Below are 57671 nucleotides of genomic sequence, written 5' to 3'. Positions count from 1 at the left end.
TGTGCCGTCTTCCAGTTTGAGCCTGGTCATGCGGGCCTGGTGGAAGGCGTCCATCAGCTCGCCGTAGACGTCGAGCTGGAGCTGGGCGTGCGCGGCGTTGCCGATCCGCACCGGCCGGGCGCCTTCGTAGCCGGGCAGCCACTCGGCCTCCCACTCCATCAGCCGCCGCTGGCCCATGATGCCGTACATGATCTGCATATAGGCCGGTGCGCCGGCGGCGGCGCGCAGCAGCCAGTTGTGCCAGGCCAGCGCTTCCTCGGTGTAGCCCGAGTTCATCAGCGCGAGCAGCGTGAACGTCGCGTCACGCAGCCAGCAGAAACGATAGTCCCAGTTGCGCCGGCCGCCGAGCTTCTCCGGCAGCGACGTGGTCGGCGCCGCGACGATGCCGCCGGTCGGCGCATAGGTGAGCGCCTTCAGGGTGATCAGCGAGCGCATCACGAGTTCGCGGTGCTCGCCCTGATAGGTGCAGCGGCGCGACCAGTCGGCCCAGAAGGTCTCGGTGTCATCAAGCGCCTGAAGCGGATCGATCGCCTTGGGCACCGGTAGATGCGAGGGACCGTAGGTCAGCACGAACGGCACGGTGTCGCCGGCCGCGACCTCGAACTCCGCAACCGTGGTCATGTCCTCGCCGCGGGTGGCGATCGGCGTATGCAGCACCGCCATGTCCTGGCCGCAGATGGCAAGCAGCGCGGAGCGATCCTCGGAGCGCTTGACCCAGGGAATCTCGATGCCGAAGCCGAAACGGATGATCAGCTCCATCCGCATGGCGACCCGGCCGGCGACGCCGCGGACCAGCCGGACGACGTCGGAGGCGCTGCCCCGCGGCGGCATGAAATCGACCAGCTCGACGGTGCCGGTCGCGGTTTCGTACCGCGTCTCGAGGATGAGGCTGTCGCCACGATAGCGGCGGGACGTCGAGCGGATATCGCCGCGTGGCGCGATCAGCCAGCGGCCATGGCTGCGATCGCCCAGCAGGGAAGCGAAACAGGCGTCGGAATCGAACGCCGGCCAGCACAGCCAGTCGATCGAACCGTTTCGGCTTACGAGGGCAGCCGTCTCACAATCACCGATCAGCGCGTAGTCTTCGATCCTGCAGGACATTTGGCATCCGCGTGCAATTGCCCCCTCGATCCCCGCATTCTAAACGCCGGCCGGGCTGATCCGTTCGGCGGTCGCCGCCTTCAACGCCGCGACGCTGGTCGCACCCGTGATGTCCTCGAGCTTGACCGGCATCTTGCGGCGCCAGTTCGGATGCTCGTCGATCGTGCCGGGAATATTGGGCTGATCGACCACCTGCAGCAGATCCTCCAGGGAAATCACCAGCAGCCGCGACCGCGTCCGCGACAGGAAGGCGATCGCCGAGTGGACGTCGTTGGCCTGAATGCCGTTGTGGCGCAGCACCTCGTCCCACAGCCCCAAGGCGTCCCAGCGATCCTGGTCGCTTTCGCCGGGATCGATGCCCAGCCCGCGTTTGGTCTTGAGATCGCCGAACGAGCGCCAGCCGGCATAGGTCGAGAGGTCGTGGGTGTTCAGCGTCACCAGCGCATTCGGCGGATAGAAGTCAACGTCGCGAAAGCGGCCGTTGTCGTCGCGTTCGAAGATCATCACCTTGTAGGACCACAGTCCCCAATCGGCCATCTGCTCGCGAAAGCCTTCCGGCACGGTGCCGAGATCCTCGCCGATGACGATGCAGTCGTTGGCCACGCTCTCGATGACGGTCGCGGCGAGCAGCGCATCGAACGGCATCTGCACATACGCGCCCTGCTTGGCCGGAAATCCGTGCGGCACCAGATAGAGCCGCTTCAAACCGAGCACGTGATCGAGCCGGATCGCGCCGGCATGGCGCATCGACGCCCTGATCATCTCCCGGAACGGCTCGAAATTCCTCAGCGCCAGCCCCGGCGCGTTGAAGCCGGCCAATCCCCAGTTCTGCCCGACCGTGTTCAACGGATCGGGCGGCGCTCCGACCGACAGCGTGCGCGAGATGGCGCCCTGCTCGTTCCAGGCATCGAAGCCGTCGGATTGAACGCCGACTGCGACGTCGAGATACAAGCCGACCTTCATTCCCAGCCGATGCGCGAGATCCCGGCAATGGCGCAATTGTCGCTCGGCGAGCCACTGCACATAGGCGATGAACTCGGCCTCCCTCCGGTCGGGGCCGCTGAGCAGCGCCGCGCAGCGCGCGGCATCGGGCCGCCGCCACTCCTCAGGCCAGTCCCACCAGGGCTTCTGGAAGCGATGCCGCAACACCTCGAAGCAGGAGAAGCGCGCCAGCAGCTCGCCGCGCTCGGCCCGATAGGCCTTGAACTCCGCAGCGGCCGCGGCGTCGGGCGCGGCCATGAAGGCGTCGAAGGCGGCGCGCAGGGCCGGCCATTTCAACGCCGCCACACCCTTGTAGTCCACCAGCTCGGCTTGTCGCAGCGGCTCCAGCACCTTGCTGCCGGGCCCCTTCGCAAAGCCCGGCGCCTGCTCCACATCGACATAGAGCGCATTCAGGAACAGCCGGCTGTTCGGTGCATAGGGGCTGAAGTCACCCGGCCGGTCGTCGAACAACGCGTGCAGCGGATTGAGCCCGACACCATCGGCGCCGAGCTTGGCGCAAAGCGTGATGAGATTGGCAAGGTCGGTGAAGTCGCCCATGCCCCAGTTGCGGGCCGAGCGGATGCCATAGAGTTGGACCGCCAGCAGCCAGACGCGGTCGAAATCGCCGGCGAAGGCCTTCGCCGGCGCGACCAGCAGCGGCAGCTCCTCGCGGTATGATGACGCATCCACCAGCTCGAGGCGGTAGCTGCCGACCGGCAGATCACCCGGCCACTCGACCAGGGCCTCACCGGCGTCTCCCTTTGCGATCTCAACGTCGCCACGCCTGATGGTCCACTTGGCCGGCAGCTTCGCCGCCTCGTTCAGGCGGCTGCGCGCCGGCTGGCCGGACCGAATCACGATCGCACCGCTCAGCAGCCGGTGCGGCGTGGGCCTGGGAAAGGCCTCCACGATGATCTTGAGTGCCGCTTCGTCGGTGACGCGACGCTGCCCCTGACCATCGTAGAATTCTGTCAGGATTCCGAGACTATGGGCTTCGCTATAGAGATCCATTCGGCACGCGATCTGGACGTAACGGCAAGTCGTACGTCGTAAAATTGTTGTGGGACAGCAAGAGGATAAGCCTCTAACGCCGCGCCAAGGCCGTCGTTCCCCGGGGAACAAAACGAGCCTTGCAGCTTTGTAAGGAGGTCGTCTCGGTTTCTAGCGAACCGGGACGCCGTTTTCTTGTCAATGGCATCACCGTGAACAAATTTGCGCACACGTTCGAGAGCGTCGCCCTCAAAGACGCTTTCTCCCCTATTCTGCCCTCTTTTGAGGAGAGCCGCATCTGTCGAGGCCGAGACATCTTTCGAGACGCCTCCGATCGCAGCCGCATCATCATCCTCTCTCCTAGGTGAGGGCCTCATGAACCTGATGTCATCCCTGGATACGCCGAGCCTGCAGACCGAGACCGACGGCGACGGTCTCTGGTACAAGGACGCGATCATCTACCAGCTGCACGTGAAGGCGTTCGCCGACAGCAACAATGACGGCGTCGGCGACTTCGCCGGCCTCACGGACAAGCTGGATTATCTGCAGGACCTCGGCGTCACCACACTGTGGCTGCTGCCGTTCTACCCCTCGCCCGGCCGCGACGACGGCTACGACATCGCCGATTACGGCAGCATCAATCCCGATTTCGGGACCATGAAGGAGTTCAAGCGCTTCATCCAGGAGGCCAAGCGGCGCGGCCTGCGGGTGATCACCGAGCTCGTGGTCAACCACACCTCCGACCAGCATCACTGGTTCAAGCGCGCCCGGCGCAGCCCGCCCGGCTCCAGCGCCCGCGACTGGTACGTCTGGAGCGACACCGACCAGAAATATCTCGGCACGCGAATCATCTTCACCGATACCGAGAAGTCCAACTGGACCTGGGATCCCGAGGCCGGCCAGTTCTACTGGCACCGCTTCTTCTCGCACCAGCCGGATCTCAACTTCGACAATCCGCGCGTGGTCAACGCGATCGTCCAGGTGATGAAGCGCTGGCTCGATGCCGGCGTCGACGGCTTCCGGCTCGACGCCATTCCCTATCTCTGCGAGCGCGACGGCACCAACAACGAGAACTTGCCGGAGACGCATGCGATCATCAAGCGCCTGCGTGTCGAGCTCGACAATTACGCCAAGGATAAGCTGCTGCTGGCCGAGGCCAACCAGTGGCCCGAGGATGTGCAGGAGTATTTCGGCCAGGGCGACGAGTGCCACATGGCCTATCACTTCCCGCTGATGCCGCGCTTCTACATGGCGATCGCCCAGGAAGACCGCTTCCCGATCACCGACATCCTGCGCCAGACGCCCGATATCCCCTCGACCTGCCAATGGGCACTGTTCCTGCGCAACCATGACGAGCTGACGCTCGAAATGGTGACCGATGTCGAGCGCGACTATCTGTGGTCGACCTATGCCAACGATCCGCGCGCGCGCATCAATGTCGGCATTCGCCGCCGCCTCGCGCCGCTGATGGACAATGACCGGCGCAAGATCGAGCTGATGAACTCGCTGCTGATGTCGTTTCCGGGCACGCCGATCATCTATTACGGCGACGAGATCGGCATGGGCGACAACATCTATCTCGGCGATCGCAACGGCGTGCGTACGCCGATGCAATGGACGCCCGACCGCAATGGCGGCTTCTCGCGTGCCGACCCCGCACGGCTCTACGCACCGATGATCATGGACCCGGTCTACGGCTACGAGGCGGTCAACGTCGAAGCGCAGTCGCGCAGCCTGTCGTCGCTGCTGAATGCCACCAAGAAGCTGATCTCGGTGCGCAAGTCGACGCTGGCCTTCGGCAGGGGCACCATGAGCTTCATCCGCCCGGCCAACCGGTCGGTGCTGGCCTATGTGCGGCAATACAAGGACGAGGTGATCCTCTGCGTCGCCAACCTGTCGCGCTCGGCACAGGCGACCGAGCTCGATCTTTCGCCGTTCAAGGATCGCGTGCCGATCGAGATGCTCGGCCGGTCGCGCTTTCCCGCGATCGGCGAGCTGCCCTACATGATCACGCTCGCGCCCTACGGCTTCTACTGGTTCCAGCTCAAGGAGCGCGACAAGTCCGAGCCGGTCGTTCAGCGCGCCGTGCCGGAATTCGAGACGCTGGTCGTCCCGCTCGGCTCGACCTGGGTGTCGCTGGCGCGCACCCGCAGCCTGTTCGAGCGCGACGTGCTTCCCGGCCACCTCGCGCGCACGCGCTGGTATCCCGAACGCTCGCCTGAGGCGATCCATCCGACGTTGACCTCCGCGATCCCGTTCTGTGACATCGGCGACAACAGGCCGTGGCTGATCTTCTTCAAGTCGGCCGAGCGCAAGGACGAGCAGCGCTACCTGCTGCCGATGCAGATCGAGTGGGTCCGCTTCGACCGCGAGCGCTATAATCCGCAGGCATTCGCCGCCGTGCGCCAGGGCGCCCGCGAGGGCACCCTGCTGGATGCCGCCACCAATCCCATCTTTCTGGCGCTGCTGCTGCGCAACCTTGCACAGTCACTTGTGGTCGAAGAGAACGGGATACGACTGGAATTCCGTCCGACGTCGCGATTTCCCGACAAGCCGATCCGCGAGTCGGAACAGGTGCGCATCATCGAGACCGACCGTTGCAGCAGCAAGGCTGTCGTCAACAACGAGTTCTTCATCAAGCTCCATCGCGAGCTCGAGGCCGGATCGCATCCGGAGATCGACGTCGGTCGCTTCCTGACCGAGACCATCGGCTTCGCCAACGTGCCGCCGCTGCTCGGCAGCGTCGAAGTGATCCAGGACGGTGAGCGGCAGACGATCGGCTGCGTCCATGGCTTTGTCGAGAACCAGGGTGACGGCTGGACCGTGACCGCCGCCTATCTCGACCGCTACATCGACGATCAGCGCGTGTTCGCCGCGAGCGGCGACGCGCGCCAGAGCGAGGAGCTGCCGCCCTATCTGCGCTACATGACGCAAGCCGGACGGCGGGCCGGAGAGCTGCATGCGGCCCTGGCCTCACGCAACGACATCGCCGATTTTGCGCCGGAGCCGACCACCGCAGATCATCTCGGTCACTGGATCGACCGGCTGCGCGCCCAGGCAAGCCGAGTCCTGACGGGCCTGAGCGAGCGCCGCGATCGCCTCAAGGACCCGGAACGAGGGCTGGCCGATCAGGTGCTCGCGAGGCGTGGTGAGATATCGGAGCGCCTGAGCAGCCTGATCCCGCACCAGATCGGCGGCTGCGACATCCGGCTGCATGGCGATTTCCATCTCGGCCAGATCCTCATCGTCAAGGACGATATCTTCATCATCGATTTCGACGGGGACGAGGAGCAGCCGCTCGCCGAGCGTCGGCGCAAGGCGCCGCCGGCGCGCGACATCGCAGGCTTCCTGCGCTCGATCGATTGCTCGGTCCGCGTCGCCCAGGAGCGCGCTCTGAGGGCGGGCCCGGACGATCACGGCCGTATCGCCGCGGCGCTGTCGGAATGGCGCGACCAGGCCGCGACGGCCTTTTTGGCCGGCTATCGCGAGATCAAGGCCAATCAGCGCCTCTGGCCGGACGATCCGCATACGGCGGAGGCGCTCCTTAACTTTTTCATGCTGGAAAAAGCCTTCGGAGCGCTCGAATATGATCTGGCTCACCGGCCGGACTGGTTGCGCATCGCTTTGAGCAACCTGCTTCGCGTCCTGTCCGAGCCAGCATCAGTCAGCGAGTCCTCATGACCCATCTTTCTCCCGAGGCGTTTGCGATCATCGAGGGGCGGCACGCCGACCCGTTTCGCTATCTCGGTCAGCACAATGTCGACGGGCGCGCTGTCGTGCGCGCCTTCCTGCCCGAGGCGTCCCGCGTCGAAGTGGTCGGCGAGCACGGCGACGTCGCCCCGCTGACGCGCATCCATGATGCCGGCCTGTTCACCGGGACCATGCCATCGCTGCAGCGCTATCGCTTTCGGGCGACATTCGGCGACCACGTCACCGACCTCGAGGACCCCTATCGCTTCCTGCCGATCCTGAGCGACTTCGACCTGCACCTGCTCGGCGAAGGCAACCACGAGCGGCTCTACGACAAGCTCGGCGCGCATCCCATGGTGATCGACGGCGTCGATGGCGTCGGCTTCGTCGTGCTCGCGCCGAACGCGCGCCGCGTCAGCGTGGTCGGCGACTTCAACTTCTGGAATGCGCGGCGCCACCCGATGCGCGTGCGCGGCAACGGCTATTGGGAGCTGTTCATTCCCCGCGCCAGGGCCGGCGACCACTACAAATTCGACATCATCGGTCCGCAGGGCGAGCACCTGCCGCTGAAATCCGACCCGATGGCCTTCGCGGCCGAGATGCGTCCCAAGACCGCGTCGATCGTGGTCGACGAGACCAGCCTGCCGCGCCCTCGGCCAGCGCCGCATGACATCAACAAGCTGAACAGGCCCGTCTCGATCTATGAGGTGCACCTCGGATCCTGGCGGCGCAAGGACAACAATCAATGGCTGACCTATCGCGAGCTCGCCGAGCAGCTGCCGGCCTATGCACGCGACATGGGCTTCACGCACATCGAATTCCTCCCCGTGAGCGAGCATCCGTTCGACGGCTCCTGGGGCTATCAGCCGACCGGCCTGTTCGCGCCGACCAGCCGCTTCGGCAGTCCTGAGGACTTCTGTGCGCTCGTCGATGCCTGCCACCGCGAGGGCCTCGCGGTGTGGCTCGACTGGGTGCCCGGCCATTTCCCGGATGATCCGCACGGCCTCGGCCATTTCGACGGCACCGCGCTCTACGAGCACGCCAACCCGATGCAGGGCCGGCATCTCGACTGGGGCACGCTGATCTACAATTTCGGCCGCACCGAAGTCGCCAATTTCCTGCGCTCGAACGCGTTGTTCTGGCTGGAGCGCTACGGCGTCGACGGCCTGCGCGTCGATGCCGTCGCCTCGATGCTCTATCTCGACTACAGCCGTCCCTCCGGCGGCTGGATTCCGAACAAATATGGCGGGCGCGAGAACCTCGAGGCCATCGAGTTTCTGCGCCGGACCAATATCGAGGTGTTCGGCCATTTCCCGCAGGCGACCACGGCTGCCGAGGAATCCACGGCGTGGCCGCAGGTGTCCCGCCCGGTCGACATGGGCGGGCTCGGTTTCGGCTACAAGTGGAACATGGGCTGGATGCACGACACCTTGCGCTACATCAGCAAGGACCCGATCCACCGCAAATATCACCACGGCGAGATCCTGTTCGGCCTGCACTACGCCTTTTCGGAAAACTTCATCCTGCCGCTGTCGCATGACGAGGTGGTGCACGGCAAGCGCTCCATCCTTGGCCGGATGCCCGGCGACGACTGGCAGCGTTTTGCCAACCTGCGTGCGTATTACAGCTTCATGTTCGGGCATCCCGGCAAGAAGCTGCTGTTCATGGGCTGCGAGCTCGCCCAGGAGCGCGAGTGGAATCACGATACCTCGCTCGACTGGCATCTGCTCGGCGACGCCAAATATGCCGGAATCCAGGCCCTGATCCGCGACCTCAACCACCTCTACCGCAACGTGCCGGCGCTGCATGAGCGGGACTGCGAGCCGGACGGCTTCGAGTGGCTGATCACCGACGACTCCGACCGCAACGTCTTCGCCTGGGTGCGCAAGGGCTTCGATGAGCACGCGCGCTGCGTCGTGGTCGTGAACTTTTCGCCCAACGTGTATTACAATTATCGGGTCCGCGTGCCGTTCGGCGGCAGATGGAGGGAAGCTTTCAATTCCGACTCCCTGCATTATGGCGGCAGCAATGTCGGCAATGTCGGCCAGGTCCATGCCTCTGAAGAACACCAGCTCAACCTCATCCTCCCGCCCATGGCAGCGGTATTTCTCCTCCCGGAAGCCTGACGCAATGCGCCTGGCCGCTGGAAGCCACGCCCGTCTCGGAGCAACCTGGGACGGACGGGGGACCAACTTTGCGTTGTTCTCCGCCAATGCCGAGAAGGTCGAGCTCTGCCTGTTCGACAGCCAGGGCCGGCGCGAGATCGAGCGGATCGAATTGCCGGAGCGGACGGAGGATGTCTGGCACGGCTATCTCAACGACGTCTCGCCAGGGCAGCTCTATGGCTACCGCGTCTACGGCCCGTACGAGCCGGAGCGCGGCCACCGCTTCAATGCCAACAAGCTGCTGCTCGACCCCTATGCCAAGCGGCTCGCCGGCCGGCTGGTCTGGAGCGATGCCCATTTCGCCTACCGCGCCGGCTCGCCGCGCGAGGACCTCTCGTTCGACCGGCGCGACAACGCCCGCGGCATGCCCAAGGCGGTCGTCATCGACGAGACCTTCAACTGGGGCCGGCGCGAGATGCGGCCGCAGGTTCCGTGGGAGGACACGATCATCTACGAGGCTCACGTCAAGGGCCTGACCAACAAGCGCGACGACGTGCCGCCCAACCTGCGCGGCACCTATGGCGGTCTGTCGTCGCCGGCGATGATCAAGCATCTGAAGCGGCTCGGCGTCACCACGATCGAGCTCTTGCCGATCCACGCCTTCATCGACGACCGCATGCTGGTCGAGAAGAAGCTGGTCAACTACTGGGGCTACAACACCATCTCGTTCTTCGCGCCGGAGCCGCGCTACGCGCAGGACAATCCGCTCGATGCCTTCCGGACGACGGTGGCGCGGCTGCATGATGCCGGCATCGAGGTCATGCTCGACGTCGTCTACAATCACACCGCCGAGGGCAACCATCTCGGCCCGACGCTGTGCTACCGCGGCATCGACAACGCATCCTACTACTGGCTGCAGCCGGACAATCCGCGCTTCTACGACGACTTCACCGGCTGCGGCTCGTCGGTGAACCTGACCCATCCGCGCGTGCTGCAGATGGTGATGGACTCGCTGCGCTATTGGGTCGAAGTCTGCCACGTCGACGGCTTCCGCTTCGATCTCGCCACCACGCTCGCGCGCGAGAAGCACGGCTTCGACCGGCGCAGCGGCTTCCTGACCGCGATCCGCCAGGACCCGGTGCTGGCGAGCGTCAAACTGGTCGCAGAGCCATGGGACGTCGGTCTCGGCGGCTACCAGGTCGGCGCATTCCCCTCGCAATGGTCCGAATGGAACGACCGCTATCGTAGCGCCATGCGTCGCTACTGGAGCGGCGAAGGCAGCCTGATCGGTGAGGTGTCGAGCCGCATGACCGGCTCTTCCGACATCTTCAACCATGACGGCCGCACCCAGCGCGCCAGCGTCAATCACGTCACCGTCCATGACGGGTTCACGCTGGCCGATCTCTTCAGCTACAACAGCAAGCACAATGAGGCGAACGGCGAGGACAATCGCGACGGCTCCAACGACAACCTCAGCAACAATTTCGGTCATGAGGGGCCGACCAACGACGTGGCGATCACAGCGCTGCGGCGGCAGTCGCGCAAGAACCAGCTCGCCTGTCTGTTGCTCGCGCAGGGCCTGCCGCTGCTGCTCGCAGGCGACGAGGTCGGCAACTCGCAGCATGGCAACAACAACGCCTATTGCCAGGACAACGAGGTCGGCTGGGTGGACTGGAGCGGCATGGGCCGCGAGGGCGATGATCTCATCGACTTCATCGCGCACATGACCGAGCTGCGCCGCCGCTTCGGCCAGATTCGCGCGCGCCGCTGGCTCGACGGCCGCCGGTCGGACGGAAGCTTCGGCGTGCTGTGGCTGACGCCTTCGGCGGAGGAGATGACGCAAACCGACTGGACCTTTCCTGACGGACGATTTCTCGCCTATGTGCTCGCTCCGGTGGAACAGGAGCAGGCTCCGATCCTTATCGTTCTGAACGCGGCTACCGAAGAGATCGGATTCAAATTGCCCAAGCTCGCCGAATACAAGACGTGGCAACAGGTCCTGAACACCACCGAAGCCCAGCAGACGCCGATCGACTTCGCGTCGGGCACGGACCTCAACGCCCCGCCCCGCTCCGTGCTGGCGTATGCGGGCCAGTCATGAACGGCCGTCAATTCGGACCTCGGCTCACGCAGGACGGCACGACGTTCCGGCTGTGGGCGCCCGCCGCCAAGCGCGTCGATCTGATCCTCGACGTCAAGCATGAGATGCAGCGCGGGGATGGTGGTTGGTATTCGCTCGACGTCGCCGGGGTCGGCGCCGGCACGCGGTACAAGTTTCGTATTGATGATGAGCTCGACGTTCCAGATCCCGGCTCGGATTTCCAGCCAGAGGATGTCTCCGGCCCGAGCGAAATCATCGACCACCGCGCCTACACCTGGCGCTCCGAAAAATGGCGCGGCCGTCCATGGCAGGACGCCGTGTTCCTCGAAAGCCATGTCGGCACCTTCACGACGGAAGGCACCTACCGCGCGATGATCGACAAGCTCGATCATCTCGTCGAAACCGGCATCACCGCGCTCGAGCTGATGCCGCTGGCGGACTTCGCCGGCTCCCGCAACTGGGGCTATGACGGCGTCCTGCTCTACGCGCCGGACAGCGTCTATGGGCGTCCCGATGATCTGCGCGCACTGATCGACGAGGCGCATCTGCGCGGGCTGATGGTCTTCCTCGACGTCGTCTACAACCATTTCGGCCCCGAAGGAAACTACATCGGCCTGTATGCACCGACCTTCTTCACGGACGCTCACACGCCGTGGGGCAGCGCGATCGACTTCCGGCACCCCGAAGTGCGCGCCTTCGCGATTCAGAACGCGCTGCATTGGCTGACGGACTATCGCTTCGACGGGCTGCGTTTCGATGCCGTCAACCACATCCTCGCCAACGAGGGTGAGATCCCGATGCTGCATGATCTCAGCGCCGCCGTCGGCAGGCTTGTCGAGCAGACAGGGCGTCACATCCATCTCGTGCTCGAGAACGGTGATAACCGGGCCAGCATGCTCGACGCGGCAGAAGATCCGCCGCGGGGCAAGTTTCGCGCGCAATGGAACGATGATTATCACCACGTCTGGCATGTGATGCTGACCGGCGAGACCGGCGGCTACTACGGCGACTACCAACAATCGCCGCGGCGCGGGCTTGCTCGCGCGCTCGCCTCGGGCTTTGTCTATCAAGGCGAGCAGGCCGCCTTTTGGGGTGGCATGGCCCGGGGTGAACCAAGCGGTCATCTGGCCCCCGCGGCGTTCGTCAACTTCCTGCAGAACCACGACCAGATCGGCAACCGCGTGTTCGGCGACCGGCTGGAATCGCTGGCGCCGCCGGAAGGGATCGCAGCTGCGCTGGCCGTCACCTTGCTCGCACCGACCGTGCCGATGCTGTACATGGGCGAGGAATGGGGCTCGAAGCAGCCCTTCCCTTTCTTCTGCGATTTCCAGGGCGATCTCGCGCACGCCGTGCGCAAGGGGCGCCGCAAGGAATATGAGTGGGCATACGCCAAGTATGGCGACGAGGTCCCGGACCCGCTGGACATCGAGACGTTCAGATCCGCGATCATCGATTGGGACGCCCGCAACGCATCGCCGGGACGCGAGCGATTGACGCTGGTGCGCGGGCTCCTCGCCGTACGCCACAGGGAGGTGGCACCGCGGCTGCCGGGCGCATCCTTCGGCAAGGCCGACGTGACGGAGGATGGCTGCCTGACTGCGCACTGGACGATGGGCGACGGCGCGACGCTGCGCTTGCTCGCCAACGTTTCGGACAACGAGGTGCCCGCGCCGCGCAGCGGCTCGGCGGGCACGCCGATCTGGGGCGGCACGCCCGGCGATCGCCTGCCACCCTGGTCGGTGTTCTGGAGCATCGGAGGATAATCATGCCTCCTGCCATTCCGCTCGCGACCTACCGCCTGCAGCTCACCGCCGACTTCAATTTCGAAGCAGCGGCGCGCGTCGTGCCGTATCTGAAGGCGCTCGGTATCAGCCATGTCTACGCCTCGCCGTTCATGACGGCGCGCAAGGGCTCGACGCATGGCTACGACATCACGGATCACACCAAGCTCAATCCTGAGCTCGGCGGTCAGGACGGCTTCGCCAAGCTGAGCGCCGCGCTGAAGGCGCACGATCTCGGGCTCATCCTCGATTTCGTTCCGAACCATGTCGGCGTCCATTTCGACGACAATCCATGGTGGCTCGATGTGCTCGAATGGGGCCAGGCGTCGCCGCATGCAGCCTCGTTCGACATCGACTGGGACCAATTGCCGTATCGCGCCCGGGGCGGCGTGCTGCTGCCGATCATCGGGACGTCCTACGGCCATGCGCTCGAACATGGTGAGATCGAGCTGCGCTACGACCCGGACGAAGGCTCGTTCTCCTGCTGGTACTTCGAGCATCGCCTGCCGATCGCGCCGGAGCGCTATGGCGAGGTGCTGCGCATCATCGTAAAGGAGGCCGGTGAGGAGAGCAGCGAGGCCGGCAAGGCGATCCTCGACCTGGCGTCGCGCTATCGCGGCCTGCGCCATCCGAACCGCAAGGAAGCCCCGGCGTTCAAGGCTGCACTCAAGGCCATTCCCGGGGCTGGCGACATTATCGCGCGAGGCCTCTCGGCGTATCAGGCCGGCGAGGGCCGACCGACGCAGACGCTGGCCCTGCACCATCTGCTTGAACGGCAGAATTACAAACTCGGGCATTGGCGGCTTGCGTCCAGCGACATCAACTACCGCCGCTTCTTCGACGTCAACACGCTGGCCGGCCTGCGCGTCGAGGATGCTGGCACGTTCGAAGCGATCCACCGGCTGGTCAAGAAGCTGATCGCGGATGGCCAGCTGCAGGGTCTGCGGCTCGACCATATCGACGGCCTGCGCGATCCCGCACAATATTTCCAGCGGCTGCGGCGGCTGATCCGCGACGCTCGGGGGCCCGCGGCCGGGCCATTCTACGTCGTCATCGAGAAGATTCTCTGCGAGCACGAGAAGCTGCCGAGCTTTGCCGGCGTGCACGGCACCACCGGCTACGAGTGGATGAACGTCATCACCCAGCTGCTCATCGACGGCAACGGCCTGGAGCCCTTGGAAGAGATCTGGCGCCAGATCAGCAACAAGCCGCCGAAGCTGGCGCCCGTCATCAAGGAGGCCAAGCGGCGCGTGCTGGAAACGCTGCTGACCAGCGAGTTCACCGTGCTGACGCGCCTCCTGGCGCGCATCGCCAACGGCCACTACTCGACGCGCGACTATTCGGAAGACAGCCTGCGCCAGGCGCTCGAACTGTATGTTCTTCACTTCCCGGTCTATCGCACCTATCTCACCGCGGCCGGGGCGACCGAGGCCGATCGCAAGCTGATCGATCACGCCATAGCCGGCGCCCGCGCCGAATGGTTCGCCTCCGACGGCTCGATCTTCGACTTCCTGCGCGATACGCTCACCATGGATCTGATCAAGCGCGACCGCAGCACCAGCCACAGCGTCCCACGTGTGCGCCGCTTCGCGCTGAAGGTGCAGCAGTTCACCGGCCCAATGATGGCGAAGTCGCTGGAGGATACCGCCTTCTATCGCTTCCACCGGCTGCTCGCGCTCAACGAGGTCGGCGGCGATCCGGCGGCGCATGCTCTGACGATCGCCGACTTCCACAAGCTGATGCACGACCGCGCCAGGCATTGGCCGCACGGCATGACCGCCACCGCTACCCACGACACCAAGCGCGGCGAGGATGCCCGCACGCGGCTGGCCGCCATCACCGAGTTGCCCAACGATTGGACGTCCGCGATGGCGCGCTGGAAGACCTTGAACGCGCCGCACGTCATCACCGATGGCAAGATGCGCGCGCCCTCGGCGGCGTTCGAATACATGCTGTACCAGACGCTCGTCGGCATCTGGCCCGCAACTGGCGCCGACCCGCGCCTTGCGGAGCGGTTGCAGGCCTATGCGCTGAAGGCGGCGCGGGAGGGCAAGGAGGAGACCAGCTGGCTCAATCCAAACGAGGCCTATGAGAACGGCCTGCGCAGCTTCATCGACCGCATCCTGGATCGCGACCGCTCGCCCGAGTTCCTGCAGTCGTTGGAGACGCTTTCCAGGCGGATCGCTTTGCTCGGCGCGCTGAACTCGCTGACACAGCTCACGCTGAAGGCGACGATGCCCGGCGTGCCGGATATCTTTCAGGGCACCGAGTTCTGGGACCTCTCGATGGTCGATCCCGACAATCGCCGCCCGGTGGACTTCGCCGCGCGCGAACGGGCGCTGCGCGAGTGCGAGCATCCCGATTGGGCCCACTTGGCGGACCACTGGCCGGATGGCCGCATCAAGCTCGCCTGGACACGGCGGCTGCTCCGGCTGCGCAACGAGATGCCCGCGGTCTTCACCGACGGTTCCCATGAGCCGCTCGAGGTGAGCGGACGTCATGCCGACCACATCATTGCCTTCGCACGGCGGCATGGGCGGGACGCCGTCGTCGTCGTCACTGTGCGCAACTTTGCGCCCTTCACCGACGGTGGTCGGGTGTGGCCCCACCCAGATGGTTTCGAAGCCGAGGTTCATGCCCGCGGCTACACATCTGCGGACATACAGGACGGCATCCTTGCGGTGTCCTCCGTCTTCACACATTTGCCTGCAGCAGTGATCCCAGCACGGACCGATGCGGCAACCCACCCGGCTGGTCGACGTCAGACAGCATCGACGCCGGGCTGATCAGCTCTTTTTCGTCAACAGCAGCTGGCCGCGGCTGCGGATCGCGGACTGCGCCGCCTCGGCAAAGCGCTGCAACAGCCAGGGCAGCACGACCTCGACACGCACGTGATCGTCGGCGACGTCGACATGGCCCGACGCCGCTTGACCCAGAGCGCGAACGCGAAAGATCATCTTGTCGCCCTCCCAGCGCTCTTCGTCGACCTTCAGGACCGGAACGCTGGTCGCGGCGCGGCTGAGACCGGCCTGGAGCCGGCGCACGGCCTCGTCCTTGCCGAGGCGATGCGGAATGGAAACGACAAGCGGTCTTGACATCGCGATCTCCTGACTAACAACTGCCTTCAGGTAGTCATTGCTGGTTACGACCGCAAAGACACGCTCCGAATTTTACCTGTTTCCCGCACGGAACTTTCGAAGTTCCGACCAGTTTCCTCGGCGAAGGCAGAGCACGTTGTCGCCCCGCTGCCGGGCACTGGAGGAAGCACATGTCCATCGGAACTATCATCCTGATCATTCTCATCATCGCCCTGCTCGGCGGCTTTTCCGGCATCGGCGGCGGTCCGTTCTACGGCACCGGCTACTATGGCGGCGGCGGTCTCGGCCTGATCATCGTCATCGTGCTGATCCTCGTCCTGCTCGGACGTATCTGATCCTTCTGAGGCGATCGGCTCGGGCAGACACCATGTTTGCCCGAGCGACTACGACGTCTCTGCGAGCTTCTTGATGGCCGCCTTGATCGAGCCCGCGGCATCTTCATAACCATCCCACGCCCTGGTCTTGGCCAGCAGCGCCGGTACGGTGCGGATGGTGTAGCGCTTGGGTTCGAGCCCGTTCTTCACCTGCGTCCAGGTCAGCGGCATGGACACGGTGGCGCCTTCGCGGGCGCGCGGCGACAGCACGGCGACCGCCGTCGACATCCGGTCGTTGCGCAGATAGTCGAGGAAGATCTTCCCCCCGCGCAGCTTCTTCGACATGTTGAGCAGGTATTGCTCCGGGCTGTCGTTCGCCATCCATTGGCACACACCCTGCGCAAACGCCTTCGCTTCGGGCCAGCTCACTCTGTCGCGCGCGCCGTGCAGCAACGGCGTCACCACGTGCAGACCCTTGCCGCCCGTGGTCTTGCAGAAGCTCTCGAGTCCGAGGCTCTTCAGGCGCTGGCGCATCTCCTTGGCGGCCGCGATCACCTCCCCGAAGGCGACGTTCGGCGCCGGGTCGAGATCGAACACCAGCCGGCCCGGAACGTCATAGGCGTCGGGTGCGCAATTCCATGGATGCAGCTCGACGGCGGCGACCTGGGCGACCGCGATCAATCCCTCGACACGGTCGATCTGCAGATACGGTTTGCGGTCGCCCGACACCTTGACCAGCTCGAGCAGGTCCGACATGCCCTGCATGCCGTGCCGCTGGAAGAATTTTTCGCCACCGATGCCATCAGGCGCACGTACGATCGAGCACGGCCGTCCCCTCAGATGATCGATCATCCAGTCGCCGACGGCTTCCAGATAGTTGGCGAGATCGAGCTTGGTGACGGGCTCGCCGTCGCCGGCGTCCGGCCACAGCGCCTTGTCGGGCTTGGAGATCGCAACGCCCATCACGGTCGCCGCGCCCTTCGTGCGTGACGGCGTCTTGTGCAGCGTGGTGCCGACGGTCGCGGCCGTGGCCGCCGCGCGCGCCACAGGTTTCGCCACCTTGGCCGCAGCCACGGGCTTTTCGGCAACGACCTCGCGGGCCGGCTTGTCCTGGCGCAGTCCCTTGAACGAGGCCTGCCTGACGTTGTTGTCCGCGGTCCAGCCGGCAAACTCGATCTCGGCGACCAGCTCCGGCTTCAGCCAATGCACCTCACGCGTCTTGCGCGGCGCGTTCTTGCCGCCGAACGGGCTCTCGTCGGAGGCCGCCGCCTTCAGCGCCGGCATGATCTCCTTCACCGTGTCCTGGCCGAAGCCGGTGCCAACGATCCCGACATAAGCGAGATGATCGTCCTTGTTGACGCCGACCATCAACGAGCGGAATTTGCCGTTGGTGGTCTTCCAGCCACCGATGACGACCTCGTGGCCGGGCCTGGTCTTGGCTTTGGTCCAGCTCTCCGTCCGTCCCGAATGATAGGCCGAGTCCAGCTTCTTGGAGACGATGCCCTCCAATGACAGCTTGCGCGCCGACTCCAGCACGGCCTCGCCGTCGCTCTCGAAGTGCTCGACATAGCGGATGCGCGGCGCCTTGCCCTTGATGTGCGCCTTCAGCAGCTTCGCCAGCCGCGCCTTGCGCTCGCGCAAAGGCTGGCGGCGCAGGTCGAACTCCTCCGCGAACATCAGGTCGAAGGCAAAGAAGATCAGCTCGTCGGTTTCGCCCGCCGAAATCGCCGCCTGCAGCGCCGAGAAATTCGGATTGCCGTCCTTGTCGAGCGCGACGATCTCGCCGTCGATGATCGCGTCCGGCAATTCAGCCGCTTCCTCGGCGATGGCACCGAACTTGGCCGTCCAGTCCAGGCCCTTGCGCGTCTTCAAAGTCGCCTTCCCGTCCTCCACCCTGATCTGCACGCGGTAGCCGTCGAACTTGATCTCATGCGCCCAGCCCTCACCGCTCGGCGGCTGGGCGACCGAAGTACAGAGCTCGGGCGGCACGAAGTCCGGCAGCGACGACACGGTTCGCGGTGCGACCGTCTTCGGAGCAGCGGCCGCTTTCGCGGCCTTGGACTTCGGCATCTTCTTGGGAGACGCCTTCTCTGGAGAGGCACTGCCGTCGCCGCGGTTGGAGTGCCACACCGCGTCGGCATTCATGCGCTGCGTCTTGGCGAGCATGAACGGCTTCGGCGCTTTGCCCTTGCCGGCCGCGATCTGCTCCATCGTGCGGCCCGAGGCGACCGACTTGTCCGCCTCCAGGATGTCGTTGGCCTCGCCTTCCCGGGCGAACTCGTCGCGGTGCTTGATCAGCAGCCAATTGGTGCGCTTGCCGCCCGTGCGATCATGACGCATCCGTACCAGCACCCAGCTGCCATGCAGCTTCTCGCCTTCAAGGGTGAACTTGAGGTCGCCCTTCTTGAAGCCGCGCTCCGGGTCCTCGCTGTCCCAATGGCCGCGATCCCACAGCATGACGGTGCCGCCGCCATACTCGCCTTCCGGGATCGTACCTTCGAAATCGCCATAGTCGAGCGGGTGGTCCTCGACCTCGACCGCGAGTCGCTTGTCGTGCGGATCGAGCGACGGCCCCTTGGTCACGGCCCACGACTTGAACACGCCGCCGAACTCCAGCCTGAGATCGTAGTGCAGCCGCGTCGCGTCGTGCTTCTGGATGACGAAGCGCGGCCGCGCCGCACGCGCGACCTTGGCGTCGCCGGACGGCTCTGCCGTCTTGTCGAAATCGCGCTTCTTGCGATAGGTGGAAAGCTTCCTGAGCGCCACGGTGATCCCTCGTGTTGAGTGGTAGCGTAGCAAAGCCGGCAGGGTCGTGGAACCGGCTCCGCCGCTGGCGCCGGCGCGGCTCGCATCCACCTGATAACACCGGGCAAAGTTCCGCGTTCCCGCGGCTGAGGAAAGCCCGGATGTTGCGATGGTCCACCCTCTGCCGATGAGAGGGCGCAGGGAAGGCCGGGAGCTCGCCGCCCCCATGGCCCGCCTGCGAAAGAAATGCAGGCGGCAGGTACCACAGGTGCAGCCGAGTCATCCCGGCCCTCCCTGCGCGACGGTTTTAACAGCTGCTTCGCGTTCTCCCCGGTGCGCCGGGCTTGTTGGCCACCGTCATCCGCGCGATGCACAAAGCATCCTCGCAAACTTGACCTCAGCGTCGGGAGGCCAGGACCGCGCGACTTGACCGTGCGTGCCAGATCGTTCGTCGGCGCAACGTCAATCACGCTGCAACCCGACACGCCCATCGCATTCCGCTGCCGACGTCCGTGACGACCGCGATACGTCCCCTCCGACGCAACGGAATGGGTCGGACCATAATGCTGATTTTACGAAGTCGTCAAGCGAATTAATTTTTCCCGAAGCGACCCTCGGCGGGGCCCATGGAACCCACACCGATGCTTGCCCGTTGCAGCCTCGTCCGGATTGTCCAAGGAGACCACGATGGCCCCCCGCGCCTACTGGAAAGGCTCGCTCAAACTCTCGCTCGTCAGTTGCCCCGTCGTCCTCTATCCGGCGTCGACCTCGGTCGAGAAGACGCGCTTCCATCTGATCAACCGCGAGACCGGCAACCGGCTCAAGCAGCAGATGGTCGACTCTGAGACCGGCGACATCGTCGAAGGCGAGCAAAAGGGCCGCGGCTACGAGCTCTCCAAGGGGCAGTATGTCGAGATCGAGCCGGAGGAGCTGGAGGCGGTCCAGATCGAGAGTAACCATACGATCGATATCGACAGCTTCGTGCCGCGCGAGGAGATCGACCAGCGCTATCTCAACCATCCCTATTACATCGCTCCCGACGGCAAGGCGGCGGTCGACGCCTTCGCGGTCATTCGCGACGCGATGAAGGAGCAGGATCGCGTCGCGCTGGCGCGGATCGTGCTGACCAACCGCGAGCACGTCATCGCCATCGAGCCGATGGGCAAGGGCATGCTCGGCACCACGCTGCGCTTTCCCTACGAGCTGCGCGACGAGGCCGAGTTCTTCGACGACATCAAGTCGCCCCGGATCACCAAGGACATGGTCGAGCTCGCCGGCCACATCCTGCAGACCAAGGCGGCGCATTTCGATCCCTCGGAGTTCAAGGACCAGTACGAGACCGCGCTGAAGGCGCTGGTGAAGCGCAAGGCCTCGGGCAAGCCGATCAAGCTGCCGGAGCCGGCGGAGCGGCCCGACAACGTCGTCAGCCTGATGGACGCGCTGAAACAGAGCCTGGGCAAGGGCGGAAAAAAGACAGCGCGTGCGGCGTCACGGCGGACGAGCGCGCATCGACGCCCCGCGAAGAAGGCGCATCGGTCGGCGGCGCGGCAGAGGAAGGCGGGGTGAAGGCCAGCAGCTGCCTGCGTGGCGCAAGCGGCCTCCACACCACCGCCCCGTCGTCCCGGCGAACGCCGGGACCCATACTCTGCGGCGGGTATTGTAAGACAAGACTCGTCCAACATCCCGCGCAATAACATCTCCCTGGGGTTATGGGTCCCGGCGTTCGCCGGGACGACAGCGGAGAATTTTGCGACGGCTGCGGGTCATGGCGTGCGCGATGATCGTAGCCCGAATGATCGCCTCGTCAGCTCTTCTTCTTCGACTTCTTCTTCGTCGTTTTCTTGGTAGTCTTCTTCGTGCTTTTCTTGCTCGCCTTCTTGGCGGACTTCTTCGCCGATGACTTGGCGCTCTTCTTCGGCGGCACCTTCTTGCCTTCGCGGCGCGCCTCCGACAGACCGATCGCGATCGCCTGCTTGCGGCTCTTGACCTTGCGGCCCGAGCCGCCGCTCTTCAACGTTCCTGCCTTGCGCTTCTTCATCGCGCGCTCGACGTCCTTGGACGCGCCCTTGGAATATTTGCGTGTTTTGCGTGCCATCAACATGGTCTCCCTGTGATATCTCAGAAATCACGAGGGTGAGCGATGGTTCCGCTTTGAGGGACTGGCTCACATGAAGAAGCGCTAATCCGGCGCACGCAAGCGATAGCCGATGCCGGTCTCGGTCAACACGAATTGCGGGCGCTCGGGATCGGTCTCGATCTTCTGCCGGAGCTGGCGGACATAGACGCGCAGATATTGCGCGTCGGTCAATTCGTCCCACAGCTCCTTGAGCAGGAAGCGATGCGTCAGCACCTTGCCGGCGTGCTGCACGAGCACGCGCAGCAGATCGTACTCCTTCGGCGACAGCTTGACCTCGCGCTCGCCGACCTTGACGATGCGGCGGACGAGATCGACCGAGAGGTCGCCGGTGCGAAACACCGGCCGCTCTCCCTGCACCTGCAGCTGGTGCCGCAGCGCCGCGCGCAGGCGCGCCAGCAATTCATCCATGCCGAACGGCTTGGTGATGTAGTCGTCGGCGCCGAGATCGAGCGCCTGGACCTTGCCCGCCTCGTCGCCGCGGCTGGACAGCACCACGACCGGCACGGCCTCGTTGCGGCCACGGATGGTTCGCAGCAGCTCGAGTCCGTCGATGTCGGGGAGGCCAAGGTCGAGAATGATCAGCGCCGGCTCCTGGCTCAGCAGCTCCAGCGCGTTCCTGCCGTTGGAGGCCTCGAGAATCTCGTAGCCCTGCGTGGTCAGGCCCATCCGCAGCAGCTTGCGGATCGGCGGCTCGTCGTCGATCACGAGCACCTTGATCGGAGCGCCGGTCATGCGGCCGTATCCAGCGGTCTGGCCTGCGCCGGCACCGGCAGGCGGATGGTGAGGACCGCACCGCGCCGATCGGTGCGGTTGCCGGCGAAGATGCGGCCATGCATCGCCTCGATGAAGCCACGCGAGATCGCAAGCCCAAGTCCGGTGCCGGGCCGCACCTGGTCGCCCTTCTGCACGCGATAGAACTTGTCGAACACGTGCTCGACCTCCGCGGCGGGAATGCCGTCGCCTTCGTCACGGATCTCGAGCACGATCCAGTTGCTGTCGCGGGCCGCACGGATCGCAATCGAGGTCTCGGGAGGCGCATATTTGGCGGCGTTGTCGAGCAGATTGAACAGCACCTGCTCGAACAGCACCGCGTCGACCTCGACCATCGGCAGATCGGGCGCCAGTACCAGCGAGACATGATGACCGGCGAGGATCTTGCCGGCACGCCGCAGCGCGCTGCCGACGATCTCGCCGACGTCATGGAGGGCGGCGTTCGGCACGATCGCGCCGGATTCCAGCTTGGTCATGTCCAGGAGGTTGGCGATGAATCGATTCAGCCGTTCGGATTCGTCGATCACGGTGGCGAGCAGGTCGAGCTTCTCCTTGTCGGACAGCCTGGCCGCGAGATCGCGCATCGTCGAGGCCGCGCCGAGCACCGAGGCGAGCGGCGTCTTCAGATCGTGCGAGATCGAGGTAAGCAGCGCCGAACGCAGCCGGTCCTGCTCCATGGTGCGCTTGACCTTGTCCATGTCCTCGACCAGCAGAACGCGCTCGATCGCCAGGGCGCCCTGGTCGACCAGGGCGTCGAGCAGCCGGCGCTGGTCGGGGGTCAGCAGCGGCCCGGTGCGGTCGTCGTCGATGCCGATGACGCCGATCAGGCCGCGGCCGGTGCGCATCGGCAGGAACAGCCGCTTGGCTCCCGGCAGCGTGTCGGAGCCGCGGCCGGCGGCGCGGTCGTTGCTCCAGGCCCAGCTCGCGGCGGCGAGGTCGGCGTCGTCGAGCTGATCCTCCGGCGGGTAGCCGGTCATGACCGTGAGCTTGCCGTCCTGCGGCAACAGCAGCACGACCCGCACCTTCAGCATCAACGCCGCCTGATAGGCCGTGGCCCACAGCACGTCATCGAGGGTCGCGGTGCCCGCAAGCTTGCGGCTGAAGGCATAGAGCTGCTCGGTGGTCCGGACGCGGTGGGTGGCGGCGTCAGCCTGAACGCGAACGCGCGCGGCGACGTTGGACACCAGGATCGCGATCAGCATGAAGAAGAAGAACGCGCCGATGTTGGTCGGATCGGTGATCGTGAACGTATACAGCGGCGGGAGGAAGAAGAAGTTGTAGCAGAGCGAGGCGGCGAGGCTCGCCAGCAGCGACGGTCCCAGGCCGTAGCGTGCGGCGACGCCGACCACCGCCGTGAGGAACACGAGATCGACGTTCTCGATGCCGAAGACGGGCTGGATCAGCTCGGCGAGGCCAAGGCCGACAGCAGTGATCAGCAGCGCCATCACATAGGGCTTCGGCTGCAGCGGCTCGCTGCGCGGCCGCGTCTGCACCGAGCTGCCCGCGGTGTCGGGCGCCTCCTCGCCGGCGATGACGTGGATGCTGATGTTGCCGGCGCGCCTGACCAGGTCATGCACCACCGAGCCCCTGATGATCTCGAACAGGCGCGAGCGGCTCGACTTGCCGATGATGATCTGGGTGACGTTGTTGGCCTGCGCGAAGCCGATGAGGTCATCGGCGATACGCCGGCCGACGCCCGGAATCGTCAGCGCCTCGCCGCCGAGGGTCTCGGCCAACCGCAGCGTATCGGCGAGCCGGTCGCGCTGCCTGTCACTGAGCTGCAGATTGCGCCGGGTCTCGATGGTCACGGCGGTCCACGGCGCATGGACACGGTCGGCGAGCCGCTTGGTGTAGCGCACCAGCCCTGTCGCCCGCGGATCCTCCGACACGCAGACGAGGATCCGCTCGCCGGCCGCCCAGGGCCCCGCGATGGCGTTGGCCTGCATGTGGGTGAGCAGTTGCTCGTCGACGCGCTCGGCCGTCCGACGCAGCGCGAGTTCGCGCAGCGCGGTCAGGTTGCCGGGCGAGAAATAATGCTCCAGCGCGCGCTCCGCCTGCTTGGGCACATAGACCTTGCCCTCCTTCAGTCGCTGGATCAGGTCGTCGGGCGTAAGGTCGATCAGCTCGATGGCGTCGGCGCGGTCGAGGATCGAATCCGGCACGGTCTCGCGCACGCGCACATGGGTGATCTGGGCGACGACGTCGTTGAGGCTCTCGATGTGCTGGACGTTGACCGCCGTGTAGACGTCGATGCCGTGCGACAGCAGCTCCTCGACGTCGAGATAGCGCTTGGGGTGGCGGCTGCCGACAGCATTGGTGTGCGCGAGCTCGTCGACGATGGCGAGCTTGGGACGGCGCGCAATCACGGCATCCAGATCCATCTCTTCGACGATCTGGTCCTTGTAGGAAATACGTTTGCGAGGGACGACCTCCAGGCCGCGGACCAGCGCCTCGGTCTCGGCGCGGCCATGCGTCTCGACGAAGCCGATGACGACATCGACGCCGGCCTTCAGCTTGGCATGCGCGCTCGACAGCATTTCATAGGTCTTGCCGACGCCGGGGGCGGCGCCGACGAAGATCTTGAGCTTGCCGGCAGGACTGTCCTCCCGCCGGGCCGCTTCGAGCAGGGCTTCCGGCGAGGGACGTTGGTCAGGATCGCGGCGTTGACTGGCCATGCGGCATTATAGACGGAGGAGCTTCGGCGCCAAGGCCGGGACCTCTAAGGCCTCACTACGGCTTGGCAGCGTCGAGCGCCAGATTGAGCGCAAGCACGTTAACGCGGGGTTCGCCGAGCAGTCCGAGCAGACGGCCCTTAGTCTGCTGGGCGATCAGGCCCTGAACGCTGGCCTCCGGCAAGCCGCGCGCCTTGGCCACCCGCGGCACCTGGAACAGCGCCGCCTCCGGCGAGATGTCCGGATCGAGCCCGCTCGCCGAGGTCGTCACCAGATCGACCGGCACGGCCTGCCCAGGATTCTCCGCCTTCAGCCTGTCAACATCCTCCTTGACCCGGTCGGCCAGCGCCTTGCTGGTCGGGCCGAGATTGGAGCCGGAGGAGTTGGCGGCGTTATAGGGCGCCGGCACCGTCTTGGTCGCATCGTTCGGATCGGCGGCCGAGGTCGCCGACGGACGGCCGTGGAAATATTTGTCGTCCTTGAACTCCTGCCCGATCAGCGCCGAGCCGATCACCTGGCCGTTGCGCGTGATCAGACTGCCTTCGGCCTGCGCCGGGAAGATGGTGCCGGCGACGACGGTCATGGCGAGCGGATACAGCAGCCCGGTGATCAAGGTCAGCGCGAGCAGGACCAGGATGGCGGGACGGATTTCTTTGAGCATGGGAGATCTCCTGTGTCGCGGCGTCATTGCGAGGAGCGAAGCGACGAAGCAATCCAGGGCTGTGTACGAGACTCTGGATTGCGTCGCTTCGCTCGCAATCACGCCGGTGGTGGTTCAAGCCAGGTGCAAGGCGGTCACGATCAGGTCGATTGCCTTGATGCCGATGAAGGGGATGATGATGCCGCCCAGGCCATAGATCATCAGGTTGCGGCCGAGCAGCGCGCCGGCGCCGATGGCGCGGTAGGCGACGCCCTTCAGCGCCAGCGGGATCAGCGCGATGATGACGAGCGCGTTGAAGATGATCGCCGACAGGATCGCGCTCTGCGGGCTCGCGAGGTTCATGACGTTCAGCACGTTGAGCTGCGGGTAGAACGCCAGGAACATCGCCGGGATGATCGCGAAATATTTGGCGACGTCGTTGGCGATCGAGAACGTCGTCAGCGCGCCGCGCGTCATCAAGAGCTGCTTGCCGATCTCCACCACCTCGATCAGCTTGGTCGGGTTGGAATCGAGATCGACCATGTTGCCGGCCTCGCGCGCGGCCTGCGTGCCGGTGTTCATGGCGACGCCGACATCGGCTTGCGCCAGCGCCGGCGCGTCGTTGGTGCCGTCGCCGCACATGGCGACCAGCTTGCCCTTGGCCTGCTCGTCTCGGATCAGCTTGAGCTTGTCCTCGGGGGTTGCCTGCGCCAGGAAATCGTCGACGCCGGCTTCGGCGGCGATCGCCGCCGCGGTCATCGGGTTGTCGCCGGTGATCATGATGGTGCGGATGCCCATCCGGCGCAGCTCGGCGAAACGCTCGCGGATGCCGCCCTTGACGATATCCTTGAGCTGGATGACGCCGAGCAGGCGCCCGTCCCTGGCGACCGCGAGCGGCGTGCCGCCGGATTTGGCGATGTCGTCGGAGATTGCACGGATCTCGCGGACAAGCTCGCTCTCGACCGGCTGGACCGCGCGCGCCGTGTTGCCGGAGACGGGCTGGGTCGGGCCGCCGCCGCCGATGGAGTTGAGGATGGCGTCGACCGCGCCCTTGCGCACCGAGGAACCGCCGGCATCGACGCCGCTCATGCGGGTCTGCGCCGTGAACGGCACGAAGGTGGCGCCGAGCTCGGCCATGTCGCGGCCGCGGATACCGTATTTGTCCTTCGCGAGCACCACGATGGAGCGGCCCTCCGGGGTCTCGTCGGCGAGCGAGGCGAGCTGCGCCGCGTCGGCCAGCTCCTGCTCGCTGACGCCCCGGACGGGACGGAACGCAGTCGCCTGCCGATTGCCGAGCGTGATGGTGCCGGTCTTGTCGAGCAGCAGCGTATCGACGTCGCCGGCGGCCTCGACCGCGCGGCCGGACATCGCCAGCACGTTGAAGCGCACCAGGCGGTCCATGCCGGCGATGCCGATCGCCGACAGCAGCGCGCCGATCGTGGTCGGGATCAAGGTCACGAACAGCGCCACCAGCACCACCACCGAAATCGAGCCGCCGGCATAGGCCGCATAGCTCGGGATCGTCACCGTCGCGAACACGAAGATGATGGTGAGGCCGGCGAGCAGGATGTTGAGCGCGATCTCGTTCGGCGTCTTCTGCCGCTCGGCGCCCTCGACCAGCTTGATCATGCGGTCGATGAAGGTCGAGCCCTGGGCCGCGGTGATCCTGACGCGGATCCAGTCCGACAGCACCTGCGTGCCGCCGGTTACCGCCGAGCGGTCGCCGCCGGATTCGCGGATGACGGGGGCCGACTCGCCGGTGATCGCAGCCTCGTTGACCGAGGCGACGCCCTCGATCACCTCGCCGTCGGAAGGGATCGTGTCGCCGGCCTCGACCAGCACGAGGTCGCCGACCTTCAGGCTGGTTCCGGGCACGAGCTTGTAGGTGTGGTCGGCCGGGTTCGTGCCCGTCAGCAGCTTGGCCTGGCTCTCGGTGCGTGTCTTGCGCAGCGAATCCGCCTGCGCCTTGCCGCGGCCTTCGGCGACGGCTTCGGCGAAATTGGCGAACAGCACGGTGAACCACAGCCAGAGAATGATCTGGAAGGTGAAGCCGAGATTCGCGCCGCCGGTCACGACGTCGCGCAGGACAATCACCGTGGTGAGCGCGGCGACCACCTCGACCACGAACATCACGGGGTTCCTGATCATCAGCCGCGGGTCGAGCTTGACGACCGCGGCCTTGATGGCCGGCAGCACGATCTTCGGGTCGAGCATCGTCGACATCGACGAGCGCTTCTGCAGTTTCAGGGTGTCCATGGAGGTTGCTCCGAAATCAGAACACGGTGCCGGCGGCCATCGCGAGATGCTCGACGATCGGACCGAGGGCGAGAGCCGGGAAGAAGGTGAGGCCGCCGATGATCAGGATGACGCCGACGACGAGGCCGACGAACAGGCCGCCGGTGGTCGGGAACGTGCCGGCCGAGGGCGGGATCGACTTCTTCTGCGCGAGCGAGCCCGCGATCGCCATCGCCGGGATGATCATGAAGAAGCGGCCGACGAACATCGAGGAGGCCAGCGTCAGGTTGTAGAAGAAGGTGTTGCCGGTGAGGCCCGCGAAGGCCGAGCCATTGTTGGCCGTCGCCGAGGTGTAGGCGTAGAGCACCTCGGTGAAGCCGTGCGGTCCGGCATTGGCCATCGAGGCGACGGCCGGTGGCAGCACCACCGCGACCGCGGTCCAGCCAAGATACATCAAGGGCAGCACCAGGATTGCCAGCATCGCCATCTTGACCTCGCGGGCCTCGATCTTCTTGCCGACATATTCCGGCGTACGCCCGACCATCAGGCCGGCAACGAAGATCGCGAGCACGACGAACAGCAGCATGCCGTAGAGGCCGGCGCCGACGCCGCCGACGATGATCTCGCCGAGTTGCATGTTGATCAGCGGGATCATGCCGCCGAGCGCGGTGAAGCTGTCGTGCATGGCATTGACCGCGCCGCAGGAGGCGGCCGTGGTGATGACGGCGAACAGCGACGACGCGACGACGCCGAAGCGGACCTCCTTGCCCTCCATGTTGCCGCCGGTCAGTCCCAGCGCGTTCAGCGTGGTCGTACCGTTGGCCTCGGCCCAGTAGGTGATGGCGACGCCGGCGATGAACAGCACGCCCATCACGGCGAGGAGCGCCCAGCCCTGGCGCTGATTGCCGACCATGCGGCCGAACACGTTGGTCAGGGCAGCACCGAGCGCGAAGATCGAGAGCATCTGGATGAAGTTCGACAGCGCGGTCGGGTTCTCGAACGGATGCGCGGCATTGGCATTGAAGAAGCCGCCGCCATTGGTGCCGAGCATCTTGATCGCGACCTGCGAGGCGACCGGGCCGACCGCGATAGTCTGCTTGGCGCCTTCCAGGGTCGTCGCCTCGACATAGGGCCCGAGCGTCTGCGGGATGCCCTGCCAGACCAGGAACAGCGTGTAGACGATGCACAGCGGCAGCAGCACATAGAGCGTGCAGCGTGTGATATCCACCCAGAAATTGCCGACCGTCCGCGCCGAGGCGCGCGAAAAGCCGCGGATCAGCGCGATCGCAAGCACGATGCCGGTCGCGGCCGACAGGAAGTTCTGGTGCGTGAGCCCGAGCATCTGCACGAGATAGGAGAGCGTGCTCTCGCCCCCGTAGTTCTGCCAGTTGGTGTTGGTCAGGAAGCTGATCGCGGTGTTGAAGGAGAGATCCTCGGCGACCGCGGACTGTCCGGCGGGATTGAACGGCAGCACGGCCTGCAGCCGCATCACGCCGTAGATGATCAGGAAGCCGCCGACATGGAACAGCAGCATCGCGACCGTGTAGGTCAGCCAATGCTGCTCGCGGCGCTCGTCGACGCCGCCGATCCAGTAGATCGCGGCCTCCACGGGCCGCAGCACCGGCGACAGCAAGGTCCGCTCGCCATTGAAGACGCGCGTCATGTACCAGCCGAGCGGCTTGGCGAGCGCGACGATGACGGCGCAGTAGAGCAGGATCTGGATCCAGCCGATCACGGTCATGGGGTTGTGTCCTTGAAGATGCGGCGGTGGCGGTCAGAACCGCTCGGGCCGCAGCAGCGCGTAGGTGAGGTAGATCAGAAGGCCGAGCGACACCGCGCCGGCGAGCGAATAGTCGAAGATCATGGCTCGTCTCCTAGAGCCGCTCGCAGGCGTAGGTGTAGCCGATCGCCAGGGCGAATAAGCCGGCGGCCAGCGCCAGCATCAGGATGTCCAGCATGGTGTGCTCCTCATGCGCGCGAGGCGCGCAACGCGTAGGGTCTGCGCCCCGCGGTCCGTTGCATCGGCACAGATGGCATTCGGAACCATAGGTTTTCGAGACCGCGCCGCCGGCAAAGTTATAGGAATCTCATAAAGATCGCAGCATTCCGCGGCCGAAGCCGGCCGACGATGAGCGCCGCTGCATAGGGAGCGCCCACGGTGGCGCCGCACGCTTATGCGCCGCTTATTTCTTCCTGGCCTCGCCCGTCTCGCATTCCTACGGCCGCTGCCGCCAGATTGTTGGCACGGCCCGGTGCGGGCCGTCGCTCAATCACGACGGAGCATCATCATGCCGGTCACGACACCCCGAGATTTCGCCGAGCCACGGCAGGCCGCGCAGGAAACAGCCGCGCTGCTGACCGACCTTCTCGACGAGGACGATGGCGTCTCGCCGCTGTCGGCGCGCGGACGGCGCCGGATCCGGATCGGCCGGATGATGCAGGCGGAGGCCCGGATCGATGCCGCGCTGGAGCTGATCGCGCTGCAATTGCCGCGATGGTCGCTCCGCCGCCTCGCCTATGATGACGGCGAATGGCACTGCGCGCTCTCACAACGACGCGAGTTGCCGGACTGGCTCGACCATTGCGCCGAGGCCAGACACACCGATCTCGCCCTCGCCATTCTCCACGCAGCCGCCGAGGCGCGTCGCCTCGAGCCGACGCTGCCCGTCTCCGGAGAACGCTCCGCCGAGCCCGTGCTCGCAACCCTGCTCTGCTGCGACAATTTCTGAGAGGACGAGAGCGCGGCGATGATCCTCCCGGCCGGCGAGCCCGTGGAGCTGTCCCCGGCCAGAGTATTGCTTCGCTTCGGGCTGCGAACCGCGATCCTCGTTCTGTTCGCGACGTTCGGCAGCATCGGCTTCGGGCGCAGCCTCGCTGCCCTGCTCTGGATGACCGTCATCCTATGTGCCGTGCTCGCCACGCTGCGCCGTGAGCGCGTCTTCAACGCAAGCCTCAATCATTGGGACGAGATGGTCGGCTATCTCTCGCTCTACTGCGGCGTCATGGCACTCAACCAGCTCTCGGAATCCTGACCGGCGCGTGCCTACGCGGCGCCTATGACGTCGACCGCTCCGCCGCCTCGAATTCCTATCCGTACACCGCGATATTCGATGAACCAACGCAACGTCATCTCACGAGATGCGCGCTTGAACCAGAAGGACCACGTCCATGAAGCTCGTCGAACCTCCGTCGTGTCACAAGCCTGCTGCCGCCCTCGTCCTCATCGGTCGGAATAGCTGCGGCCAATGGGTTGCCCAGGAGCAGAACGGCCTCTATGGCGGCCTGTTCGTCAGCCGCGCCGAAGCGATGAAATATGCACTGTTCGAGAATGGCCATCATCCGGAGACGATCGTCGAGCTGTCGCGCACGATCGAGCTCGACACCAACGGACGCTTCGCGCCCGTCGGACTGTTGTTTGGCAGCAGCCGGCGGCCGATCGCATGAGTGCCGCCCCGACGCCGCCGCGTGGACCTGCCGCACGATGGCTGACCGGCACGATCGCAGACATTCCGACGCCGTTCGATGCGACCGGCGCAGTCGACATCGCCGCACTCGCCCGATTGTGCGAGCGGCAGATCGAAGCCGGCGCCAGTGCGATCCTGGTCTGCGAGACCGCGGGTGAAGCGTCCACGCTGACGGCAGCGGAGCGCGAAGCGGTCATTCGCGCGGCTGTGACCGCGGCCTGCAATCGGGTTCGCGTCATTGCCGGCGCGGGCTCCAACGCGACGCTCCAGGCCGTGCAAAACACCCGGCAGGCGGCTGCCGCGGGCGCCGATGCGATCATGTCGGTGGTCCCCTACTACAACCGGCCTACGGCAGAGGGCATCTACGCGCACTTCCGCGCGGTCGGAGACTCAACCACACTGCCGGTCATCCTGCATGATTGCCCCTCGCGCACGGGGCGCGCGCTGCCGGACGAGACGCTGATCCGCCTGTCGCGATGGGCGCAATTCGTCGGCTTGCGCGACAGCACCGGTGATACCGCGCGCGCCGTTCATCTGCGATCACTGACGCCACCCGGCTTTCGCCTGTTGTCGGGCGACGATATGGCGGCGGTGCCGTTCGCGGCCGCTGGTGGCGATGGCTGCTTCTCGCTGGCGGCCAACGTCGCGCCGGAGCTCTGCAACGTGCTGTTCGCCACCTGCCAGCGCGCGCGCTGGCGCGCGGCACGACGGCTGCACGGCAGGTTGCTGCCGCTGATCGAGGCGTTCAATCGCGATGCGCCGGCGGCATTGAAATATGCCCTGAGCCTGCAGGGCCTTATTGCGGCCGGTGTGCGCTTGCCGTTGACCGAGCTTGACGGGGCGGCGAAGACAATGATCGGACAAGCGATGGCGCGGCTGAGCGCCTCGTCTGCCGCGACGTCTCCGAAGCACGCAGCACAGCTTTGAGAGGGCGATCCGCAGGCCGAAGGCCTCAGAAGTCCCATTTGTCGCCGAGAAGCAAAGGCGCTTGCGGCCGATGCCTGGCGTCGAGTTCGATCGTCGCTCCAGAGCCGCGCCGGAAGAGCAACTCGTTGCGCAGGCGCCGGAGCTTGGCTACGGCAATCGCCGCACGGATGGCCCTGACAGTCTTGCGCAGCGTCTTGATCAGGCGCGAAGGCCGCAGGGCCCAGGCGACGTAAGCGCCACGGACGTCGCGAAACGGTTCGACCGAGCTCATGTTCATTCTCCGCCAAGGCCGGCGCGACATCCGGCCGGCAAAGCGGAAGATGGAGCCCCTCGCCGTAGGAATGCGAGACGGGCTGACTTCATCTCTCATAGGAAAAGCATAAGTCGCCCAAAAAAACGGGGCGGCCGAACCGGCCGCCCCGCACGCTCCGATCCGGTTCGGATCAGAAGATCTTGACCGCGCTTTCCAGCGTCTTCCAGACACCCCATGCCAGCGGCACGCCGACGAAGGCCCAGAACAAGCCGGCCTTGACGTCGAGGCCACCCTTGCCGATGCCGAACGACCCGTGCTGGATCGCCGACTCGTTCTTGGCGAGCTCCGCCTGGTACTTCGCGACGTCGTCCGCGCTCATGTTCCACTTGTCATCGACGGGCTTGATCAGGAAGTTGCAGATCAGGCCGGCCAGGAGCATGGCGCAGAGAATATACATCGTCGTGTTGTACAGCTGGTCGCGCGGCACGCCGGCGGCGAGCTGGAACTCGCGGATGTAGTTGACGACCACCGGACCGATGATGCCGGCCGTGGCCCAGGCCGTCAGCAGACGGCCGTGGATGGCGCCCACGAACTGGGTGCCGAACAGGTCGGCCAGATAGGCCGGGACCGTCGCGAAGCCGCCACCATACATCGAGAGGATGATGGCGAAGGCCGCCACGAACAGCAGCTTCGAACCCATCGCTGCGAAAGTCGGCGCCAGCGCATAGAGCACGATGCCGATCAGGAAGAAGCAGTAATAGGTGTTCTTGCGGCCGATGTGGTCCGACAGCGACGCCCAGAAGAACCTGCCGCCAATGTTGAACAGCGACAGCAGGCCGGCAAAGCCTGCCGCGATGCCCGCAATCGCCGCCTTCTGGGTGGCGTCGAGCTGGTTGAAGCTGACGTCGGGCAAACCGATCAGCTTGCCGGCGAAGATCTCCTGCAGCATCGGCGAGGCCATGCCGATCACGCCGATGCCTGCCGACACGTTCAAGCAGAGCACCCACCAGACCAGCCAGAACTGCGGAGTCTTGTGCGCGTTGTCGAGATGCACATGGTGCTCCGAGATCATCGCCTTCTTCACTGCCGGCGGCGTCCAGCCCTCGGGCTGCCAGCCGACCGGAGCGACGCGATAGGCGAAGGCGCCGATCATCATGAACACGAAATAGATCACGCCCATCGTGACGAAGGTCTCCCAGACACCGACCGAGGTCGGGGTCTTGAAGTAGTTCATCAGCAGGTTGGCGAGCGGGGCGCCGATCATCGCGCCGCCGCCGAAGCCCATGATCGCCATGCCGGTCGCCATGCCGCGCCGGTCCGGGAACCATTTCACCAGGGTTGACACCGGCGAGATGTAGCCGAGGCCGAGGCCGATGCCGCCGATGACGCCGGCACCGAGCCACATCATCCAGAGCTGATGCACGTAGATGCCGAGCGCTGCGAACAGCAGGCCGCCGCCCCAGCAGCAGGCCGCGACGGCGCCCGCCTTGCGCGGTCCGGCCCGTTCGAGCCAGCCGCCCCAGATCGCCGCGGAGGCGCCGAGCAGCACGAAGAACAGGGTGTACATCCAGCCGAGGCTCGCGACCTTCCAGTCGCAGCTCGTCGTGAACAGCTCCTGCACCAGGGACATGTCCGGACAGGCCTGGGTCTTGGTCACGCCGATCGCGCGTGACAGCGGCAGCCAGAACACCGAGAAGCCATAGGCCATGCCGATGCACAGATGGATGCACAGCGCAGCCGGAGGAACCAGCCAGCGGTTGAACCCGGCCTTGGCGACCGTGTGCTCACGATCGAAGATTCCCGCCTGCGCGCCCGGGAGCGTGCCCGCGCTTTCAATGGTAGCCATGCATTCCTCCCCTACGGACTCTCGCCCAACGCAACAACGTCATGTTCTGTCCCCTTGATCAGAATCAATACGCCCACTCACCCCGCCCGCTATCGCGTACCAGAGCAGTCTTGCAACGCACAAACGCTCATCACTGCCTCGATGCGCATAACACCCCACCCGAGACGTTATGCCGTCACCATTCTTGCTTGTGCCGCTGTTCTGCCTGGCCCGCTCCCCAGCGGGCATGACTCGCCCCCCGCAACCTCCGCGGAAGCGCCCCAATTGGTGCAGAACCGAGGCAAATTGTCGATAGTAAAATGGTAATAATCGGTCAATCTTGGTGGATTGATCGCACTGCAGCGCGAATGTGTTGCTAACAAACACACAAATTCACGTGCAACCAACGCGACCGCCACTCACGGCTGTAGTCATGTTGCTCTCGATTACTTTCCCGACGCGTCACGGCCATCCCTGATGGAATCAACTAATGAGATGTGCGGACCATCAGCGACGGACACGGCTCGACGCCGCATGCGCGCGCTCGCGGAAACGTGAAGAAGGAACAACTTGTCCTTGCCTGGCAACAGCATCGCAAGCCTGGACTGAGAACGCGGCATTGTTGTGAGCTCGGGTTGGCGCCCCTGCGACGATAGGAAGCAGCACGATCCCTTGACACATCGATGCGCCGAGACATCACGCGAACTACGTAGTTCGAGCAGCCAGCAGCAGAGGATGTCGTCGCCGCGCGGATCATCCGGCCGGTTCCGCGGCCTTCTCGATCCGAAACAGAATGCCGCGCTCGGTGCGATCGACGCTCTCGACCCGATCCCCGGTCTGCCGCACCAGATTCGGGATGTCGATCACTGCGAGCGGATCGGTACAGCACACTTCGAGCCGCTCTCCCGCCTTGAGCGTCTGCAGCGCCTTCCGGGTCTTCAGCACCGGCAATGGGCACTTCAGGCCCGTCAGATCCAGCCTCGTCATCATCATGCGCGCGACCATGGAGAAGCGGTTCCGGCACGTCAACCCGGGTCGCATCATCCCATGGAACCCGGAACTGGGTTCCATGAATGCCAGAAGATGCGGGTGCGAACTCGCGAGTTCCATCATGGAACACCAGGTTTGTCGCCCAGCGCGAGAACGTCCGCCCGCGGCATCGCCAGATATTGGACGAGTGCCGCGACCGCCGGGATATCGTCGAGATGAGCGCGCGGCAACGCCGTCTCGGCATCGCCGTCGCTGACGAGCCCGACAATGCCCGGATCGTCGGGAAACATCAGCGGCTTGCCATTGGCTGCGCGATGCACCTCGATGCGGCGATGCGGGCCGGCCTTGTAGCCTTCGATGACGACCAGATCGACGGGAGACAATCTCGCCAGCAGCTCCGCGAGGGCCGGCTCCCTTGCGCCTCGCAGCTCGTGCATCAGCGCCCAGCGCGTGCCCGACGCGACGAGAACCTCCTCGGCCCCGGCCTCGCGATGCCGCCACGAATCCTTGCCCGGGACGTCGACGTCGAACTTGTGATGGGCGTGCTTGATCACCGAGACGCGCAGTCCCTGCCCCCTGAGATGAGGAATCAGCCGCGTCAGCAGCGTGGTCTTGCCGGCGCCGCTCCAGCCGGCGAGGCCGATGACTTTCATCGCAGTCTCCAGAAAGGCCCCGGCGCTTTTGCACAGCCAGGAGCGCGGGATCGATCGATGGCCCGAAGGCCCCGTGGAACGCCATATCCACTCTTGGCGATGTCATGCCAGCAGCCGCGCGGACCAGGCAAGGGCTCGTCAGGGAGGGGCATGCCGGTACGGCCGCCGCGCAGGCGCAAATGGTGGATCGCGCGCGGGCCGACGCTGACGCCCTGGCAGCAGTCGTGGTAACGAGCCCGCGATGACAGCCATGACCTCGACTTCGATCCCCGGCGTGCTGCTCGCCGGCGGTCGCGCGCAGCGGATGGGCGGCGGCGACAAGCCGTTGCGCATGGTCGACGGCCGCACCATCCTGGAGCGCGTGATCGCGCGGCTGGCGCCGCAGTGCAGCCGGCTGATCCTCAATGCCAACGGCGACCCCGCGCGCTTCGCGGGCAACGGCCTGGCCGTCGTGCCGGATGGCGTCGCCGGCTTCCCGGGCCCGCTCGCCGGCATTCTCGCCGGGCTCGACTGGGTTGCGGCGCATATGCCGGAGGCACGTTGGATGCTGAGCGCCGCCGGCGACTGCCCCTTCCTGCCGCGCGATCTGGTCGCGCGGCTGGCGACAGCGCGGGCGGCGGAGCAGGCCGAACTGGCGGTGGCGGCGTCCGGCGGACAGACCCATCCGGTGATCGGGCTGTGGCCGGTCGGGCTGCGCGAGGATCTCCGGCACGCCCTGGTCGCGGAGGACATCCGGAAGGTCACCCGCTTCACGGCGCGCTACAAGGTCGCGACCGTGAGCTGGCCGTCGGTTCCGCTGGATCCGTTCTTCAATGCCAATACCGCGCTCGACCTCGCCGAGGCGGAGCGGCTCGCGGCTCTCGATGATTGAGGACGCCTGATGGACGCGACAACCATCGTTCGCCGCGCCGTGCTTGCCGTTGCCGCGCTCAATCTCGGCTATTTCGGCATCGAGTTCGCCGTGGCGCTGGCGATCGGCTCGGTGTCGCTGTTTGCCGACAGCGTCGACTTTCTGGAGGATGCCTCGGTCAACATCCTGATTGCGCTGGCGCTGCGCTGGAGCGCGCCGCAGCGGGCGCTGCTCGGCAAGGCGCTGGCGCTGATCCTGCTGGCGCCCGCGGTCGCCGGACTGTGGACCGCCGGCGAGAAGTTCTTCACGCCGATCGCACCCGCACCGCTGCCGCTCACCGTGACCGGCCTCGGCGCGCTGATCGTCAATCTCGGCTGCGCGTTGATCCTGGCGCGGGTCAGGGACCACCAGGGCAGCCTCACCCGCGCCGCCTTCCTGTCCGCACGCAACGACGCCTTCGCCAACATCGCGATCATCGCGGTCGGTCTCGTGACCGCTTTTGTGTGGCCCTCGATCTGGCCGGACCTGATCGTGGGTGTCGGTATCGCGCTCATGAATGCGGACGCCGCGCGCGAGGTGTGGGAGGCTGCGCACGAGGAGCAAAAGACCGCCAAGGCCTGAACGGCCGAGCATCCCGCGCGCGTGCGCGACGACTCCTTGCGGCGTTGCAGCGCACAGGACCGCTCCACCGCTCCGCCGTCCGGCATGATTGACGGCCGCCCTGGATTGATTGCAGATAGGCGGACCGGCCGGCAGAGCCGGAACGAACAACGGCGTCACGCCGGTACCGGTGGAGGACTGATTGCAACTCAGCTGTTTGAAGCGGGCGGCGTGGGCCGCAGCCGCGCTGCTGGTCACGACCGCCGCGCAGGCCGAAATCTCCGACAACGTCGTCAAGATCGGCGTGCTCAGCGACATGAACGGCCCGGCCTCGACGCCGACCGGCCAAGGCTCCGTCACCGCGGCGCAGATGGCGGTCGATGATTTCGGCGGCAAGGTGCTGGACAAGCCGATCAGCGTCATCGTCGGCGATCATCAGCTCAAGCCCGACATCGGCGCCGCGATCGCGCGCCGCTGGTACGACACCGAGCAGGTCGATCTCATCGTCGACGTGCCGGTCTCCGCGGTGGGCCTCGCCGTGCAGACCATCGCCACCGAGAAGAAGAAGCTGTTCATCACCCAGTCGACCGGCGCCGCCGATTTCCACGGCAAGTTCTGCTCGCCCTACGCGATGCAGTGGGTGTTCGACACCCGCGCGCTCGCCACCGGCACGGCGAAGGAGGTCGTCAAGCGCGGCGGCGACAGCTGGTTCTTCATCACCGACGACTACGCCTTCGGCCATTCGCTGGAGCGCGACGCCTCGAGCGTCGTCACCGCCAATGGCGGCAAGGTCGTGGGCGCGGTGCGGCCGCCATTCGCGACGCCCGATCTGTCGTCCTTCATCCTGCAGGCGCAGGCCTCCAAGGCCAAGATCATCGGCATTGCCGCAGGTCCCCCGAACAACATGAACGAGATCAAGACCGCATCCGAGTTCGGCCTGCTCAAGGGCGGACAGCAGATGGCGGCGCTGCTCGCGCTGGTCACCGACATCCATTCGCTCGGCCTGCCGGCCGCGCAAGGGCTCCTGCTCACCACCTCGTTCTACTGGGACATGGACGACAAGACACGCGAATGGTCGAAGCGCTATTTCGCCAAGATGAACCGGATGCCGACGATGTGGCAGGCCGGCGTCTATTCCGCCGTCATGCACTATCTCAACGCCATCAAGGCGGCGGGCAGCGACGATCCGCTCGCGGTCGCCGCGAAGATGCGTGAGACGCCGGTCGAGGACTTCTTCGCCCGCAACGGCAAGCTGCGCGCCGACAATCTGATGGTGCATGATCTCGTGCTGGCGCAGGTCAAATCGCCGGAGGAGAGCAAATATCCGTGGGACTACTACAAGATCCTCGCGACCATCAAAGGCGATGACGCGTTCGGCCCGCCCGATCCCGCGTGCCCGCTGATCAAGAAGTGACGGCGCACTGAACGATCGGCGGCCGGGGCGACCGGGCCGCCGCATGCGAGCTGAACGACAACAATCAATGGGGGAAGACGAGCATGAAGCTGGCGCGCGCGCTGCTGTTCGGGCTGATCGTCGCGGCGGGCCTCGCCGCCAAACCGGGACCGGCGCTCGCCGCCTATCCGGACCGTCCCATCCGCTGGCTGATCGGCTTTGCCCCCGGCGGGCCGGTCGACATCGTCGCCCGCATCATGGCGCAGTGGCTGTCCGACCACCTGGGCCAGCAGGTCGTGGTCGAGAACCGCACCGGCTCGGGCGGCAACATCGCGGCCGCGGCCGCGATCAACTCCCCGCCCGACGGCTACACGCTGCTGTTCGTCGCGCCCAACAACGCGATCAGCACCTCGCTCTACAAGAAGCTGCCTTATGACTTCATCCGCGACACCGTGCCGGTCGCCAGCATCATGCAGCTCACCAACATGCTGGTGGTGAGCAACGACGTGCCGGCCAAGACCGTCAAGGAGTTCATCGACTACTGCAAGGCCAACCCGGGCAAGATCGCCTTCGCCTCCTCGGGCAACGGCACCTCGGTGCACATGGCGGCCGAGCTGTTCAAGGCGATGACCAAATGCGACATGCTGCATGTGCCCTATCGCGGCTCGGCGCTGGCCTTTCCCGACATCATCTCCAACAAGGTGCAGTTGATCTTCGACAACCTCCCGACGGCGCTGGAACAGTCGCGCGGCGGCAGCGTCCGCGCGCTCGGCGTCACCTCGCCGCAGCGCTGGCCGACGGTGCCGGACGTGCCCGCGATCGCCGAGACCGTGCCCGGCTACGAATCGGTCGGCTTCTACGGCATCTCGGCGCCCAAGGGCACGCCGCCCGAGATCGTCGAGATCCTCAACAAGGCCGTCGGCGAGGCGCTGAAGGACCCCAAGCTGGTGGCGCGGCTCACCGAGACCGGCGGCATCCCGCGCGCGATGACACCGGCGGAGTTCGGCAAGCTGGTCGTCGACGAGACCGAGAAGTGGCGCAAGGTGGTGGAATTCGCCGGGGTTTCGGTGGACTAGCGTCGCGGCGCGCCTGGACGGACCGGCGGCGACGGAAGCGCGCCAAAACAATCGGGCAGCGGCATTGCCGGATGGCTGGCCAGGCTGTAAACGGAGCCCGAGCCGTCGTTGGGGTTTCGACGCCGCGCCGGACAGGCCCGCTCCTGCCCGCCGCCGGCAAGACCTCGGCGTCGCGGGGGCCTGTAGCTCAATGGTTAGAGCCGACCGCTCATAACGGTCTGGTTGCAGGTTCGAGTCCTGCCGGGCCCACCAATGAGCTCAAGAGTTACGGCTTACGCGCCAAGTGTTTTTCGAAGTGAACCACCGTTTCGACCACCGATAGGTTCTGCTTGCGATCCTTCGAGGCATTCGCGGCCGCGGCCTCGCGCACGTAATCCGCGCGATGATGGCCGAAGGTGTCAAGCAGCACCTTGACCGACATTCCGAGAAAGCCTGCGGCCTGCCACGAACCCCGCGCCGCTGCATAAGCCACGTCGCCGCCGTGTGGCTCGGCGCCAGCGCCAAGAGCGGGCTCTGCGCCCAATCCCCACCTGCATCTGCGAGCCGCGCAGCATCTCGACACGTCGAACAGGACGCAGTTGTGGGCGGCACCCGGCGGCGCACCTGGCCCAAGACCGCCTCGTATGTTCCCGCACATTGACCTGCGATCCACTGAACGATCAGCGTAGCGAATACTGCACTGTTGCCTCAAGAAGCTGGCAGAGCGGGATTCTTGTTACCGGCAACAGAAACACCGTGCAGCGGCGCGTAATTGGCGGCGAAATCCGAGCAGAGCTTGTTTTGATACTCGGCAGGTAAGGACGCAAGCACTGATGCAGCCGCCACCGCCCTTGCATCGTCCTTTGACTTCACGGTGAAGTAGGAGATCATTCGATGAAGTGTCAGAAAAATCGAGAAAAAGTTCCGTGTGTTGACGTAGAAGCAATGATTGCTTTCGAGCTTTGTGCCCGGCCGGTCCTGCCAATGCCGCTGCACGATTGCGGTCCCCGCATCGAAATCGGTAACGGCAAAATTGCCGTAGCCGAGCCGAGTAAATAGCGGACGATTGCTGAGAAACTTGGTGAGGTCGAGCTGCTGTCCGCGCACAGCCCCGATCAACAGCATCTGATCCGCGACAGGAATGTTCTCACGGATCTGAAATCCTTTCGACAGTTCGAGCGCGCAGACTACGTAGCGCGGAAGGCGGGTCGTTTCCATCGCCCTTCCCTGTGCGGCCGGCGTGCACAGATCCTGCCTGACGAGTTGGGAGAGATGAGCAAGCGCGCCGGATACCCCGACCGCCTTTCCCTTCAGAAGCAAAGGAGCCGGGTCCTTCTCACGCAACGAGACTCCAATATCCAGCAGGCCGTCAAACTCATCGTCTGCGGGAAGGTCGATCTCGAGCATGGAAGACCAGCCGAACGGCCAAAGCCAAATCGTTGACCGCACTTTCCCCGCGGTGTGCCACACGGCCCCGTTGAGCGTTAAATCGAGAGTCTGGGGCCTGCAGCGCAGAGGCCACACAAGATCGCAGGCATCTCCAAACGAGGCTATGGTCCCCGCGATATTGCTGGCGACCGCCTGATAGCGCGGCCAGAAGTGATTTCGGCGCAGGTCGAATTCATCGTTCAGTGGAAGAAGGACAAGGTTCGCGAGCTCAATCTTGGCCCCCTGGCTGCGCATCTCACGATATTCACGAGCGGACCAAAGGAAGTGAACCCGTGGATCAAAATCGGCCGCAACGAACGGCTGCGACCAGAGGTGGACGTCAAAAACACAATAGACAACGCGCGCCATTGTCGATTTCCTCACAAGATCGATTACCTCACAAGCGCAGCATCCCCGGCGTCTCGCTTCACCGGTCATCCGCAAACCATTGTCTTCTCGCGCTATGCGCGCTAGTCTCACCGAGCTGTACAGCTGGGCGACTGCCCAAATATGCCGCCAGTGCTTACCGACCAGGCGAGCAAGGCGGCAGCGATCTCCCGGGACCGGCCGCAAGGCCGGTCCTGGCTGGCTGTTCAGGTCAAGGTGAGCGGTTTCATTTGTGCAAGATCCTCGCGCCCGGCGGGCAACCGCGCAGCCTTTTCGTCAAAGTACATCCAGAGAAATTCGGTCGGCTCCAGATTGCCGGCCTTTGATTCCTTGATCGGATCGAACATGGTCGGTTCGACTCCCCATCGGGCTGCTGCTTCAATCGGTTTGACGAACTCATCTTTATCAAACCATTCTTTCAGTTCCGATCGGCACTTCGCATCAGGGGCCTTCAGCTGAAACCAGCCGAGCAGAATCCTGCCACCATTGCTCGCAGGCACGACAAGCGAGCCGAAGTATTGCCTGCCATCCGCGATCATCATAACCGGATCGAATTTGCCCCCGGCCGCACGCACAGCTTTCTGAATTATCGGGCCGACCCCATCGTTTTCTTGGACAATGCGCGCATTGCGCTCCCGAGCGCCGATCCTTGAAATACCTTGCAGGACGGCAGCCAAGACTCCGCCAAGCACAATTGCAGTGCCACACAGCGCGAGAAACGCGATCGCGCTCACGGTTGATCCGATCCCCGCAAAACGCAGCTGCAAGGAAGGAATGAGATACGCCGTCCCAAGAAACAAAAGAGTCGAGATAAAAATGCTGAGTGTAACGGACTCGGTCGCGCCGAGTTCGATTTTTGACTCCTTGGGTGCGAATAGCCGCAAAATCATCAAGAAGAACGTGCCGGGAATGACGTACGACGCGAGGCGGAGCGAAACACCGCCGACGCTCTCAGTCCCAAAAAGGCCGATGCTCATCTTCTTTTCCGCTACCAATGCGCCGGCGGTCGTTCTGCTGTCCTTCACGTTTTGGAGCGAATAACTGACACTGAACGCCAGGTTCTCGTCGCGCTCTTCGATGCTGGAATCGGCTTTGAGGCACATTCTGCTGCGCACCAAAGTCGAACCGGGCTCAACAGTGCCGAGACCGATGGTGTCTTTTACGGCGCATGTGCCGTCTGGCCCGAGGCTTCCGATCCTCAAAAACGGAGGACCAAACAAGCTAAGACCCGCGTCAATGATCCTGGCTTCGGTCGCATTCTCAATCCATATGCCGAAGCTGATCGTCTGGCCGGCGAGGATTTCATTGCGCTCGAGAACAACCGTCAACGCCGGCTTGCTGGGAGCGTCGCCCCACGCCAGGCCGGGAAGCAAGCATGTCGCCAGTTGAAGGACAATGGTCCAAAAAGGCCCATTGAGCCGAGGAATTGGAATAGAGCGCACGTCCCGCTCCCAATGAATTTCGCAGCGAGAGCTGCGCGGCGCGTTGCCGCAGCAAAGCTGATTTCTACCAAGGCTTGCAACAAGCTAGGCTTGCTCTGGGGGCAATGCAAGGCTGCTCGGCGTCCAGCCGGCGAGCCGCTCCCAGGCCTAGGCTTGATCAGGATCAAGCGTTCAAAACGGCGTCACTTCTATTTTGGTCTGATGAAAGCCGTCCTTCTGAGGAGCGATTGATGCCTCACAAGCAGGTGCTGTTTCATTCCGCGGCCCGCGAGAAGATCCTGCGCGGAGCCTCGCTGCTTGCGGACGCAGTGCGGGTGACGCTCGGCCCGAAATCAAAATCAGTACTGATCCAGAAGAGCTGGGGCACCCCGATCGTATGCAACGATGGCGTCACGATCGCCAAGGAATTCGACCTCAAGGATCCGGAGGAGAATCTCGGAGCGCAGGTGCTGCGTCAGGCCGCGGAGAAGACCGGCGATCTCGTTGGCGACGGAACAAGCACCTCCACGATCCTGGCACATGCGATTCTTGCCGACGGCGTCAGGAACGTCGTCGCCGGCGCCAGTGCCATCGATCTGAAACGGGGCCTCGACCGCGCTGCCCGCGCGACGATAGCGGCCCTCCATGCAATGGCGCGACCCGTCAGGACAAAGGCGGAAAGAGCTCAGGTCGCCACCATCTCGGCTCATAATGATCCGTCCATTGGCGCGCTGGTCGCCGATGCGCTCGAGAAAGTCGGAAGCGATGGAGTGATCTCGGTGGAGGAATCCAAGACCATCGAAACGTCGCTCGACGTGGTCGAAGGGATGAAATTCGACCGCGGCTTCCTGTCGCCCTACTTCGTGACCGATGCCGATCGCATGGAAGCGGTTCTCGAAGAGCCGCTCATCCTGTTGTGCGACCACAAGATCAGCGCTCTGCGCGACATTATCCCGCTGCTCGAACAGATCGCAAAATCGGCACAACCGCTCCTGATCATCGCCGAAGACATCGAAGGCGAGGCGTTGGCCACGCTCATCGTTAATCAACTTCGCGGCGTGCTGAAAGGCTGCGCCGTCAAGGCGCCCGGCTTTGGTGAGCGACGCAAGGCCATGTTGCAGGATATTGCAATCCTCACTGGCGCCCAGGTCGTCTCCGACGATCTTGGTTCGAAGCTTGAAAACGCTACTTTGCAGCAGTTGGGGCATGTCACCCGTGTGGTTGCCGACAAGGAAAACACCACGCTGATCGGCAGCAAAGGCGAACGCAGCCAGATCGATGCGCGGATGCAACAACTTCGCCGCGAGATCGAGAAAACCACCAGCGAGTACGACAAGGAGAAGCTTGAGGAGCGGCTCGCCAAGCTGTCGGGCGGGGTTGCCGTTATCCGTGTGGGAGCGCCGACTGAAGCCGAGATGAAGTCACGAAAAGAGGCGCTCGACGACGCCATCAGTTCGACAAAGGCGGCCGTTGCAGAAGGTATCGTGCCAGGCGGCGGGCTTGCCTTGCTTCGATGCGTCGAAGCCGTCGGCAGGGAGGAAGCACTCTGCGAAGGCGACGAAAAGACCGGTGTACAGATCTTGAAGCGCGCGCTCGAGGCCCCCGCTCGCCAGATCGCGGAGAACTCCGCAACGGATGGCGGCGTGGTCGTGGCGCGCATGCTGAGTGGCGTCGGCAATTTCGGGTTTGACGCCGCGCGCAAGCAATATGTCGATCTCGTCGAGGCCGGCATTGTCGATCCCGCGAAGGTCGTTCGGACAGCCCTCGAGAACGCGGTATCGGTTGCCGGCATCCTCCTGCTCACCGAGGCGACGATGACCGAAATCGCGGAGCCAAAGCGCGAACGGCTAGCGGAATCGGAAATGCCGGCGTGACGCTAAACCATGAAGACGGGGCTGTGCCCCCCCGAGCGGAGCAACAACTTTGCGGGACCGGTGAGTGACGGCCGGTCATTGACTGTTGATTCAAGTCAACATGCCGCTTCATCCGACTGAGAGTATGGATTTGGTCCCGGAGGGAGGTCGTCATGATCAAGATCAACGACATTCTCGTCTACATTCCGACCGAGCGGCCACCGCAGCCTGTCGTTTCTGCCGCAGTCTCGTTGGCTGCCCGGTTCGACGCCCATCTCGATGCGATTGCAGTCGGATACATCTCGCCCGGTAGCGCGTATGTGGTCGATGGAGGCGCCGGCGCAGCGGTCGTCGCTTCAGAGATATTCGAAATGGAGCGGCAGCGCGCCGCCCAACGCAGCGCGGCCGCACTCGCCATTTTCGAGACGGAAGCCCGGAATGCAAACATCTCTCACGCAAGCCGCTCGGTCGAGGACCTGCCCGGTGAAGCCGCGTCCGCGCTCGGCGCTGCGGCCAGGCTCTATGAGCTGACGGTGGTCCTGCAGACGGACGCAACACAGGACAGTCACGACAATAGGACTGCGACCGAGATCCTGCTCCAGGCGGGCGGACCCGTCCTGTTCGTGCCGCATATTTTCCGCGGCACTTTCAAGGCCAACCGTATCGGCATCTGCTGGGATGGAAGCCGCCTTGCCGCCCGTGCTTTCAAGGACGCAACACCGTTTCTCTCTCGGGCAGAAGCGCTGGTCACGATTTCGATCAATGAGGCGCAGGTTGCTCCCACCGAGGCTTCAGCGCGAAAATTGACCGAACACATGGCTCGTGCCGGACTTACGACAACGCTGCTTGAGCTGACGGCGGAGCATTCCGAGATTCAGCCGTCCATCCTGTCCCTGGCCGCCGACGAAAGTCTCGACATGCTGGTGATGGGGGCATATGGGCATTCCCGCCTGCAGGAAGGCATTTTCGGCGGCGTCACCCGTGAAATGCTGAAGACGATGACGATCCCGACCCTGCTGTCGCATTGAATCGAGGCCGGCATCCGTGCTCACCGGATCATGAGAATGGAAGTGATTGCGGTGACGCCGTCGATCCGGGATGCCGCTATTCTGATGTGCCAATCTAGGAGAACGCATCATGGGCGTAACAGGTGTTACCGCGCTGGATCACACCATTCAGGAGACGAATCTCTGGCTCAAGGCGATCGAGGAGCAGCTGGAGCTCGGTAGCCGTCAACAGGCCTACAACGCGCTCCGGGCTGTTCTGCATGCGTTGCGCGATCGCGTACCTCCGGAGGTGGCGACCAAGCTTGGCGCCCAGCTGCCGATCCTCCTGCGCGGGATTTACTACGAGAACTGGCACGCGGCGGGAACGCCGACCAAGGAGCGACATGCCAGCGACTTTGCTGATCACGTCGCAATGGAGCTGCCCCAGCAATTTCCCATCGAGCCGCTGAGCGTCATTCGCGGGGTGTTCGAGATCGCGTGGGAGAAGCTCGATCCCGGTGAATTTGAGAAACTGATGCACCATCTGCCGGCGCAGATCCGCGAATTGAAATCATAATCCGGGCATCTGGCCACGTCCGCCGAGCGCCCACCGACGGGAAGCCTTCATACCGGTCCAGCTGCGTGCCGCCAGACCAGTGGCGATGCCGTCAGACCGTCGAATGGACCCACGCAGCCCGACCACGTGAACTTCGATGTGCAGGGATCAGCACTTTCCTGGGCAACGAGCATTCATTTCCTGACTGCAAGAACGTAGAGGTAGCTCATGATCGCGTAAACGTCCTCGTCGGAAAATTCAATTTGCGGCATATCCCTGTGCCTCGACACCATGCCTTCCGACAGCTCCGCCTGCAACTCGCGCCGATTGAACCGGGCGTAGATATCGCGCATCGGCGGAGCATTCTCGAGCGGGCTTTCGCCAACCGATCTGATCGCATGACAGCGCCCGCATTTTTCCTGCAGGATGGCCCTGCCTCGTTGCGCTGCCTTGCTGAGGTTCGCGGCGTCCACGTTTGTCGGCCAACACGAGAGCAGCCCGACCAGGAGGCCCAGAGCCCGAACCTTGAAACGCCCTGACATGCGTCCGACTCTCCGCAAGTGATCGGCACCGGCCCGGCTTGACCGATCCGCATACCGTCGCCCGTTGCACGTCATCCAGCACGCGACAGCCAATCACGTGTCCTTCGTCCGCATGAGACGCGGCAACATGACAGCCCTGCACGTTGCTCGAGTGCAAGCGAATTCAATAGCAGACCCGCGCGTAGTGCACGTGCCGCCTGTGCCGGACCGGCCGGACATGGCAGTCGCCGTATCCGTACGGTCCCCAAAACGGACCTGGCCCCCAATACGGTGCCGGTGGGTCGTAATAGACTGGCCCCGGATAGCCGTAATAGGGATACGGCCCCCAATAGCCGCCGCTGAGGGCCGCGCCGAACAGTGCGCCGGCAGCCAGGCCGCCGACGATTCCTGCGGCAACGCGCCCGTTGCGAGCGTCGGCCCCCGTGGGTGCAAGCAGCGCGAGGGTCAGAACAGCCGCGGTCGCAACCGTGCCAATCTTCTTCTCGAAGCTCATTTCATCCCTCCTGTGCTGTTACCTAACAGAACGCAACATCGCGTGCGCAACGTTGCGAAGGATCAAACAATGCGGCTAGCGCTTCAGCATCTTCTTCGCCCGCGACAAGGGTTGGGTGTTGATGACGTCCGCGGCTTCGAGCCAGCCTCGGCGCGCCTGATCGACGCCGAAACGCATATTGGCGAATCCAGCCGTCGAATGTGCGTCCGTCGAGATTGCCAGCTTGACGCCCGCGGACTTGGCGGCATGAGCATGGATATCGTTGAGATCGAGCCGGTCCGGGTCGGCGTTGAGTTCGAGATGACAGCCGCGCTCGCGCGCCGCCGCAATGACGGCTTCCATCTCGATCTCGTAAGGCTCGCGGTCCCCGATCAACCGTCCGGTCGGATGACCGATAATCGAGACATGGCGATTGTCCATCGCCCGGATGATGCGCTCGGTCTGCATCTTGCGCGAGAGCTCGAATTTGTAGTGAACGGAAGCAACGACCAGATCGAGCCGCGATAGGATCTTGTCGGGCAGATCAAGCCGTCCATCCGCCAGAATATCGACTTCAGCACCTTTCAGCACCGTAAAGCCATCCAGCCGGTCGTTCAAACGATCGATCTCGTCGATCTGACGCGACAGACGTCCGGCATCGAGACCATGGGCGACAGTGACGTGTTGGCTATGGTCGGTCAGAGCCATATAGGCATAGCCCCTTGCCTTGGCGGCAGCCGCCATCTCGGCGATCGCGGCGGTGCCGTCGGTCCATTTGGAATGGACGTGCAGGTCGCCTCGAATATCGGACAGCGTAATCAGTTTCGGGAGCTTTTTTGCCTTTGCGAGCGCGATCTCGCCGCGATCCTCGCGCATCTCGGGCGGAATCAGGGGCAGCCGGAGCTTGCCGTAGATCTCCTCCTCGGTTGCTCCGGCGATGCGCCGTTTACCGGCGAAGAGGCCGTATTCGTTCAGCTTCCAGCCGTGGTCGTTAGCGAGTCCGCGCAAGGAGATGTTGTGCGCCTTGGATCCGGTGAAATACATCAGCGCGGCGCCGTAGCTTGCCTCAGGAACAACGCGCAGGTCGACGTGCAGCCCGGAGCGCAGCACCACCGCCGTCCGCGTATCGCCATGAGCAAGCACATCAGCGACATTGTCATATCGAGAGAGTCTCTCGCCGGCGGCGTGGCCGTCACGCGCCACCATCAGGATATCAAGATCGCCGATGGTGTCGCGCCTGCGGCGGTAGCTTCCGGCGACGATCACCCGTCCGTTGCTCGCGTTCGGCCTCAGATGGCTGAGGAGTGCTTCCGCTTCGGCTTCGGCCTCGGATAATCTGAAGCGCCTCTCGGCGCGAGGCTTGGCCAGCGCCGCGGCGAGCTTTTCCTCGCTCTTGGCACCGAAGCCTCGAAGCTCTCTCAGCCGACCCGACTTCACCGCGCGCCTGAGGTCCTCGAGTGACCGCACGCCCAGCTTGTCGTAGAGCAGTTTGACGCGCTTCGGACCCAGGCCCGGGAGCGCAGCGATCTCACCGAGATCGCCGGGCAGTTCACGCTTGAGTTTGTCCAGCACATCGAAATGATGGGTCGCGACGATCGTTTCGATCTTTCCTGCCAGATCCTTGCCGATACCTGGCAGCTCGGAAAGATCCTCGCCCGCCTTCAAGAGGTTGGTGATGCTCTTGGGAAGGCGCTCGATCACCCGCGCAGCATTGCGATAGGCCCGCGAACGAAACGGATTGCCGCCCTTGATCTCGAGAAGTTCGGCGGTCTGGTCGAACATCTCTGCAATTTCGGCATTCTGTACCGGCATCGATGCACCTCCGTCGCTCGACAGGCTAGAGACGGATCGAGCTGTTTCCCTTGATGCAGATCAGAATTCAGGGACGCGAGCCTATCCGGTCGGCGACAGCTGCCAACTGTTCAAGACGGCTTGAAATCTGAACCGGATAGGGCGCAACCGATTTGGAGGCTTTCAGCTCCGGAGGCAGTTGATCCAGTTGCCGGCGCGCGTGAGCCCGGATGTCGTGAAGTGATGGTCGAGAGCCGACAGGGCGTCCGCCGAGCATCACAGCTTGGATCAGCGCTTCCCCCTCCTGTTGGTCCTCCTCGGTCGAAAGAATGTCGGCGAGCATACGGCCATCGCTGTCATACCGGCGCCAAACCTGCTTGCGGCCGGGCCAGGTGGCCTTTCCCGTCGAGCGCTTGCGGCGCGGCAAGCCCGCATACTCCTGCAGCTTATAGGCACAGTCGAGTGCTGGCGCATCGGACGACGTGACGAGGCCCGTGCCGATGCCGATACCGTCGATCGGCGCCGCGTCCCGAGCGAAGGCAATCAGGGTGCCCTCCTCTATTCCGCCACTGACAAAGATGCCGGTGTCGTGGAGTCCGCCGGCATCCAGAATGCAGCGCACGTTCCTGGCGAGCGCAGACAGATCCCCGCTGTCAATCCGCACGGCGCTGACGGCAATTCCAAGCTCCTTCAATCGGGGCGCCAGCATGACGACCTTCCTCGCGGCCGCCTCGGTGTCATAAGTGTCGATCAGCAGAACGAGATTCTTCGGCCGGGCGCGCGCAAACGCTTCGAATGCTGCAGCTTCGTCATCAAAGGATTGAACGAACGAATGCGCCATGGTTCCATAGGTCGGAATGCCGAATGACTTCTCGGCCAGGAGGGTTGCCGTGCCGGAAAATCCCGCGACATAGCTCGCGCGGGCAGCCAGCAGCCCTGCCTCGGCACCATGGGCGCGACGCAAGCCGAAGTCGATCAGGAGCTTGTCTGGCGCGAGTAAGACCATGCGCGCGGCCTTGGAGGCAATCAGTGTCTGAAAATGCAGGATGTTGATCAGGCGCGTCTCGACAAGCTGCGCCTCCGGCAAAGGAGCTGTAACCCTAAGGATCGGTTCATTGCCGAAGAACACGGTGCCTTCCGGCATCGCGTGGACCTCGCCGGTGAAGCGGAAATTGGCGAGATAGTCGATCAACGACTTGCTGAACCTGTCAGTTCGCTCAAGCCAGTCGAGTTCGTCTTGCGAGAACCGCATGTTTTGCAGGAAGTCGAGCGCCTGCTCCAGTCCGGCCGCCATCAGGAAGCTGCGCTGCGGCGGCAGCTTGCGTACAAAGAACTCAAACACGGCTGTATCAGTCTGGCCCGATTCAAGATACGCCTCGATCATGGTCATCTGATACAGATCGGTTAGCAGCGCGCTCGGTGACGGGTCCATCGATGTTCCTCGGCGCTCACATGACGTCGGTCATCCTGTCGATTTATGCGCATTTCCTGTTTGACGCCGGTCAAGAGGCGGCAGCAAGCTGCGTCTATCCTTTCTGGTGGAAACGCCGCGGCGTCCCGAGCAAGGCGCGGCAGTTTACGTCCGAGGCACGAGCCATGCCGTATCGCACAAATATCGATCTTCCCCCTCCTGTTCGCGCGCACCTCCCATCACACGCGCAGGACATTTATCGCGAAGCGTTCAACCACGCCTTTGCCTCCCATGCGGAAGACGAACGGCAGGAGGAGATTGCTCACCGCATAGCCTGGGCGGCGGTGAAGCGATCCTACGTGAAGGTCGGCGACCGCTGGGAACCGCTGCCCCACGATCATTAGACCGCCGGCTCGTCAGGAAGCGGGCATGGATCTGTTTGATGGAAACTGTCTCAAAGTGGCAATCACCTCGTCGTCGCCGACCTGATGAAAGTCGCGATAGAAATAGCCGATCGCGCCAAACTCCTGAGGCTCATGCAGACAGACGACGGCATCGACTTCCGCATGCAATTTCCTGATGGTGTCCAGCGGCGCGACCGGGACCGCAAGCACGAGCTCTTTCGGTTCCTGCTTCCGAACAGCCTTGATGGCAGCAAGCGTGGTTGCGCCTGTCGCAACGCCGTCATCGACGATGATCGCGACCTGCCCCTTGACTTCGGCACGAGCCCGATCGCCCAGATAGCGCTCGCGACGCCGTTCGATCTCAGCACGTTCCTTTTTGCAGACGACCTCAAACTCTTCTGAAGTGACGCCGGACAGCTCGATCACGTCCTGGTTACGAATGGTGGTCATGCCCTCCCCATCCGCGATGGCACCCATTGCGAGCTCCGGCTGCCCCGGCAGCCCGATCTTGCGGACCAGCAGCAGATCGAGTGGCGCATTGAGGGCTGCTGCGACTTCCGCCGCAACCGGCACGCCGCCCCGCGGCAGCGCAAGAACGACCGGGTGCCGCCCCTTGTATTTGAGCAGAGCCTCGGCGAGTTGCCGGCCGGCATCGGTTCGGTTCTGGAACAGCATGGCAGACCTCACGCGGAAGAGGCGCAGGATATGAGCCGGACAGCCACTGCTATTGATCCGTATCAAGCTGCCGACAGCCGCGATTGGCGATAGGCATCATATGCCCGGATGGCAGAATGAACCCTGGGACGATGACGCTGAGAATAGCAGCGCGACAGCTCTTGCTCGCAAGGTGGCGTTTCTCAGCCGGCCGGACAGCTATGTCCCGACGCCCCACGCCGTGATCACGCGGGAGACCCACATGTCCTGGGTCTTCATGGTTGACGAGCGCGTCTACAAGCTCAAGAAGCCGGTTCATTTTCCATATCTCGATTTCTCCAGCCTTGAGCGCCGCGCAGACGCCTGCCGCGCTGAGGTTTCGCTGAACCGAAGGCTGGCGCCCGATGTCTATCACGGCGTGGTGCCGCTGACGGCTGCGCCGGGTGGCTACGCCATCGGAGGCGGCGGACACATCGTTGATTGGCTCGTCGTCATGCGCCGGCTCGACGAAGGCCAGACGCTCGAAGCCGGGCTTCGCGATCGCAAGGTCTCCCAGGCCCAGATCGATGGCCTGGCCAGTCGTTTGAGCCGCTTCTATTCGCATGCGCGCCGGATCATGATCAATCCGGAGAGCTACATGGTGACCCTGCAACAGGCAGTTCTTGCGGATCGGCGAGGTTTGCTCGAGCCGGCCTTCGACCTCCCCTGCGGCACCATCGAGCGCATTGCCGACCTGCAATGCCGTTTCCTGCGGCAGCGGACCGAGCTGCTGGCGCAGCGGGTGCATCACCGGCACGTCCTTGACGGCCATGGCGATCTGCGGCCGGAACATATCTGGTTGAGCCCTCCCTTCCCCATCATCGACTGCCTGGAGTTCAATGCCCGCTTGCGGACATCCGATGCTCTGGACGAAATTGCCTTTCTGCACTTGGAATGCGCCCGACTGGGAGGACTGTGGGTCGCTGAGAGGCTTCGGCGGCATCTGGCCGTCCAGCTCAATGATGACCCGGCCAGCGGACTGTTCTTGTTCTATCGGATTGGCCGGGCCATGCTGCGCGCCAGGCTATCCATCGCTCATCTCGCCGACGCCCATCCACGGACGCCGGAAAAATGGCCGCGGCTGACGCGCACCTATCTCAAACTTGCCAAGGCGGACGCAGCGCAGCTCGAGCGGCAGCTCACGGCGAGAGCCAGAATTTGAATTGCAGGGATCAATCCTGATACGGAAGCAGCTCCGTCAGCGGCTCGTTGTGGTGCAGCCGACGAATGGTCTCTCCAAGAAGGGGCGCCGCCGAGACGATCTCGAGCTTGTCGCGAACCGCGCCCGGCGGAAGCCTGAACGGCGGCACGCTGTCGGTCGCAATGATGCGGTCGATCGCAGGATCGGCGAGCGTCGTTGCCGCGCCCGGCATGAACAGGCCGTGCGCGACGCAAGCTATCACCTCTTCGGCTCCATGGGCACGGGCCGCCTTCGCCGCCCGCACCAGGGTTCCACCGCTGCTGATGAGATCGTCCACGATCACGCACAGCGAGTTCGCCACCTCCCCCGCGAACAAATCGCCCGAGACGACACCGGAGCTGCGATGCTTCTCCACGAACGCCTTGCCGATCGGACGGCCGAGCGCCTTCCCAAGAACCTCGCGAAGCAGGTCCGCTCGCTTGCCGCCTCCGAGATCCGGCGAAACCACGGCAATCGGCCGATCAGCTGCGATCGCCCTGATCCTGCCGATCAAGAGCGGCGCCGTGCTCAACGCGACCGATGGGCAACGGAACGCGTTCTCGAACGCGGCCTCGTTGTGAACTTCGAGGGTCACCACCGCGTCAACACCGATCGCCTCGAACATGGTCGCAAGATAACGGATCGTGACCGGGTCATTGGCCTTGGTGCGACGATCTTTTCGCGCATAGCACAGATACGGTGTGACTGCCGTCACCCGCGCGGCACCGGCATCCTTCAATGCCCCGACGAGGAACAGCAGCCGGCACAGCTTGTCGTTCGGACTCTCGTCAGGACCGCCATGGAGGCTATGCAGAACGTAGACGTCGCAGCCGGCGACAACCTCCAGCGGCCGCACCTTGTGTTCGCCGTCCTCGAAGCTGCGTTCTTCGACAGCGGCGAGACGGCATCCAAGCGCATGAGCAACTTTTTCGCCAAGCACCTCCGTGCCATGAAGACAGAACAAGCGCAGGCGATCACCAATCATCGGTTACCTCCAACGTCAAACCTGCCCGTCGTCCGCGTCCCCACTCAGCCGCCGAGCTAAGCCCGCAGCCCATGTTTCCCGAGCATTCTGACCGTGCTCGCCTGCGGTCCCTTCTCTCCGATCTCCTCAACGTAGCTGACGCGGGCGCCGGGCACGATGCTTGATCCACCCTCAACGACGCTATTGCAGTTGAAATAGACTTCGTGGCCGTCCGCGGCTTCCAGAAAGCCGAACTGGCCGCTTGGATCGATACGCGCAACGGTTCCGATGGGTTGAGGCTCATGCGTCTTGACGTCGCCCCGCATCAGTCGCGCCCGGTCCTGCAGTTGTCGACGCGCGCGTTTGAATGCGTTGTCCACGGCGAAGGTCAAGTCGTCGTACCGTTCATCCAGCTTCGGGGTACGTCCAACGTGGACCTCCCGACCGTCAGGCAGCGCCAGCCGAACGCTCACCAGATATTGACCGCCGGTTTGGTGATGACCGCCCGGACCTTTGACCATGATGCGAGCCGCAGTGATCCGGCCAAAGCGACTCTCCAGTTCCGCGACATGTTGCTCGACGGCGGCCCGGATTTCGGCGGACACGCGGATCCCTTCAAATTCAATTTGAACTGATGTTTGCATTTCCGGCTCCTCTCCCGTGTCAAACTTATTGGACCACGGGCGCGAGGAGCAGCTTTGAGCAAGATCAACCTGCCTTAAGCAAGAATGTTGCGGCCACAGAACCGCTCAAGCGTGACCACCTGTATTGGCAGGGCCGTGTCACCGTCCAAGCTTCCGCCAACGATCGCACTTCTTCCGGATCCGCCAGTGTTTCGCGCAGCACACCGCGGCCAGATGCAATGACGCGCGCCTGGCCGAGGTGATGGCTGCCGATCATGCGGTCCGACGATTGGCTTCGCCGGAGTCCCTCACGCGGACTTGTTCAAGCCGCAGACGCTGTCGGCTCCGCAAAGCCAACCCTCGGGCTCCTCGTCGACCGAGATCGCATCGGCTGCCCCGGCTTCCGGTCGCTTGAAGCCGAGCATCTCGAGAAGCTGGCCGACCGTCAGCTTCTCGTATTTCAGGTTCGCTCCCTTCTGGTTCAGAACCTTGATGTGCTGGGTCGTCATCAGCTTGAAGACGTCCAGCTTGTCTTCGGGCATCTTGATGTCAGACATGACTTGATCCTCTCTCCACCTTGCTACGCACATACGACCAGTTTACGAATCTCGTCGCCAACCTTGGCCACCGAAACGGCATATCGCTTGTCGAAATTGTCGCAGTATTTATCGTTCATGCTTCCCATCTGCTGGTGAGCATGCTGGGCGCACCCGCCGCTACAGATGAGCGCAAAACGGCATGACTGGCATTTTGCCATGCCTTCAAGTTGGCGCCCCTTCCACTGATCGTCTCTGCCATTGAGCACCACCGGCCGCTCTCGATAGCTGCCGACCAGCGAGCGAGCTGCGCCAATGTCTTCCCAACATTTGTAGAGGCCGCCGTCGGGTGCGAAGATGTACATTCCCGCATTGGCCGCACAATAAGAACCGGAGAACCGGAATTCTTCCCGCTTCCGGATCGCGCTCACGATCCGGCCCGCGACGCCCGCATTGAAGCAATCCAGCGACACATTCGTTTTCGGCGCCTGCGCCAGCACGATATCCAATAGCTCGCGATCGGACCGCAGTGTCTTCCGACCATTGGCCTTGTCGTAGATGATGTTTGCATTGAGATCAAAATTCGGATTCTGCAGGAAGCCGCGAGAACCGAACAAATCGTGCAACGGTCTGAGCTCGTGGAAATTGGCGCGGCTGAAATTGAAGCGCACAACGACGCGAACGCCGGGCCGCTCCCTCAGGACCAGATCGATATTGTCCACGATCCTGTCAAAGGTCCCTCCGCCGTTGGTCAGGAATCGTTGCTTGTCATGGATCGCCCGCGTGCCATCGACCGAGATGTTGAGTGAATGGATTGCGTCGACCCCGATGACGTCCATGAACCGATCGACGTCATAGCCGTTGGTAACCGCCGAGAAGCGGAAGCCTCGCGAGCTGCCGAGCTCGACGGCGCGTTCGATGACCGGAAGATTGGAAACCCACAAGGGCTCTCCGCCGAACAAGGTGATGTTCCTGGACCATTGTTTGGTCTCCGACTGCTCGATCAGATCATCGATGCCGGCAAACACCGCATCGACATCGTCTCGCGACATGCTCACCTTGTCGCCGTGGCCCATGAAACAAGCGCCCGAGTCGGCACCAGGTCGATCGCTGGTCGCACGATCGATCTGCGAAAGCGGGTTTGGTCGGCGATCGATGTCGTTCTGCAGCTCCCGCTCAAAACAGTAACTGCAGCGGAAATTGCAGTCAAAGGTTGGCGCGATAACGAAATGTAGTTGCCGGCGACGTGCCTGCAGGGATCTGGAGATCTCCACCACCGCCTCTCGCTCCTCCAAGGGGGTAAGGCTCGTGATGAAGCCGCGCAGCCATAAGGCATCAAACTCGTCCTGATATCTCTGACGTATCAGGTCGAGCGAGCCTCTCTCGGTCAACGACTCGAACAGATCCTGCGAAACGAGGACCATGCCCCCGGTGTAGCCATGCAGGCCGAATACCGCGCCGTCCACAGGCGTCCAGATGCAGTACTTGCTCACGCGCAAATCCGGACACGGCATCATGTGCCTCCCATTCGGCTGAAGCTGATCGCATTGGCGTAGTTGTGGTTCTTGAGGTTCTCCCAGCGAATGCTGCCCTCGCCCACGGGATATGGATCATTGATCAGAAAATAGTGCTCAGTTCCCGTCACATTTCCGGTGAGAGACGATACGAAGGAATATTGCTTCCAGCCGCGGCAGACACGCGCATGGCCTGGGAGACCGCTCTTGAACGGAATGAATTTCTGCAACGCGTCGAGGGCGTGATCGAAACTCGGAGCTTGATCAAAGGTCGGCGCCAATCGCCCTCCCGCAAAAAACTGATACGCCGAGACTTGGGCTTTGTTGGTGGCGCCCTTGGGGCCAGGCTTCATCTGTTCGGCAATTTGCTCGGGTGTCGCCGTGAATCCGAAATACGCCAGGATCATCTGCGCGGATGCGACCGCGCAATAGACAGGCGTAATCTGCGCAAAGAGAGGAACCGGCAGGATCGAGGATGCGATCGCCGGCGGCGTCGCGGCAAAGTAGGCCTGCAGCGTCTTATAGTCGGAATCGTCAAACTTGATGTCCGGCAGATCACCGCTTTCCGGCAGAATCCCAGACACGATGCTGCGAATCATTTCTCGCTCGCTCTGGCCACGTAGCGGCTCTGGCTCCGAGAGGTCGAGAAAACCGAGCTTCTGAGAGTCCAAGATCGAGTGGGGAATGAGCCCGTCGATGCTATCCAGCAAATCGACCGGCGGCGGACTCGGAGCGAGATCGGTCTGCGTGAGAACCGATCGATCATAGTAGTCGACGATGAACGATGCGGGGTGACCATCCTTGACGTAGGAAACGCGAACGCCGATCTTTGCGTACGAATATGCGACGAAGGAATGGCTGACGAGGGTTGCGTCCGGCGCGATCTTGTTCATCGCTTCCGTCGCGATCTTGAGTGCGTTCGTGTCGGACAGCTGCCGCGACGGCGGCTCGAATGCCCAGGCTGCGGATTGCAGCCTCGTGTCCGCCGTGCACCTGATGACGCCGACGAGTAGAGCCTGTTGATAGAAGCTGAAATCATAGAATGCGGGCGTGCCGGTCAGATCAAAAATAATGATCGGGTTTGGATCGAGGTCCGAGCCGAAAAACCGCGCCATTTGTCGATCGGCGATATCTGGAGCGCTTTTCGAAGCGGCGTGGAACATCGCAACCGAGCGTGCCTGCTCAACTGGAATGGTCGCCATCTCGCCTCCCCCGCCGTCCAACCGCTCGGGTATTTGAAATCACAAGTAGAATGTATGATTTGATTCAAATCAAAATAGAGTCGTCATTTCCTTGCGCTCTCGATGGCCGTTTCAGATTCGCCTCATGGCGGACGCGACCGGATGGGTCGACAATCCATCATGCCACGCAGATCCTCCGGCGAGACACGATCTCACGCTCCCGTGGCGCGCAACGCCCAGGTGATGCATTCGTCATGTCGCCCTGAAACGAGAGGGCGCGGGGAAGGCCGGACCTCGGCTGAGGCCCGTGGCCCGCCTGCTCAAAAGAATGCAGGCGGCAGGTACCACAGGTACAGCC

General features: G+C 64.0%; 48 protein-coding genes and 1 tRNA gene (1 of these 49 running past the window's edge). 21 read left to right on the top strand and 28 right to left on the bottom strand.

Translation table 11 applies throughout. The annotated features are described in order from the left end of the window. Both ACQR1F_RS29865 and malQ read right to left on the bottom strand, forming a co-directional pair. A protein-coding gene (locus ACQR1F_RS29865; RefSeq protein ID WP_315805430.1) for a glycoside hydrolase family 15 protein crosses the window boundary here: on the bottom strand, positions 1–1101 show its 5' portion. Its footprint begins 711 nt before the window's first position; only the first 1101 of its 1812 coding nucleotides appear in the window; it begins with the start codon at positions 1099–1101; the stop codon falls past the left edge of the window. 39 nt (positions 1102–1140) lie between these two features. Then, complete coding sequence (gene malQ, locus ACQR1F_RS29860; protein ID WP_434914384.1) at positions 1141–3093, bottom strand: 4-alpha-glucanotransferase; 1953 nt, start codon at positions 3091–3093, stop codon at positions 1141–1143. 354 nt (positions 3094–3447) lie between these two features. Here malQ and treS point away from each other — a divergent pair, with 354 nt between their 5' ends. From treS to treY, 5 genes are read left to right on the top strand one after another with little or no spacing between them, the layout of a single operon-like run. Then, a complete protein-coding gene (gene treS / locus ACQR1F_RS29855) occupies positions 3448–6753 on the top strand; it encodes a maltose alpha-D-glucosyltransferase (protein ID WP_434914382.1) in 3306 nt (1101 codons plus the stop codon). Further along, on the top strand, positions 6750–8888 hold the full coding sequence (gene glgB / locus ACQR1F_RS29850) for a 1,4-alpha-glucan branching protein GlgB (protein WP_434914381.1): 2139 nt from the start codon (positions 6750–6752) through the stop codon (positions 8886–8888). Before treS ends, glgB begins: the two co-directional genes overlap by 4 nt. A 4-nt stretch (positions 8889–8892) precedes the next feature. Continuing rightward, on the top strand, positions 8893–10968 hold the full coding sequence (glgX, locus tag ACQR1F_RS29845) for a glycogen debranching protein GlgX (protein WP_434914379.1): 2076 nt from the start codon (positions 8893–8895) through the stop codon (positions 10966–10968). Then, on the top strand, positions 10965–12731 hold the full coding sequence (gene treZ / locus ACQR1F_RS29840) for a malto-oligosyltrehalose trehalohydrolase (RefSeq protein ID WP_316177727.1): 1767 nt from the start codon (positions 10965–10967) through the stop codon (positions 12729–12731). The genes glgX and treZ overlap by 4 nt, the downstream gene beginning before the upstream one ends. Positions 12732–12733: 2 nt before the next feature. Continuing rightward, the gene (gene treY, locus ACQR1F_RS29835; protein WP_434914378.1) at positions 12734–15535 is read left to right on the top strand and encodes a malto-oligosyltrehalose synthase; all 2802 of its coding nucleotides are present in this window, start codon (positions 12734–12736) and stop codon (positions 15533–15535) included. On the opposite strand, the gene ACQR1F_RS29830 is transcribed toward treY, so the two are convergent. Then, positions 15536–15847, bottom strand: coding sequence for a polyhydroxyalkanoic acid system family protein (locus ACQR1F_RS29830; RefSeq protein WP_315717996.1), 312 nt, complete (start codon positions 15845–15847; stop codon positions 15536–15538). A gap of 170 nt (positions 15848–16017) precedes the next feature. On the opposite strand from ACQR1F_RS29830, the gene ACQR1F_RS29825 reads away from it, so the two are divergent. Next, entirely contained in the window at positions 16018–16182 is a 165-nt protein-coding gene (locus tag ACQR1F_RS29825; protein WP_006614022.1) for a DUF3309 family protein, read from the top strand. Positions 16183–16230: 48 nt separating this feature from the next. Here the strand turns inward: ACQR1F_RS29825 and ligD are convergent, their stop codons facing one another. Continuing rightward, on the bottom strand, positions 16231–18927 hold the full coding sequence (gene ligD, locus ACQR1F_RS29820; RefSeq protein ID WP_434914377.1) for a DNA ligase D: 2697 nt from the start codon (positions 18925–18927) through the stop codon (positions 16231–16233). Positions 18928–19593: 666 nt separating this feature from the next. On the opposite strand from ligD, the gene ACQR1F_RS29815 reads away from it, so the two are divergent. Next, a complete protein-coding gene (locus ACQR1F_RS29815; protein ID WP_316177720.1) occupies positions 19594–20472 on the top strand; it encodes a Ku protein in 879 nt (292 codons plus the stop codon). A gap of 238 nt (positions 20473–20710) precedes the next feature. Here the strand turns inward: ACQR1F_RS29815 and ACQR1F_RS29810 are convergent, their stop codons facing one another. The 7 genes from ACQR1F_RS29810 to ACQR1F_RS29780 form a co-directional block, all read right to left on the bottom strand. After that, a complete protein-coding gene (locus tag ACQR1F_RS29810) occupies positions 20711–21001 on the bottom strand; it encodes a DUF6496 domain-containing protein (RefSeq protein WP_315805422.1) in 291 nt (96 codons plus the stop codon). 84 nt (positions 21002–21085) lie between these two features. Continuing rightward, entirely contained in the window at positions 21086–21775 is a 690-nt protein-coding gene (locus tag ACQR1F_RS29805; RefSeq protein WP_434894747.1) for a response regulator, read from the bottom strand. Continuing rightward, positions 21772–24489, bottom strand: a complete 2718-nt coding sequence (locus ACQR1F_RS29800) for a sensor histidine kinase KdpD (protein WP_315805420.1) — start codon at positions 24487–24489, stop codon at positions 21772–21774. Before ACQR1F_RS29800 ends, ACQR1F_RS29805 begins: the two co-directional genes overlap by 4 nt. Positions 24490–24544: 55 nt before the next feature. After that, positions 24545–25147, bottom strand: a complete 603-nt coding sequence (locus tag ACQR1F_RS29795) for a K(+)-transporting ATPase subunit C (protein WP_315805419.1) — start codon at positions 25145–25147, stop codon at positions 24545–24547. Positions 25148–25261: 114 nt separating this feature from the next. Then, on the bottom strand, positions 25262–27382 hold the full coding sequence (kdpB, locus tag ACQR1F_RS29790) for a potassium-transporting ATPase subunit KdpB (RefSeq protein WP_434892860.1): 2121 nt from the start codon (positions 27380–27382) through the stop codon (positions 25262–25264). 16 nt (positions 27383–27398) lie between these two features. Beyond that, entirely contained in the window at positions 27399–29102 is a 1704-nt protein-coding gene (kdpA, locus tag ACQR1F_RS29785; protein WP_434892859.1) for a potassium-transporting ATPase subunit KdpA, read from the bottom strand. 33 nt (positions 29103–29135) lie between these two features. Then, complete coding sequence (locus ACQR1F_RS29780; RefSeq protein WP_042340291.1) at positions 29136–29225, bottom strand: K(+)-transporting ATPase subunit F; 90 nt, start codon at positions 29223–29225, stop codon at positions 29136–29138. A gap of 424 nt (positions 29226–29649) precedes the next feature. Here ACQR1F_RS29780 and ACQR1F_RS29775 point away from each other — a divergent pair, with 424 nt between their 5' ends. The 4 genes from ACQR1F_RS29775 (at position 29650) to dapA (ending at position 31752) form a co-directional block, all read left to right on the top strand. Continuing rightward, positions 29650–30090 carry a hypothetical protein gene (locus ACQR1F_RS29775; RefSeq protein ID WP_434892858.1) on the top strand — a complete coding sequence of 147 codons (441 nt, stop codon included), beginning with the start codon at positions 29650–29652 and terminating at the stop codon, positions 30088–30090. An 18-nt stretch (positions 30091–30108) separates the two neighbouring features. Then, positions 30109–30393, top strand: a complete 285-nt coding sequence (locus ACQR1F_RS29770; protein ID WP_316177710.1) for a hypothetical protein — start codon at positions 30109–30111, stop codon at positions 30391–30393. Positions 30394–30529: 136 nt separating this feature from the next. Continuing rightward, on the top strand, positions 30530–30805 hold the full coding sequence (locus ACQR1F_RS29765; protein ID WP_316177708.1) for a hypothetical protein: 276 nt from the start codon (positions 30530–30532) through the stop codon (positions 30803–30805). Continuing rightward, positions 30802–31752 carry a 4-hydroxy-tetrahydrodipicolinate synthase gene (gene dapA, locus ACQR1F_RS29760; RefSeq protein WP_434845536.1) on the top strand — a complete coding sequence of 317 codons (951 nt, stop codon included), beginning with the start codon at positions 30802–30804 and terminating at the stop codon, positions 31750–31752. The genes ACQR1F_RS29765 and dapA overlap by 4 nt, the downstream gene beginning before the upstream one ends. Positions 31753–31777: 25 nt before the next feature. Here the strand turns inward: dapA and ACQR1F_RS29755 are convergent, their stop codons facing one another. The 4 genes from ACQR1F_RS29755 to mobB all read right to left on the bottom strand — a co-directional run bounded on the left by ACQR1F_RS29755 (position 31778) and on the right by mobB (position 35473). Further along, a complete protein-coding gene (locus ACQR1F_RS29755; protein WP_316177704.1) occupies positions 31778–32023 on the bottom strand; it encodes a hypothetical protein in 246 nt (81 codons plus the stop codon). 172 nt (positions 32024–32195) lie between these two features. Then, the gene (locus tag ACQR1F_RS29750) at positions 32196–33851 is read right to left on the bottom strand and encodes an OFA family MFS transporter (protein ID WP_315805413.1); all 1656 of its coding nucleotides are present in this window, start codon (positions 33849–33851) and stop codon (positions 32196–32198) included. Positions 33852–34583: 732 nt separating this feature from the next. Further along, the gene (locus ACQR1F_RS29745) at positions 34584–34823 is read right to left on the bottom strand and encodes a sulfurtransferase TusA family protein (protein WP_315805442.1); all 240 of its coding nucleotides are present in this window, start codon (positions 34821–34823) and stop codon (positions 34584–34586) included. 116 nt (positions 34824–34939) lie between these two features. Beyond that, positions 34940–35473 carry a molybdopterin-guanine dinucleotide biosynthesis protein B gene (gene mobB, locus ACQR1F_RS29740; protein ID WP_316177702.1) on the bottom strand — a complete coding sequence of 178 codons (534 nt, stop codon included), beginning with the start codon at positions 35471–35473 and terminating at the stop codon, positions 34940–34942. A 241-nt stretch (positions 35474–35714) separates the two neighbouring features. Between mobB and mobA the strand changes: the two genes are divergently transcribed. From mobA to ACQR1F_RS29715, 5 genes are all read left to right on the top strand, one after another. Continuing rightward, entirely contained in the window at positions 35715–36344 is a 630-nt protein-coding gene (gene mobA / locus ACQR1F_RS29735; protein WP_315805411.1) for a molybdenum cofactor guanylyltransferase MobA, read from the top strand. Between the two features lie 9 nt (positions 36345–36353). Then, a complete protein-coding gene (locus ACQR1F_RS29730) occupies positions 36354–36944 on the top strand; it encodes a cation transporter (RefSeq protein WP_315805410.1) in 591 nt (196 codons plus the stop codon). A gap of 181 nt (positions 36945–37125) precedes the next feature. Then, positions 37126–38337, top strand: a complete 1212-nt coding sequence (locus tag ACQR1F_RS29725) for an ABC transporter substrate-binding protein (RefSeq protein ID WP_316177696.1) — start codon at positions 37126–37128, stop codon at positions 38335–38337. A gap of 83 nt (positions 38338–38420) precedes the next feature. Then, on the top strand, positions 38421–39392 hold the full coding sequence (locus ACQR1F_RS29720) for a Bug family tripartite tricarboxylate transporter substrate binding protein (RefSeq protein ID WP_316217674.1): 972 nt from the start codon (positions 38421–38423) through the stop codon (positions 39390–39392). Positions 39393–39568: 176 nt separating this feature from the next. Then, positions 39569–39644, top strand: a tRNA-Ile gene (locus ACQR1F_RS29715). A gap of 13 nt (positions 39645–39657) precedes the next feature. Here ACQR1F_RS29715 and ACQR1F_RS29710 read toward each other — a convergent pair. The 3 genes from ACQR1F_RS29710 to ACQR1F_RS29700 form a co-directional block, all read right to left on the bottom strand. Beyond that, the gene (locus ACQR1F_RS29710) at positions 39658–39864 is read right to left on the bottom strand and encodes a hypothetical protein (RefSeq protein ID WP_434914376.1); all 207 of its coding nucleotides are present in this window, start codon (positions 39862–39864) and stop codon (positions 39658–39660) included. A gap of 215 nt (positions 39865–40079) precedes the next feature. Then, positions 40080–41168, bottom strand: coding sequence for a hypothetical protein (locus tag ACQR1F_RS29705; RefSeq protein ID WP_434914375.1), 1089 nt, complete (start codon positions 41166–41168; stop codon positions 40080–40082). Positions 41169–41392: 224 nt separating this feature from the next. Beyond that, entirely contained in the window at positions 41393–42628 is a 1236-nt protein-coding gene (locus ACQR1F_RS29700; RefSeq protein WP_434914374.1) for a hypothetical protein, read from the bottom strand. 230 nt (positions 42629–42858) lie between these two features. On the opposite strand from ACQR1F_RS29700, the gene groL reads away from it, so the two are divergent. The 3 genes from groL to ACQR1F_RS29685 all read left to right on the top strand — a co-directional run bounded on the left by groL (position 42859) and on the right by ACQR1F_RS29685 (position 46023). Then, the gene (groL, locus tag ACQR1F_RS29695; RefSeq protein WP_434890897.1) at positions 42859–44481 is read left to right on the top strand and encodes a chaperonin GroEL; all 1623 of its coding nucleotides are present in this window, start codon (positions 42859–42861) and stop codon (positions 44479–44481) included. 152 nt (positions 44482–44633) lie between these two features. Further along, a complete protein-coding gene (locus ACQR1F_RS29690) occupies positions 44634–45488 on the top strand; it encodes a universal stress protein (RefSeq protein ID WP_434914373.1) in 855 nt (284 codons plus the stop codon). 109 nt (positions 45489–45597) lie between these two features. Continuing rightward, entirely contained in the window at positions 45598–46023 is a 426-nt protein-coding gene (locus ACQR1F_RS29685; RefSeq protein ID WP_315805378.1) for a DUF2267 domain-containing protein, read from the top strand. Positions 46024–46196: 173 nt separating this feature from the next. Here ACQR1F_RS29685 and ACQR1F_RS29680 read toward each other — a convergent pair whose 3' ends face one another. From ACQR1F_RS29680 to ACQR1F_RS29665, 4 genes are all read right to left on the bottom strand, one after another. After that, positions 46197–46544 carry a c-type cytochrome gene (locus tag ACQR1F_RS29680; RefSeq protein ID WP_315805377.1) on the bottom strand — a complete coding sequence of 116 codons (348 nt, stop codon included), beginning with the start codon at positions 46542–46544 and terminating at the stop codon, positions 46197–46199. Between the two features lie 163 nt (positions 46545–46707). Beyond that, the gene (locus ACQR1F_RS29675; protein WP_434914372.1) at positions 46708–47037 is read right to left on the bottom strand and encodes a hypothetical protein; all 330 of its coding nucleotides are present in this window, start codon (positions 47035–47037) and stop codon (positions 46708–46710) included. A 75-nt stretch (positions 47038–47112) separates the two neighbouring features. Further along, positions 47113–48828, bottom strand: coding sequence for a DNA polymerase/3'-5' exonuclease PolX (gene polX / locus ACQR1F_RS29670; protein WP_434914371.1), 1716 nt, complete (start codon positions 48826–48828; stop codon positions 47113–47115). Positions 48829–48895: 67 nt separating this feature from the next. Beyond that, positions 48896–50239, bottom strand: coding sequence for a nicotinate phosphoribosyltransferase (locus ACQR1F_RS29665; protein WP_434839252.1), 1344 nt, complete (start codon positions 50237–50239; stop codon positions 48896–48898). Between the two features lie 20 nt (positions 50240–50259). On the opposite strand from ACQR1F_RS29665, the gene ACQR1F_RS29660 reads away from it, so the two are divergent. Beyond that, positions 50260–50622 (top strand): ChaB family protein, encoded by a 363-nt coding sequence (locus ACQR1F_RS29660; protein ID WP_410051917.1) that lies wholly within the window; start codon positions 50260–50262, stop codon positions 50620–50622. A 12-nt stretch (positions 50623–50634) separates the two neighbouring features. Here the strand turns inward: ACQR1F_RS29660 and ACQR1F_RS29655 are convergent, their stop codons facing one another. Next, a complete protein-coding gene (locus tag ACQR1F_RS29655; RefSeq protein ID WP_316177680.1) occupies positions 50635–51297 on the bottom strand; it encodes a phosphoribosyltransferase in 663 nt (220 codons plus the stop codon). 241 nt (positions 51298–51538) lie between these two features. Here ACQR1F_RS29655 and ACQR1F_RS29650 point away from each other — a divergent pair, with 241 nt between their 5' ends. Continuing rightward, positions 51539–52477 carry a hypothetical protein gene (locus ACQR1F_RS29650; RefSeq protein ID WP_434914370.1) on the top strand — a complete coding sequence of 313 codons (939 nt, stop codon included), beginning with the start codon at positions 51539–51541 and terminating at the stop codon, positions 52475–52477. Between the two features lie 10 nt (positions 52478–52487). Here the strand turns inward: ACQR1F_RS29650 and ACQR1F_RS29645 are convergent, their stop codons facing one another. From ACQR1F_RS29645 to ACQR1F_RS29625, 5 genes are all read right to left on the bottom strand, one after another. Further along, positions 52488–53480, bottom strand: a complete 993-nt coding sequence (locus ACQR1F_RS29645) for a ribose-phosphate diphosphokinase (RefSeq protein WP_316217681.1) — start codon at positions 53478–53480, stop codon at positions 52488–52490. A gap of 56 nt (positions 53481–53536) precedes the next feature. After that, on the bottom strand, positions 53537–54103 hold the full coding sequence (locus ACQR1F_RS29640; protein ID WP_316177675.1) for an HPF/RaiA family ribosome-associated protein: 567 nt from the start codon (positions 54101–54103) through the stop codon (positions 53537–53539). A gap of 287 nt (positions 54104–54390) precedes the next feature. Further along, positions 54391–54639, bottom strand: a complete 249-nt coding sequence (locus ACQR1F_RS29635) for a hypothetical protein (RefSeq protein WP_315805369.1) — start codon at positions 54637–54639, stop codon at positions 54391–54393. A 23-nt stretch (positions 54640–54662) separates the two neighbouring features. Further along, the gene (locus ACQR1F_RS29630; RefSeq protein ID WP_434839256.1) at positions 54663–56111 is read right to left on the bottom strand and encodes a radical SAM protein; all 1449 of its coding nucleotides are present in this window, start codon (positions 56109–56111) and stop codon (positions 54663–54665) included. Positions 56112–56131: 20 nt separating this feature from the next. Beyond that, on the bottom strand, positions 56132–57334 hold the full coding sequence (locus ACQR1F_RS29625; protein ID WP_434887189.1) for a C39 family peptidase: 1203 nt from the start codon (positions 57332–57334) through the stop codon (positions 56132–56134). Positions 57335–57671 lie beyond the last annotated feature (337 nt).

Origin of the sequence: Bradyrhizobium sp. HKCCYLS3013 (assembly GCF_051167615.1) — a bacterium.
GTDB lineage: Bacteria > Pseudomonadota > Alphaproteobacteria > Rhizobiales > Xanthobacteraceae > Bradyrhizobium.
Note: the sequence above shows the minus strand (reverse complement) of the source record. Positions and strands in the feature narration are given on the sequence as shown.

What these genes read in the sequence shown, in the direction of transcription:
- malQ (WP_434914384.1), bottom strand. Translation starts at nt 3,093, where the DNA reads ATGGATCTCTATAGCGAAGCCCATAGTCTCGGAATCCTGACAGAATTC.
- treS (WP_434914382.1), top strand. Translation starts at nt 3,448, where the DNA reads ATGAACCTGATGTCATCCCTGGATACGCCGAGCCTGCAGACCGAGACC.
- glgB (WP_434914381.1), top strand. Translation starts at nt 6,750, where the DNA reads ATGACCCATCTTTCTCCCGAGGCGTTTGCGATCATCGAGGGGCGGCAC.
- glgX (WP_434914379.1), top strand. Translation starts at nt 8,893, where the DNA reads ATGCGCCTGGCCGCTGGAAGCCACGCCCGTCTCGGAGCAACCTGGGAC.
- treZ (WP_316177727.1), top strand. Translation starts at nt 10,965, where the DNA reads ATGAACGGCCGTCAATTCGGACCTCGGCTCACGCAGGACGGCACGACG.
- treY (WP_434914378.1), top strand. Translation starts at nt 12,734, where the DNA reads ATGCCTCCTGCCATTCCGCTCGCGACCTACCGCCTGCAGCTCACCGCC.
- ACQR1F_RS29830 (WP_315717996.1), bottom strand. Translation starts at nt 15,847, where the DNA reads ATGTCAAGACCGCTTGTCGTTTCCATTCCGCATCGCCTCGGCAAGGAC.
- ACQR1F_RS29825 (WP_006614022.1), top strand. Translation starts at nt 16,018, where the DNA reads ATGTCCATCGGAACTATCATCCTGATCATTCTCATCATCGCCCTGCTC.
- ACQR1F_RS29815 (WP_316177720.1), top strand. Translation starts at nt 19,594, where the DNA reads ATGGCCCCCCGCGCCTACTGGAAAGGCTCGCTCAAACTCTCGCTCGTC.
- ACQR1F_RS29810 (WP_315805422.1), bottom strand. Translation starts at nt 21,001, where the DNA reads ATGGCACGCAAAACACGCAAATATTCCAAGGGCGCGTCCAAGGACGTC.
- ACQR1F_RS29805 (WP_434894747.1), bottom strand. Translation starts at nt 21,775, where the DNA reads ATGACCGGCGCTCCGATCAAGGTGCTCGTGATCGACGACGAGCCGCCG.
- ACQR1F_RS29800 (WP_315805420.1), bottom strand. Translation starts at nt 24,489, where the DNA reads ATGGCCAGTCAACGCCGCGATCCTGACCAACGTCCCTCGCCGGAAGCC.
- ACQR1F_RS29795 (WP_315805419.1), bottom strand. Translation starts at nt 25,147, where the DNA reads ATGCTCAAAGAAATCCGTCCCGCCATCCTGGTCCTGCTCGCGCTGACC.
- kdpB (WP_434892860.1), bottom strand. Translation starts at nt 27,382, where the DNA reads ATGGACACCCTGAAACTGCAGAAGCGCTCGTCGATGTCGACGATGCTC.
- kdpA (WP_434892859.1), bottom strand. Translation starts at nt 29,102, where the DNA reads ATGACCGTGATCGGCTGGATCCAGATCCTGCTCTACTGCGCCGTCATC.
- ACQR1F_RS29780 (WP_042340291.1), bottom strand. Translation starts at nt 29,225, where the DNA reads ATGATCTTCGACTATTCGCTCGCCGGCGCGGTGTCGCTCGGCCTTCTG.
- ACQR1F_RS29775 (WP_434892858.1), top strand. Translation starts at nt 29,650, where the DNA reads ATGCCGGTCACGACACCCCGAGATTTCGCCGAGCCACGGCAGGCCGCG.
- ACQR1F_RS29770 (WP_316177710.1), top strand. Translation starts at nt 30,109, where the DNA reads ATGATCCTCCCGGCCGGCGAGCCCGTGGAGCTGTCCCCGGCCAGAGTA.
- ACQR1F_RS29765 (WP_316177708.1), top strand. Translation starts at nt 30,530, where the DNA reads ATGAAGCTCGTCGAACCTCCGTCGTGTCACAAGCCTGCTGCCGCCCTC.
- dapA (WP_434845536.1), top strand. Translation starts at nt 30,802, where the DNA reads ATGAGTGCCGCCCCGACGCCGCCGCGTGGACCTGCCGCACGATGGCTG.
- ACQR1F_RS29755 (WP_316177704.1), bottom strand. Translation starts at nt 32,023, where the DNA reads ATGAGCTCGGTCGAACCGTTTCGCGACGTCCGTGGCGCTTACGTCGCC.
- ACQR1F_RS29750 (WP_315805413.1), bottom strand. Translation starts at nt 33,851, where the DNA reads ATGGCTACCATTGAAAGCGCGGGCACGCTCCCGGGCGCGCAGGCGGGA.
- ACQR1F_RS29745 (WP_315805442.1), bottom strand. Translation starts at nt 34,823, where the DNA reads ATGATGATGACGAGGCTGGATCTGACGGGCCTGAAGTGCCCATTGCCG.
- mobB (WP_316177702.1), bottom strand. Translation starts at nt 35,473, where the DNA reads ATGAAAGTCATCGGCCTCGCCGGCTGGAGCGGCGCCGGCAAGACCACG.
- mobA (WP_315805411.1), top strand. Translation starts at nt 35,715, where the DNA reads ATGACAGCCATGACCTCGACTTCGATCCCCGGCGTGCTGCTCGCCGGC.
- ACQR1F_RS29730 (WP_315805410.1), top strand. Translation starts at nt 36,354, where the DNA reads ATGGACGCGACAACCATCGTTCGCCGCGCCGTGCTTGCCGTTGCCGCG.
- ACQR1F_RS29720 (WP_316217674.1), top strand. Translation starts at nt 38,421, where the DNA reads ATGAAGCTGGCGCGCGCGCTGCTGTTCGGGCTGATCGTCGCGGCGGGC.
- ACQR1F_RS29705 (WP_434914375.1), bottom strand. Translation starts at nt 41,168, where the DNA reads ATGGCGCGCGTTGTCTATTGTGTTTTTGACGTCCACCTCTGGTCGCAG.
- groL (WP_434890897.1), top strand. Translation starts at nt 42,859, where the DNA reads ATGCCTCACAAGCAGGTGCTGTTTCATTCCGCGGCCCGCGAGAAGATC.
- ACQR1F_RS29690 (WP_434914373.1), top strand. Translation starts at nt 44,634, where the DNA reads ATGATCAAGATCAACGACATTCTCGTCTACATTCCGACCGAGCGGCCA.
- ACQR1F_RS29685 (WP_315805378.1), top strand. Translation starts at nt 45,598, where the DNA reads ATGGGCGTAACAGGTGTTACCGCGCTGGATCACACCATTCAGGAGACG.
- ACQR1F_RS29680 (WP_315805377.1), bottom strand. Translation starts at nt 46,544, where the DNA reads ATGTCAGGGCGTTTCAAGGTTCGGGCTCTGGGCCTCCTGGTCGGGCTG.
- ACQR1F_RS29675 (WP_434914372.1), bottom strand. Translation starts at nt 47,037, where the DNA reads ATGAGCTTCGAGAAGAAGATTGGCACGGTTGCGACCGCGGCTGTTCTG.
- polX (WP_434914371.1), bottom strand. Translation starts at nt 48,828, where the DNA reads ATGCCGGTACAGAATGCCGAAATTGCAGAGATGTTCGACCAGACCGCC.
- ACQR1F_RS29665 (WP_434839252.1), bottom strand. Translation starts at nt 50,239, where the DNA reads ATGGACCCGTCACCGAGCGCGCTGCTAACCGATCTGTATCAGATGACC.
- ACQR1F_RS29660 (WP_410051917.1), top strand. Translation starts at nt 50,260, where the DNA reads ATGACGTCGGTCATCCTGTCGATTTATGCGCATTTCCTGTTTGACGCC.
- ACQR1F_RS29655 (WP_316177680.1), bottom strand. Translation starts at nt 51,297, where the DNA reads ATGCTGTTCCAGAACCGAACCGATGCCGGCCGGCAACTCGCCGAGGCT.
- ACQR1F_RS29650 (WP_434914370.1), top strand. Translation starts at nt 51,539, where the DNA reads ATGTCCTGGGTCTTCATGGTTGACGAGCGCGTCTACAAGCTCAAGAAG.
- ACQR1F_RS29645 (WP_316217681.1), bottom strand. Translation starts at nt 53,480, where the DNA reads ATGATTGGTGATCGCCTGCGCTTGTTCTGTCTTCATGGCACGGAGGTG.
- ACQR1F_RS29640 (WP_316177675.1), bottom strand. Translation starts at nt 54,103, where the DNA reads ATGCAAACATCAGTTCAAATTGAATTTGAAGGGATCCGCGTGTCCGCC.
- ACQR1F_RS29635 (WP_315805369.1), bottom strand. Translation starts at nt 54,639, where the DNA reads ATGTCTGACATCAAGATGCCCGAAGACAAGCTGGACGTCTTCAAGCTG.
- ACQR1F_RS29625 (WP_434887189.1), bottom strand. Translation starts at nt 57,334, where the DNA reads ATGGCGACCATTCCAGTTGAGCAGGCACGCTCGGTTGCGATGTTCCAC.